Origin of the sequence: Anaerotruncus sp. 80 (assembly GCF_009936115.1) — a bacterium.
Lineage (GTDB): Bacteria > Bacillota > Clostridia > Peptostreptococcales > Anaerovoracaceae > Senimuribacter > Senimuribacter intestinalis.
The window spans coordinates 1-57671 of sequence record NZ_QWES01000022.1 but is presented as its reverse complement, the minus strand read 5'-3'; the positions used below and the strand labels follow the sequence as shown (position 1 = coordinate 57671).

General features: G+C 42.9%; 54 protein-coding genes and 1 riboswitch (1 of these 55 running past the window's edge). Of the genes, 5 read left to right on the top strand and 49 right to left on the bottom strand.

Translation table 11 applies throughout. The features are described 5' to 3' along the window. The 8 genes from D1155_RS11835 to D1155_RS11800 form a co-directional block, all read right to left on the bottom strand. Positions 1-802: the 5' portion of a 2-hydroxyacyl-CoA dehydratase family protein gene (locus D1155_RS11835; RefSeq protein WP_160202621.1), read on the bottom strand. 401 nt of this gene lie to the left of the window's left edge; only the first 802 of its 1203 coding nucleotides appear in the window; the start codon lies at positions 800-802; its stop codon lies beyond the left edge, outside the window. A 2-nt stretch (positions 803-804) separates the two neighbouring features. Then, on the bottom strand, positions 805-1566 hold the full coding sequence (locus tag D1155_RS11830; RefSeq protein WP_160202620.1) for an AAA family ATPase: 762 nt from the start codon (positions 1564-1566) through the stop codon (positions 805-807). Between the two features lie 160 nt (positions 1567-1726). Next, the gene (locus D1155_RS11825; RefSeq protein WP_160202619.1) at positions 1727-2902 is read right to left on the bottom strand and encodes an Rpn family recombination-promoting nuclease/putative transposase; all 1176 of its coding nucleotides are present in this window, start codon (positions 2900-2902) and stop codon (positions 1727-1729) included. A gap of 367 nt (positions 2903-3269) precedes the next feature. Then, positions 3270-4214, bottom strand: coding sequence for a carbamate kinase (gene arcC, locus D1155_RS11820; RefSeq protein WP_160202618.1), 945 nt, complete (start codon positions 4212-4214; stop codon positions 3270-3272). Positions 4215-4278: 64 nt separating this feature from the next. Next, the gene (arcA, locus tag D1155_RS11815; protein ID WP_160202617.1) at positions 4279-5496 is read right to left on the bottom strand and encodes an arginine deiminase; all 1218 of its coding nucleotides are present in this window, start codon (positions 5494-5496) and stop codon (positions 4279-4281) included. A gap of 208 nt (positions 5497-5704) precedes the next feature. Beyond that, positions 5705-6700, bottom strand: coding sequence for an ornithine carbamoyltransferase (gene argF / locus D1155_RS11810; RefSeq protein WP_160202616.1), 996 nt, complete (start codon positions 6698-6700; stop codon positions 5705-5707). A 270-nt stretch (positions 6701-6970) separates the two neighbouring features. Next, on the bottom strand, positions 6971-8440 hold the full coding sequence (locus tag D1155_RS11805) for a PLP-dependent aminotransferase family protein (protein WP_160202615.1): 1470 nt from the start codon (positions 8438-8440) through the stop codon (positions 6971-6973). Between the two features lie 3 nt (positions 8441-8443). Beyond that, the gene (locus tag D1155_RS11800; protein ID WP_160202614.1) at positions 8444-9574 is read right to left on the bottom strand and encodes a class I SAM-dependent RNA methyltransferase; all 1131 of its coding nucleotides are present in this window, start codon (positions 9572-9574) and stop codon (positions 8444-8446) included. Positions 9575-9862: 288 nt separating this feature from the next. Between D1155_RS11800 and D1155_RS11795 the strand changes: the two genes are divergently transcribed. Together D1155_RS11795 and D1155_RS11790 are read left to right on the top strand one after the other, a co-directional pair. Beyond that, positions 9863-10057 carry a hypothetical protein gene (locus D1155_RS11795; RefSeq protein WP_160202613.1) on the top strand — a complete coding sequence of 65 codons (195 nt, stop codon included), beginning with the start codon at positions 9863-9865 and terminating at the stop codon, positions 10055-10057. An 81-nt stretch (positions 10058-10138) separates the two neighbouring features. Further along, positions 10139-11020, top strand: a complete 882-nt coding sequence (locus D1155_RS11790; protein WP_160202612.1) for a LysR family transcriptional regulator — start codon at positions 10139-10141, stop codon at positions 11018-11020. 103 nt (positions 11021-11123) lie between these two features. On the opposite strand, the gene D1155_RS11785 is transcribed toward D1155_RS11790, so the two are convergent. The 5 genes from D1155_RS11785 to D1155_RS11765 all read right to left on the bottom strand — a co-directional run bounded on the left by D1155_RS11785 (position 11124) and on the right by D1155_RS11765 (position 17228). Then, positions 11124-11300, bottom strand: a complete 177-nt coding sequence (locus D1155_RS11785) for a hypothetical protein (RefSeq protein ID WP_160202611.1) — start codon at positions 11298-11300, stop codon at positions 11124-11126. Positions 11301-12208: 908 nt separating this feature from the next. Then, a complete protein-coding gene (gene mreB / locus D1155_RS11780; protein WP_347560995.1) occupies positions 12209-13222 on the bottom strand; it encodes a rod shape-determining protein MreB in 1014 nt (337 codons plus the stop codon). 208 nt (positions 13223-13430) lie between these two features. Beyond that, positions 13431-15173, bottom strand: coding sequence for a Na/Pi cotransporter family protein (locus D1155_RS11775; protein WP_160202609.1), 1743 nt, complete (start codon positions 15171-15173; stop codon positions 13431-13433). A gap of 32 nt (positions 15174-15205) precedes the next feature. Then, positions 15206-16555, bottom strand: a complete 1350-nt coding sequence (locus D1155_RS11770; protein WP_160202608.1) for an ATP-binding protein — start codon at positions 16553-16555, stop codon at positions 15206-15208. Then, a complete protein-coding gene (locus D1155_RS11765; protein ID WP_160202623.1) occupies positions 16545-17228 on the bottom strand; it encodes a response regulator transcription factor in 684 nt (227 codons plus the stop codon). Before D1155_RS11765 ends, D1155_RS11770 begins: the two co-directional genes overlap by 11 nt. A 249-nt stretch (positions 17229-17477) precedes the next feature. Between D1155_RS11765 and D1155_RS11760 the strand changes: the two genes are divergently transcribed. Together D1155_RS11760 and spoIIID are read left to right on the top strand one after the other, a co-directional pair. After that, positions 17478-18350 (top strand): LysR family transcriptional regulator, encoded by an 873-nt coding sequence (locus D1155_RS11760; RefSeq protein WP_160202607.1) that lies wholly within the window; start codon positions 17478-17480, stop codon positions 18348-18350. A gap of 154 nt (positions 18351-18504) precedes the next feature. Then, on the top strand, positions 18505-18759 hold the full coding sequence (gene spoIIID, locus D1155_RS11755; protein WP_160202606.1) for a sporulation transcriptional regulator SpoIIID: 255 nt from the start codon (positions 18505-18507) through the stop codon (positions 18757-18759). Positions 18760-18890: 131 nt separating this feature from the next. Here the strand turns inward: spoIIID and D1155_RS11750 are convergent, their stop codons facing one another. From D1155_RS11750 to D1155_RS11685, 14 genes are all read right to left on the bottom strand, one after another. After that, positions 18891-19169: a type II toxin-antitoxin system YafQ family toxin gene (locus D1155_RS11750; RefSeq protein ID WP_160202605.1), complete on the bottom strand. Its 279-nt coding sequence runs from the start codon at positions 19167-19169 to the stop codon at positions 18891-18893. Then, complete coding sequence (locus D1155_RS11745) at positions 19162-19428, bottom strand: type II toxin-antitoxin system RelB/DinJ family antitoxin (RefSeq protein ID WP_160202604.1); 267 nt, start codon at positions 19426-19428, stop codon at positions 19162-19164. Before D1155_RS11745 ends, D1155_RS11750 begins: the two co-directional genes overlap by 8 nt. Before the next feature lie 106 nt (positions 19429-19534). Next, positions 19535-21130, bottom strand: a complete 1596-nt coding sequence (locus tag D1155_RS11740) for a CTP synthase (RefSeq protein WP_160202603.1) — start codon at positions 21128-21130, stop codon at positions 19535-19537. Between the two features lie 270 nt (positions 21131-21400). Next, positions 21401-22468, bottom strand: coding sequence for a CAP domain-containing protein (locus D1155_RS11735; protein WP_160202602.1), 1068 nt, complete (start codon positions 22466-22468; stop codon positions 21401-21403). A 125-nt stretch (positions 22469-22593) separates the two neighbouring features. Further along, positions 22594-22674: riboswitch (cyclic di-GMP riboswitch) on the bottom strand. A 317-nt stretch (positions 22675-22991) separates the two neighbouring features. Then, positions 22992-27248 carry a hypothetical protein gene (locus D1155_RS15595; RefSeq protein ID WP_201759592.1) on the bottom strand — a complete coding sequence of 1419 codons (4257 nt, stop codon included), beginning with the start codon at positions 27246-27248 and terminating at the stop codon, positions 22992-22994. 397 nt (positions 27249-27645) lie between these two features. Next, positions 27646-28821, bottom strand: coding sequence for an IS30 family transposase (locus tag D1155_RS11725; protein ID WP_160202601.1), 1176 nt, complete (start codon positions 28819-28821; stop codon positions 27646-27648). A gap of 131 nt (positions 28822-28952) precedes the next feature. Further along, complete coding sequence (mobP2, locus tag D1155_RS11720) at positions 28953-31967, bottom strand: MobP2 family relaxase (protein WP_160202600.1); 3015 nt, start codon at positions 31965-31967, stop codon at positions 28953-28955. After that, complete coding sequence (locus D1155_RS11715; protein ID WP_160202599.1) at positions 31964-32251, bottom strand: hypothetical protein; 288 nt, start codon at positions 32249-32251, stop codon at positions 31964-31966. Before D1155_RS11715 ends, mobP2 begins: the two co-directional genes overlap by 4 nt. Then, complete coding sequence (locus D1155_RS11710; RefSeq protein ID WP_207709530.1) at positions 32248-32655, bottom strand: hypothetical protein; 408 nt, start codon at positions 32653-32655, stop codon at positions 32248-32250. Before D1155_RS11710 ends, D1155_RS11715 begins: the two co-directional genes overlap by 4 nt. A gap of 209 nt (positions 32656-32864) precedes the next feature. Then, positions 32865-33287 carry a hypothetical protein gene (locus D1155_RS11705; RefSeq protein WP_160202597.1) on the bottom strand — a complete coding sequence of 141 codons (423 nt, stop codon included), beginning with the start codon at positions 33285-33287 and terminating at the stop codon, positions 32865-32867. A 165-nt stretch (positions 33288-33452) separates the two neighbouring features. Further along, entirely contained in the window at positions 33453-33902 is a 450-nt protein-coding gene (locus D1155_RS11700; protein ID WP_160202596.1) for a JAB domain-containing protein, read from the bottom strand. Positions 33903-34215: 313 nt separating this feature from the next. Further along, positions 34216-34515 (bottom strand): hypothetical protein, encoded by a 300-nt coding sequence (locus tag D1155_RS11695; RefSeq protein WP_160202595.1) that lies wholly within the window; start codon positions 34513-34515, stop codon positions 34216-34218. 66 nt (positions 34516-34581) lie between these two features. After that, positions 34582-34725 carry a hypothetical protein gene (locus tag D1155_RS11690; protein WP_160202594.1) on the bottom strand — a complete coding sequence of 48 codons (144 nt, stop codon included), beginning with the start codon at positions 34723-34725 and terminating at the stop codon, positions 34582-34584. Positions 34726-34773: 48 nt separating this feature from the next. Continuing rightward, the gene (locus tag D1155_RS11685; protein ID WP_160202593.1) at positions 34774-35040 is read right to left on the bottom strand and encodes a hypothetical protein; all 267 of its coding nucleotides are present in this window, start codon (positions 35038-35040) and stop codon (positions 34774-34776) included. A gap of 272 nt (positions 35041-35312) precedes the next feature. Between D1155_RS11685 and D1155_RS15675 the strand changes: the two genes are divergently transcribed. After that, positions 35313-35474, top strand: a complete 162-nt coding sequence (locus D1155_RS15675; RefSeq protein ID WP_207709529.1) for a hypothetical protein — start codon at positions 35313-35315, stop codon at positions 35472-35474. Positions 35475-35631: 157 nt separating this feature from the next. Here D1155_RS15675 and D1155_RS11680 read toward each other — a convergent pair whose 3' ends face one another. From D1155_RS11680 to D1155_RS11570, 22 genes are all read right to left on the bottom strand, one after another. Continuing rightward, positions 35632-36492: a DUF5688 family protein gene (locus tag D1155_RS11680; RefSeq protein ID WP_160202592.1), complete on the bottom strand. Its 861-nt coding sequence runs from the start codon at positions 36490-36492 to the stop codon at positions 35632-35634. Positions 36493-36782: 290 nt separating this feature from the next. After that, positions 36783-37307, bottom strand: coding sequence for a hypothetical protein (locus D1155_RS11675; protein WP_160202591.1), 525 nt, complete (start codon positions 37305-37307; stop codon positions 36783-36785). Next, entirely contained in the window at positions 37297-38634 is a 1338-nt protein-coding gene (locus D1155_RS11670) for a hypothetical protein (protein ID WP_160202590.1), read from the bottom strand. The genes D1155_RS11675 and D1155_RS11670 overlap by 11 nt, the downstream gene beginning before the upstream one ends. Then, entirely contained in the window at positions 38634-38936 is a 303-nt protein-coding gene (locus tag D1155_RS11665; RefSeq protein ID WP_160202589.1) for a hypothetical protein, read from the bottom strand. The genes D1155_RS11670 and D1155_RS11665 overlap by 1 nt, the downstream gene beginning before the upstream one ends. Further along, positions 38933-40084, bottom strand: a complete 1152-nt coding sequence (locus tag D1155_RS11660) for a hypothetical protein (protein WP_160202588.1) — start codon at positions 40082-40084, stop codon at positions 38933-38935. Before D1155_RS11660 ends, D1155_RS11665 begins: the two co-directional genes overlap by 4 nt. Positions 40085-40102: 18 nt before the next feature. After that, positions 40103-40936 (bottom strand): hypothetical protein, encoded by an 834-nt coding sequence (locus tag D1155_RS11655; RefSeq protein WP_160202587.1) that lies wholly within the window; start codon positions 40934-40936, stop codon positions 40103-40105. After that, a complete protein-coding gene (locus D1155_RS11650) occupies positions 40936-41220 on the bottom strand; it encodes a hypothetical protein (protein WP_160202586.1) in 285 nt (94 codons plus the stop codon). The genes D1155_RS11655 and D1155_RS11650 overlap by 1 nt, the downstream gene beginning before the upstream one ends. 14 nt (positions 41221-41234) lie before the next feature. Next, on the bottom strand, positions 41235-42290 hold the full coding sequence (locus D1155_RS11645; protein WP_160202585.1) for a peptidoglycan DD-metalloendopeptidase family protein: 1056 nt from the start codon (positions 42288-42290) through the stop codon (positions 41235-41237). Next, on the bottom strand, positions 42290-44203 hold the full coding sequence (locus D1155_RS11640; RefSeq protein WP_160202584.1) for a hypothetical protein: 1914 nt from the start codon (positions 44201-44203) through the stop codon (positions 42290-42292). The genes D1155_RS11645 and D1155_RS11640 overlap by 1 nt, the downstream gene beginning before the upstream one ends. A 1-nt stretch (position 44204) precedes the next feature. Then, a complete protein-coding gene (locus D1155_RS11635) occupies positions 44205-44786 on the bottom strand; it encodes a conjugal transfer protein TraC (RefSeq protein ID WP_160202583.1) in 582 nt (193 codons plus the stop codon). A 288-nt stretch (positions 44787-45074) separates the two neighbouring features. After that, complete coding sequence (locus D1155_RS11625) at positions 45075-46979, bottom strand: pLS20_p028 family conjugation system transmembrane protein (RefSeq protein WP_160202581.1); 1905 nt, start codon at positions 46977-46979, stop codon at positions 45075-45077. Next, the gene (locus D1155_RS11620; protein WP_160202580.1) at positions 46976-49474 is read right to left on the bottom strand and encodes a type IV secretory system conjugative DNA transfer family protein; all 2499 of its coding nucleotides are present in this window, start codon (positions 49472-49474) and stop codon (positions 46976-46978) included. The genes D1155_RS11625 and D1155_RS11620 overlap by 4 nt, the downstream gene beginning before the upstream one ends. Beyond that, positions 49471-49716, bottom strand: coding sequence for a hypothetical protein (locus D1155_RS11615; RefSeq protein ID WP_160202579.1), 246 nt, complete (start codon positions 49714-49716; stop codon positions 49471-49473). The genes D1155_RS11620 and D1155_RS11615 overlap by 4 nt, the downstream gene beginning before the upstream one ends. After that, positions 49709-51340, bottom strand: a complete 1632-nt coding sequence (locus D1155_RS11610; RefSeq protein ID WP_160202578.1) for a hypothetical protein — start codon at positions 51338-51340, stop codon at positions 49709-49711. The genes D1155_RS11615 and D1155_RS11610 overlap by 8 nt, the downstream gene beginning before the upstream one ends. A 179-nt stretch (positions 51341-51519) precedes the next feature. Continuing rightward, positions 51520-51786 (bottom strand): hypothetical protein, encoded by a 267-nt coding sequence (locus D1155_RS11605; RefSeq protein WP_160202577.1) that lies wholly within the window; start codon positions 51784-51786, stop codon positions 51520-51522. 11 nt (positions 51787-51797) lie between these two features. Next, on the bottom strand, positions 51798-52052 hold the full coding sequence (locus D1155_RS11600) for a hypothetical protein (RefSeq protein WP_160202576.1): 255 nt from the start codon (positions 52050-52052) through the stop codon (positions 51798-51800). 11 nt (positions 52053-52063) lie between these two features. Beyond that, positions 52064-53518 carry a zincin-like metallopeptidase domain-containing protein gene (locus D1155_RS11595; protein WP_160202575.1) on the bottom strand — a complete coding sequence of 485 codons (1455 nt, stop codon included), beginning with the start codon at positions 53516-53518 and terminating at the stop codon, positions 52064-52066. Positions 53519-53606: 88 nt separating this feature from the next. After that, a complete protein-coding gene (locus D1155_RS11590; protein WP_160202574.1) occupies positions 53607-54722 on the bottom strand; it encodes a hypothetical protein in 1116 nt (371 codons plus the stop codon). Between the two features lie 133 nt (positions 54723-54855). Continuing rightward, a complete protein-coding gene (locus D1155_RS11585; protein WP_160202573.1) occupies positions 54856-55083 on the bottom strand; it encodes a hypothetical protein in 228 nt (75 codons plus the stop codon). Between the two features lie 10 nt (positions 55084-55093). Beyond that, positions 55094-56125 (bottom strand): hypothetical protein, encoded by a 1032-nt coding sequence (locus tag D1155_RS11580; RefSeq protein ID WP_160202572.1) that lies wholly within the window; start codon positions 56123-56125, stop codon positions 55094-55096. A gap of 67 nt (positions 56126-56192) precedes the next feature. Beyond that, a complete protein-coding gene (locus D1155_RS11575) occupies positions 56193-57191 on the bottom strand; it encodes a hypothetical protein (RefSeq protein ID WP_160202571.1) in 999 nt (332 codons plus the stop codon). A gap of 12 nt (positions 57192-57203) precedes the next feature. Next, a partial coding sequence (locus D1155_RS11570) for a hypothetical protein (RefSeq protein WP_160202570.1) occupies positions 57204-57671 on the bottom strand: 468 nt, incomplete at its 5' end.

Here is a 57671-nt window from a genome sequence, read left to right as displayed (position 1 = left end):
GATCCGCCGCCACATAAGCGCCGGCTTCCTCCGCCAGTTTAATTAGCGCCGGGTCGTCGATTTCAGAGCCAGCCATAACGACTCGCACGCGGTACGGAGACTTCTCGTCAGGCTCCCTGCTGTTCAATTCTTCCAAGGTTTCCGTCAGCTTTTCAACCAAAAGATCATGAGGACAGCAATAAGTAGCAAGGCACAGCACCGCAAACTCATAGCCGGTGATAACCGGATTTTCTGTTTTTCTAAAATCACCAATTTTGCGAATCAGCTCATTTATCTGGTTTTGTGCCTTTACCGCCTGAAACAGCGCAGCGTCAGATACGTCAATGCCAAAAGCTTCGTGAAGCGGAGCAAGTACCCGAAGACGCATTTGTTTTACATAGTGTTTCAGCGCAGTTTCATCTGCTTTCATAGGCACGTCTGCATAGGTGACAAAGAAATGTTCCTTGCTGCAAAGTCCCTGTTTTTCAATATTTTCTACGCACCGATTCATCTGTGCGCAAGCATCCGGGGTCAGCATGCAGTCGAGAAACTCATAGCCGCCTTCTAAAGCTCTTTCCAAATAAGCTCTGCACCCTTCGCAAAGTAAACTGGTCATATAGTAGGTACCCATTTCAATGGACCCAGTCCTAGGCGCACGAAGCCGCACAGCAAAAGTCCCCGACAAATTGAGCAGCACCTCCGGAATCAATGCGCAGACGCTGCCGATAGCGATATCTCCTCGGCTTTGTGCCTCACGCACCAAATCATTATGACTTTCCTCTAACAGTTTTTCAAAATAAAATAGATGTTTCAGGTCCTTCAAGTCTATACTCCTATCTGCTGCAATGCTCTGGCAGCGCCTTTTACAATTTCCGTATCATCTGGCAGATAGAATACGTTCTCTCCCGCCAGATCAAACTGGCTGAGTTTTCCATCTGCCATAATCTCTGCCAGAACAGGTAACTCATCTATGTGGATAGCTCGCTTGCTTTCCTCAGACAAAATTCTGTTGATGATAACACCAACTTCTTCATACATAACTAGGCGCTCTGCTACGGACTTGATAGTCTGTATGACCTGAATGCCTTTCCTGCTCGGATCGGTGATGAGAAGCAAATGCGTTACTTTCTCCATCACTCTCCTGTTAATCTGCTCAATACCCGCTTCTCCATCGATGACGATATAGTCGAACTCCTCTGACAGCAAGGTTATCACATCTTTCAAATATGTATTAATTTTGCAGTAGCAGCCCGCCGATTCGGGTCTTCCCACTGCGATAAAAGCAAATCCATCCTTTTCGGTCAATGTTTCAAAGATTTTATATCTGGCTTCCCCCAGCAGTTCAATTGCCGCTTTGGTCTGCCCGTCTTCCACAGTTTCCACCACCTCTATACGAATATCGTCGATGGTTTTTTCTGGCTGGATTCCAAGAGCCGTTGCCAGACCCACTGCCGGATCTGCATCGATAGCAAGAATCCGTTTGTCTGGATATTTTTTTGTTAAAACTTTAATCATCGCCGCTGCAACAGAGGTCTTTCCAACCCCACCTTTTCCTGCTACTGCAATGATTTTCGGTTGATGTTTCATAGATTTGCCTCCTTTTGTTACTCTTATCAGTATAGCACAGTGGATACAGAAAGGTCAAAGATTCCTTGGAAATCAGAGAAAGAAAAAGAACTGAAATTCCCTTACGAACATCATTTTGATCCGCTTGGATTTTCAGTTCTTTTATGCGCTTCATTATTCTTCATAATGAAGAGACCTCTTCTATACTTAGGCCTGTTAAAATCGAAATTTGCGCAACATCAATTCCTGCCTTTTTTAGTGTAATCGCAATACTTCTCCGCTGCGCATGCAGCTGCTCCTGTTGCACGCTCAACGCCTGCTGTTTAATGTCCAATTCCTGCTGCTGAACATCTAATTCCTTCTGTTGAATGTCCAGTGCCCGTTGTTGAATGTCTAATTCATCCTGTCGGGATTCAACTTCAGCTTCTTTCTTCTGTACATCAGCTTCCTTCTTCTGCACATCAGCTTCCTTCTTCTGTACATCAGCTTCCTTCTTCTGCACATCAGCTTCCTTCTTCTGCACATCAGCTTCCTTCTTCTGCACATCAGCTTCCTTCTTCTGCACATCAGCTTCCTTTTTCTGCATGTCGGCTTCCTTCTGAGCCAACTCCGCCTTACGCTTTTCCTCTACAAATCGCAGGGTTGCTAAAGCATGCTCTGTCTTAATCTGCTGTTCCCGCATCTCAAAGGCTATCTGATCCTCTGTTAATTCTTTAAACAATCTTTCCGCCATCGTAACAGCCTCCCCTCCTCGCTCTATTAAATCCTGCACATACATCTCCTGCGTCCGATCTCCTGCAAAAAGCATGTACGCTGCCAAACGCTCCAAAGGATCCATTTCCTCTATCGACTTATGCACATCCACTTTCTCAAGCTCCACAAAGTGAATCTCTGCAGTCTCCGACAGCCTAAAATGTTCCTCACTCTCCAAAAAGTAAAAGGTACTATGTAATTTCTTCGTTTGCGGGAGCACATTCCCCTTCACAATTGAAATTACAATACTTTTTTTCATTTTATCATAGTCTTCCCCTTTTTCCAATGATAAGTTAATTAATTTTCCACAGTAAAAAACAGAACGGTCAGCATAGAATTCCAAGTTTCCATTCTGCATTTCAATATCCAACAGCTCTCCCAGACTGGTTTGCGCCTTAATGTCCAAAACCGCACCCTTCATATAGGGTTTCTCCCCGTAAATGTATGGGTTCATAATCTGAATAGACTCTATCGGATCTGCCTCTCGTCCCAATATCACGTTGATAATTGCAATCAGTGCCTGCTTATTTTCCTCCGCATCCCTGGAGAAAATATAATGAAATACCCAACGTTCGCTGCGCTCACTCCTCCGGTTGCTTCGCAACCTACGCTGTCCGTTTCGCCTATCCAGCTAAAGCTGGGGCGAAAAGGCAGTCGTCATATAGATTAAAAAATCCTCTTCGTTTATTTTCAAATAGTGATTGTTTCTTCATGTCTAATACCTCCCTCATATGTTATCAACAAAAAAGAGGCAAAAAGAAAAAACAGCCAATATGACTGTTTAGATTGCAAATTCTTTTTTACCTCTATCCTATTTTAGCATAAAACTTCCCCTTTAGCAACTCCCAAAAATGGTTTATTTTCCCTTAATCTCTTGATTCTTCTTTTATTTTCCAAAATCAAATCATGAAAACACCCGCATAGAGATTTAGTCTCCATACGGGTGCTTTCTGTCAGTATATCTATTTTGTTTATGCGAAAGTAATAACTGTACCAGTTTTACCTTCTAATGCGTCAATAGCCTTATCAAGAGAAGTGATGATAGCTTTCTTGTTCGGATATGCTCTGACAAACTTCATCGCAGCTTCTACCTTCGGCAGCATGCTTCCAGGTGCAAACTGTCCTTCTTCGATGTATTTAACTGCGTCTTCCAGATTCAGGTTATCCAAATTCTTCTGATCCGGTTTATTAAAGTTGATTGCAACTTTTTCTACCTCGGTCAGAATCATCAGTACATCAGCCTCAACCTGTTCAGCCAGAAGTTCTGCTGCAAAGTCTTTATCTATTACAGCTGCCACACCTTCCATGGAACCGTCAGCATTTTCTACTACAGGAATTCCGCCGCCACCACAGGAAATCACAATAGATGTATCCCATAGTTTCTTTACTGCGTCGATTTCAACAATTTTTCTAGGAAGTGGGGAAGCTACTACTCTTCTGAAGCCTCTGCCTGCGTCTTCCTTCATTGTGTATCCTTTTTCTGCTTCTAAAGCTTTTGCTTCTGCTTCTGAATAGAACGGACCGATTGGTTTTGTCGGGTTCTGGAATGCTTTGTCGCTCTTTTCCACAACCATCTGTGTTGCAACAGTCAGAACAGGAAGATTTCTGCCTTTTTTGCTCAGTGCATATTTCAGCGCCTGCTGCAGATGATATCCGATGTAACCCTGGGACATAGCGCCGCAAACATCAAACGGCATTGCTGGGGTAACATCTTTTGCTGTCTCAGAAGCCAGCAAAATTCTGCCGACCTGCGGTCCGTTTCCGTGAACCAGACCGATTTCATAACCTTTGCAGCTGATATCTGCAATATATTCACAAGTTTTCTTAACAACTTCAAGCTGTGCTTCAGCTGTCGCTTCGCTCTTTCCGGACTGCAAAGCATTTCCGCCTAAGGCGATCACAATTTTCTCTGCCATATTGTAATTCTCCTAATACTCTAATTTTGTTCTACACTCTGTGTGCCTGTCAATACGCTAAGCATTACAGGTCATCTCTGTTTACAGGGCAAGACATACATCTTGGACCCCCTCTGCCTCTGGATAATTCCGCACTTGGAATTGTCAGTACTTTTACGCCCTTTTTATCGAGCAGATCGTTGGTTACATAGTTTCTCTCGTAAGTAACAACTGTGCCCGGCGCAATGCAAAGGGTATTGGAACCGTCGTTCCACTGCTCTCTCTGTGCAGCCATCATATCGTTTCCGCCGCAGCGAATCAGATCAACTGCAGGCAGATTCAGCACTTTGCCCAGAATGTGGTCTAAGGAATCTGTAACGGATTTGAAGTTTGCTTTTCCGTCTTTACCTAATGTGATTTCAAAGAGCTGCAGAGGTCCTTCGATTTCTGGATGAATGGTAAACTTGTCATAGTCAACCATAGTAAATACAGTGTCCAGATGCATGAACGCTCTTCTCTTTGGAATATCAAATACTAATACTCTCTTGAACGTAGATTTATTCAGCATGTTTTCTGCAAATCTTTCGATCGCCGGCGCTGTCGTTCTTTCAGAAAGTCCAATTGCAACGGTTTCTGAATTAAGAACCAGCACATCTCCGCCTTCGATGGAATACTCGTGGTCATAGTCGTACCATATCTGAGAGCCTTCTGGCGCAAAATCTTTATTGTGCAGGAACATGTACTTCAGAAGCAATGCTTCTCTTCTTCTGGTTAGCGTGCTCATATGGTGGATATTGATACCATTTCCGACACATGCGCCCGGATCTCTTGTAAAGTACAGATTCGGCATCGGTTCCATATAGAACGGATATGAAGAAGAAATAAAGTCTGCTAAAGACTTAGTCTGTACATCGATTTCGTCTCTCTTCACGCCCGCAATCAGCTTTGCCACCATGGATTTCTCATCCATGTTAATCAGATAATCGTAAATCGCCTCTCTGACGCCCATGGAATTCAAGTGACTTTCGTCTAAAAATTTGTTCAAAAACTCTGCCTTGACCGCAGGGTCTTTCAGCGCCTTTGCAGTTTCGTCCACATAATAAACAACTTCTACGCCGTTTTCTCTGAGAACCTCCGCAAATCTATCGTGTTCCTGCTGTGCAACTTTTAAGAAAGGAATGTCATCAAATAACAGTCTTTCAAAGTTGTCGGGAACAAGACCTTCTACTTCTTCGCCAATTCTATGAAGAAGTACTTTGTTTAATTTTCCTATTTCAGAATAGTTGTGAATTCCTGGTTTCATAATTCTTTCCCCCAAAATTTTCTTATGAGCCAAACCAAAAGATTCGGCATCCCTCAGGAATAAAACTGCCGCAAGCCGGAAAAGACCCGCGGCAGCAAGATTTATTGTCTTATAAAGATTCCGCTCCTTGAAGCAGAACAGAGCCACAAGGATAACGTATCCCTACGCTGTCCATTTTGCCTAGCTAAGCAAAGTCTGGGCAAAAAGATTAGCCGATTGTAGCAACGATAACAGCCTTAATCGTATGCATTCTGTTTTCTGCTTCGTCAAATACCACGGAGTTCTTGCTTCTGAATACTTCGTCGGTGACTTCGCGGATGTCGTAACCAGCTTCCATCTGGGTCTTTGCCATCTTTGTTTCAAAGTCATGGAAGGAAGGCAGGCAGTGCATGAACAGGCAATCCGGATTTTCGGTTGCTGCCATTAATTCTTCTGTTACCTTGAACGGAGTCAGCAGTCTAACTCTTTCTGGAATTTCTGCTTCTTCGCCCATGGAAGCCCATACGTCAGCATAGATGACATCTGCGCCTTTCAAGCAAGCCGGATCAGATGATACTTCGATAGTTGCACCAGTTTTCTTTGCAACTTCCTGTACTTCTGCGATAACATCCTGTTTCAGTTCTTTTGCCAGCTCGTCCGGTCCGTAAGCAACAAAGTGCATACCCATCTTAGCACAGCCGTACATCCAAGCGTAGGACATGTTGTTTCTAACGTCGCCACTGAATACAACTTTAACTCTGTTCAGCGGTTTAGCGCAATGTTCTTCGATAGTCAAAAGGTCTGCCAGAATCTGAGTCGGGTGGTCAACGTCGGTCAGACCGTTCCATACAGGTACGCCAGCATATTTTGCAAGTCCTTCTACAACTTCCTGGTCAAAGCCTCTGTATTCAATACCATCGTAGAATCTGCCTAATACTTTTGCAGTGTCTTCCATGGTTTCTTTCTTGCCCATCTGGGAGGAACTGGAATCCAGGAATGTAACGCCAGCGCCTTCATCCATTGCTGCCACTTCAAATGCGCATCTGGTTCTTGTGGAAGTTTTCTCAAACAGCAGAACAATGTTCTTGCCTTTCAAAATCTGATTGCAGATACCAGCTCTTTTCTTTGCCTTCAGGTCATGTGCCAGGTCAAGCATGTATCTGATTTCTTCTGGTGTGAAATCCATAAGTGTTAAGAAACTTCTTCCTTTTAAGTTTACTGCCATTGGTGTGTTCTCCTTTTCATTTCGTTAAAAATCGTTCATATCAGATAGTTTAACTCTCTTTACTAAAAATGATACTATATTTGTCAAAAAATTAAAGTACCAGCACTTTTATTTTTTAAAGTACCAGTATATTCCAAAAACTACTAAAATCAACCAACCCCGTGATTGAACCGTTTACAAACAATCAAGCATTGTTATTATACGTAAGAAAGCGCCGCCAGCTCAAATATCAGTCTGGCGACGCTTTATCGCAAAATCAAAAAATATCAGTTATAAGGAAGTCCTCTGCGCAAGGTTTGTAATAATCTCAATCAAATTCTCCATTCCTAGCTTGATTCGTGCCTTGGTTTCAAAAGAGTAATTAAGGCGTATGCAGTCTCTGCCGCCATTTTTGTTAGGATAAAAAATGTCTCCAGGCACGATAGAAATCCCGCAACGCGTACAGACAGCCGCAACCTCTTTGCCGTCTACACCTTCCGGCAGATGACACCACACATATACACCGCCCCGCGGTTTTTCATAAGAAAGCCCCAGAGGCACCAGCCGATCTAAGAATCCGCACATCAAATCCCGCTTCTCCCGGTTCAGTTCTGTAATGCGCCTTGCATTTTCATAAAATTTTCCACTGGTAATGTACTTGGCAAGCAGCTTCTGGGTAATCCAGTCCAAGGTCATTACGCGAATGGACACCAAATAACTTAGACTCTTAATCAGCTTTTCCGGCGCCACGACAAATGCCATGGAAAGTCCAGGAATAAAGGTCAGGGAGAAAGAGTAAATGTAAATTACATTTTCACTCCTATCCATAGCTTTCAGCGTCGGCATGACATCATCTTCAAAGGCTAACTCTGACGCAGCGTCCTCCTCTACGATAGGCAGTCTATACCGATTAGAAATCTCCAGCAGCTTTTTTCTTCGCTCTACCGACAAAATGTTTCCGGTCGGATCATGATAACTGGAATTGACATAGATAAACTTCGGTCTATGGGTTTCAATGAGCGCTTCCAAGTGATCGCAGACAATACCGTCCTGATCCACCGGCACTGTAACTGCCTTGCAGCCTGCCAGCTTGATCACCCGATAAACATCAGGCGATACCGGCTCCTCCACAATAACCCTGTCACCCTCTTTCAGCATAGCAGTTACAATAAAGTCCAGCGCCTGATTGGTTTCCGACAAAATCTGAACCTGATTAAGCCCAGCCTTAATACCTTTGGTACGCAGATAAGAGATCACCCTTTGCCGCAGTTCCAAATCGCCCTGATAAGGCGTCAAAAAGGAGGATTTTCCTCCCTGCTCGTTTAAAATCGCTGCAAAATCCGCCGCAAGATTCGCCTCATCATACACTGCCGGCGGCAAACCGGTGGCAAAAGAAATATTATTTGCATCGGAACTTCTCTGAAAAATCTCGTCAAAGGTTCGTTCCATATCCTGATATTCATCTTTAATCACCGCACTCCAATTAACCTTTTTACGAACATCCGGCTCGTAAAAGTCTTTACTTTGATAGGCAACGCGGTACCCTACGCCGCGAACAGACTCCACAATTTCTTCATCCTTCAGGGCAGTATAGGCTTTAATAATAGTATTTCTATGTACTCCCAGCATCTGGGCAAAAGCACGCTCTGACGGCAGCACAAAGCCGTCAGGCATTTGTCCGCTGATAATCTTTTCCTTAATCTGATCTGCTATCTGCCAGTAAATTGGCGTTCTGCTCTCCCTATCTACAACCACCTGCATGGATTAGAACTCCTTCTTCCCGTGAAACTGATAATAACACACCTCAAGTCTGCCATTGTAAAGCTTACGCCTGCGGTCTGCAGGTCTTCCCAAAGTCTTCGCCTCCAATTCCTTATCTGTAGTCACCAGAAATAGTGACCAGGTCGGATTTTCCTTAAAAAACTCGCTGTATTTCCGATAAATACTCTCAATTTGCTTCTTCTCACCGATTCGCTCACCGTAAGGTGGATTGGTTATAATAATGCCGCCGGTTTCTTTTGCTACGAGTTTCTGCATAGGCATCTGCTTAAATATGATGCAGTCATCCACACCCGCTTCGATGGCATTTTCCTTAGCGCTTGTGATAGCTTTTTCGTCCACGTCAAAAGCAAAGATCCGAAGCTCGCTGTCATAATTTATAGCGCCGAAAGCCTTTTTTCGCTCTTCTTTCCAGACTTTTGAATCAATCAGCTCCCAGCCTTCCGCCGCAAAGACCCGATTAAGTCCCGGCGCAATGTTTCTGCCGATCATAGCAGCTTCGATGGGAATTGTGCCGCTGCCGCAGCATGGATCTACCAGCAATCTGCCTTCACGCCAAAAGGACAATTGCACCATAGCTGCTGCCAGAGTCTCCTTGATAGGCGCTGCAACATCACGCACGCGATAGCCTCTCTTATGCAGACCTGCGCCGCTGGTATCCACCGTCAAAGTTACATGATCTTTCAAAATTGTTACTTTTACGGAGTATTCTGCGCCTGTTTCCGCAAAATACTCCGCCATATAGTATTCTCTGAGCCGCTCTACAATTGCCTTTTTTACAATACTCTGGCATGCAGGAACACTGTGGAGTTTTGATTTCACCGATGTCCCTGTCACCGTAAATTTTCCATCCAGGGGAATCAGCTGTTCCCAAGCAAGCCCTCTGGTCTGCTGAAAAAGTTCCTCAAAGGTCACCGCATTAAATTCCGCCATTTTAAGCAGCACCCTGTCCGCGCTGCGAAGCCACAAATTGCTGCGCACGATCGCCCGCTCATCGCCCAGATAGGTAATTTTTCCGTCTTCTGATTTCAGAATCTTATACCCTAAATCCTGTATTTCACGTTTTACTACCGCTTCAAGTCCAAAAGTTGCGGTTGCAATTAATTCCAATTTCATATGTATTCTGTGCTCCTGTCTTCATTCTTTTGCCGCCACGTCATCAGGTCTGCCTTGTGCGCTTGCCGCGCACGTCTGTATCGTCCTCAGATTGTCAAAAAAACGCTTAAAACCAAAGAATGAAAGTTTTTTGGCAATGCCACTAAGTCGTATAGGCATCATTTCTATGATACTCGTTTTTTGTGGTGGTGTAAAGCAAAATTGACGATATGATAAAAGACGCATCCCCTGAGTTTATGCTATTATGCGCCTATGATACAAAAATGCACTAAGAAAGAAGGGATTTATATGTACAAAATAAAAACACACCTTTTCGTATTCATTCTAAGCCTGCTGCTGGTAATCGGGCTTACGATGCTGCTCTGCCTGATGCCGCTGACACCGGCGCTTCAGCTTTTGTTGGGATTTATTGACGCAACCTGCGCTATCTGTCTAAGCCTCTGCCCTGCTGCCATCGCTAAAAAGCTAGGCTGGGAAGAATAAGATTCCGTTGACACAAACCGCTTGTTCCCAATATAATAAATACAATGAAATCTTTTATCCGAAACTCGAAGGAGGCTTTTTATGATATCCAAATATGGAATCTTCTGCAAAGTCATAGAGTGCGGCAGTTTTACCAAGGTAGCAGAGGAAATCAGCTACTCTCAAAGCGCTATCAGCCAGTCGGTCAAGTCACTGGAGCAAGAACTCGGCACTACCCTTGTGACCCGCGAAAAAGGTGGTATCAGGCTTACCCGTGACGGTCAAGGATATTTCCCCTATCTGCAGGAAATTTACAATGCAGAACAGTCTCTTGAACGAAAACATTCCGAAATGCAAGGACTTGAAAACAGTCTGATCCGCATTGGCACCTACACTAGTATCAGCCGATATTATCTGCCGCTGGTCATGAAAGCCTTTAAGGAAAAATATCCGACTGTTAAATTCGAACTGCATCAAGGTGACTATCAAGATATTATCCAGCAGGTCAAAAATCGCCAGGTTGATTTTGGCTTTACTACACCGAGTGCAGCTTCAGGCTTACCAATTAAGACATTCTACAAGCAGGAACTTGTTGCCATTCTACCTGCGGACCATCCATTAGCTGAGAAAAAGACTGTAACCTTAGCAGATCTTGCTACAGAACCCTTTATTATTGATGACGAAGGCAAGTTCAGTCTCCCGCTTCATTTTTTCTCAGAAGCAGGACTAACACCAAACATTGAGTTTCACCTTTATGATAACAACAGTATTATCATCATGGTTGAACAGGGACTGGGCGTATCTATCATAGATCGAGTATTCCTTGCCAATACAAGCGCTAATATTGTTATACGAGAAATCGAAGAAAAACCTACTCGTCTTTTATCTGCCTGCTGGCATAACTGGGATACGATGCCTATTGCCGCGAGAAAATTTCTCAAATTTTTTCTGTCGCAGCCGGAGTTTCAGGACACTCCTAAATGACCCCGTATTGAAATTCAGCTAACGAAAGGGGACAGTCTCATTTCCTTACTTTTGAGACTGTCCCCTTGCAGTAAAAATGATATTGGGCTAAAAAAGGTCCAAATCAAATGTCGGGATGAAGTTCAATCAGATTTAATCTGATTGAATCTGATTGAATCTGATTGGTATGCGGTAGTTCATGCTGCGGAGAAACCGGCGCGCCATAATCGCAGGATTTTTTTGTATATCCGGCGTTTACCCCATGGAAACCGCCATATTCAAAGCGTTTTTTTGTATACATGGCGCCAGCCATTCGCCAAACGCCATATTGGGATTCATTTTCTAAAAAACTGGCGTGCGCCTGCCGCCTGATACGTGCTTTTTTGATATTTTACTGTAGGATGCTAAAGTTTTTTCGACTATCTGAGCTGCATTTCTTTCTGCTGCCGCCATTTTTTCTAAAAAAGCTTTTCTATCTGGCACTTTCTCATAGGTCCGCGCCATGTATACAGAAATCAAGGTCAAATATGGCGCGTGACAAATCCTCGGTATAGCTTGATTCTTATTTTATTCCCGTACACAAACCTGTCAAGCTAACTGCTTCAAGCAAGCACTGGCCTAAAGCCGAAAAAAGCTGTCTCATTTTATATTGAGACAACTCTTCTCGATTTTTATGCATTTATTTTAATCCTTAAGATTTGGATTACTCCGTGACTGCAGTAAATTGCCCAAATTTTCTCTTGAAATCGGTTGAATTTCCACCATGTCTGCCAGTGTCGGACAGATAGCAAAAATGAATGCCATCATCCCATCAATTGCAGCGCTGTTTTTCTTTCGTTGTCATTATCATATCACAACTATTATATTAAGTAAAACGAATGATTCTTATTTTATCATAAGTATCACTTATGATAAGAGCACAAAAAATCCCGTACAAAGCTGCGCCGCAAAGAGGCGGTGCAGATCCGTGCAGGACTTTTGGATAAACGTGATTTACTCTGCAAATTGGGACAACTCCATTATACGACTTGTGCCTTGCCAATCACTTCGTTCTTGGGTCACAAAAGCATAAGGAGTTTCCATCAATTTTCTTCGCAAATTGGGACAACTCCATTATACGACTTGTGCCTTACCAATCACTTCGTTCTTGGATCACAAAAGCATAAGGTCTGCCTTGCCACTCGCGATTCCTCTCGTGGGGCAGAACCATTATAGATAAGGCGCTCTCCTATTGAGGGAATTGCCTTCCAGCGATTCCAGTTCATTGAGTGCTTTACCTGTGCCAATGGCAACACAAGAAGTCGGGTCGTCAGCAATACGCACCTTGATCCCAGTACGCGCTTCGATACGCTTGTCAATGCCGTAAAGCAATGCGCCGCCGGTGATGACAATGCCAGAGTTACTGATATCTGCAGCCAGTTCAGGCGGTGTCTGCTCCAGCACACTGTGTGCTGCTTCGCAGATTGTATGAAGCGGCTCTTCCAGCGCTTCCATAATCTCTTCGGAGCTAACTTCAACAGTCTTTGGAAGACCGGTTACCAAGTCTCTGCCTCTGCATTCCATCGTCATATTCTCTTCTCTTGGATACGCAGTACCGATAGTCTTTTTGATTTCTTCCCCGGTTCTCTCCCCAATGTACAGCTTGTGTACTTTTCTCATATATTTAATAATGGAGTCATCGAACTTGTCCCCTGCAATCTTAACGGAAGTGCTTGCAACAATGCCGCCAAGAGAAATAACAGCAATATCCGTCGTACCGCCGCCGATATCGATGACCATAACACCGTCAGGCTGTGAAATGTCAATACCTGCACCGATGGCAGCCGCAACCGGCTCTTCCATCAGATACACATCCTTGCCGCCTGCCTGCGTTGCCGCTTCTCTGACCGCTCGCTTCTCAACTTCTGTCACGCCGCTCGGTACGCAGACCATAATTTTAGGCTTGAAAAATCTGCCGCTGCCGCAGGTCTTTTTTATAAAATATTTCAGCATTCTTTCTGTAATATCATAATCAGAAATCACACCGTCGCGCAGCGGTCTTACCGCAATGATATTAGCAGGCGTTCTTCCAAGCATCTGTCTTGCCTCTTCACCCACTGCCAAAATATCGTCTGTATCCTTATTAATTGCCACAACAGAAGGCTCATTGAGCACGATTCCTTTATTTTTTATATATACTAAAACATTGGCTGTCCCTAAGTCTATTCCTACTTCACTTGCCATTTGCATACTCCTTTTCTCTAAAATCTACCTCTCCGCGATTATTTCTCTATAGCATTTGCAGACAAAGCCAACAATATACGCCAGTCAAATAAATTCTACGAAGAATCCAAAACGATATATGCAAATATTATATACAATTTTTGAAGTTTTTTCAATGCAATTGCACATATTTTCCATCTTAAGATTCATTAAGATTCTGCTGCAGCATTTAAAGGGCATATTTGTGCCTGTATTCCCTGAACATTTCCTTAAATGCAGGATCATCCATCGTCTTCAGTTTCCCCAAATACTGATGGGCAGCAAAGGACGATTGAGAAAGTTCAATTACTGCAACGCCAATATTTGAGCAGTGAGCGGAAACTCTGGCATAATTGGTCATGATGTCAGAAAGAACAAAGCCCTGCTGAATAGTGCAAACCCCGCTCTGCAGACGCGAAATATGATTTTGCTTCACCTCTTCTGCCAAATCTCCGATGACTTCCTCCAGCGGTTCCACCCTATATGCTGACTCCATATCATTTCCGTCAAACGCTATAATTGCAAGCCCCATAATCTCACGAATTGCTGCCGTAGCAGTTTCAAGCTCATGTCTGCCGCTTTCTGAAAGGACAAGTTTTTTCTCTTTCATTTCTTTTGCTGCTTCCATGATATGCACCGCATGGTCGCTAATTCGTTCAAAATCTCCAATCACATGAAGCATTTTGGATATAGAATTACTATCTGCATCAGATAAAGCACAGGCTGACAGCTTTACGAGATAAGAGCCAAGCCGATCTTCATAGATATCTGCTTCTTTTTCCAGCTTAATGACCTTTTGCGCCTTTTTCTCGTCATAATGAGAAAATAGTTCCATGGCATTAAGAATTGATTCTTTTGCGATATGTCCCATTTCTATGGTTATCTGTCCGCATTCCTGCACTGCAATAGACGGTGTATTTAAAAGTCTTTCATCAAGAAATGCAATTTCAGTCTCCGGCTCTTCCTTGATACTGCGTTCTGCAATCTTTACAAGAAGCTTCGTAAACGGCAGCAGGAGCAGCGTAGTTGTAATATTGAAAATACTGTGCACCACCGCAATACCCGCAGGACCAATTACCTCTGTCAGAAACGGCAGTTCTACCAGATAGTGAGCCACAAAATAGATAAGCAGACAAATGGCAGTTCCTATAATATTAAATGAAATATGAATCACTGCAACCCGCTTTGCATTGCGGTTTACGCCGATACTGGATATCAGTGCCGTTACACAGGTACCGATATTTTGACCCATGATAATAGGGATTGCCATTCCGTAGGAAATACTGCCCGTCAATGACAGCGCCTGCAAAATACCCACCGATGCCGATGAACTTTGAATCACTGCAGTCAATAAAATACCAGTTGCAATTCCCAGAATCGGATTGGTAAATGCGGTTAAGATTGATGTAAATTCCGGCATATCTTTCAAAGGGCTTACCGCACCACTCATAAAATTCATACCGTACATTAAGATTGCAAATCCTACAAGAATGCTTCCGATATCTTTCTTCCTGCTGTTTTTCGCACTCATCATCAGAATCACACCGATCAACGCCAGTACCGGCGAAAAGGATTCCGGTTTCAGTAGCTTTATCAGCACATTATCACTTTCTACACCGACCAGACTGAGAATCCACGCCGTAATAGTAGTGCCAATGTTCGATCCCATAATAACGCCTACGGTAGAAGCCAGTTCCATAATGCCAGAGTTCACAAGCCCCACCAGCATAACGGTTACAGCTGAAGAACTCTGAATTACCGCCGTGATACCGATTCCCAGAAACAGGCTTTTAAGCGGGCTTGCTGTCATCCTCTTCAAAATGCCCTCCAGCTTACCGCCTGCCAGTTTTTCAAGCCCAGATGACATCAGGCTCATTCCGTAAAGAAACAGCGCCAGTCCGCCGAGCAGCGAAATCAGCGAAAATATATCCATAAATATCCCTTCCTCTCTATCTCATATTCTGTTTAAAATTGTATCGAAATATGTGTACCAACGCCGAGTCTGCTTTCTATTTGAACCTGCGCCTCATGATATGCTGCGCCGTGTTTGACAATGGACAGCCCCAAACCTGTGCCGCCGATTTCTTTAGAGTGGCTCTTATTGACTCTGTAGAATCGCTCGAAGATTCGATCCAGTTCATCTTCAGCAATTCCAATACCGGTATCTGACACCGATACGGTTGGTCTTCCATCCTTTTCCATAACAGAAACCGTCACGCTGCCACCCTCTCGATTATACTTTATCGCATTGTCGCAGAGATTATAAATCATTTCTTCCACAACCTGCATGACAGCCTCAATATAAAGGGATTCTCCAATAAGTTTCAGCTGAATCTTCCTGTCTTCTGCGGCTTTATCCAAATGGCTCAGCACGTTTTGACAAAGCAGGTACAAATCAATCTGTTCTTTCTTTTCGGTAATCCGACCTTCGTCCAGCTGGGACAGTTTGATGATATCCTCCACCAGCATAATCAGCCTCTGCGCTTCATCATAAATTCGGCCGGCAAACCGAGGAATGTCCTCTTCTTTCACCATGCCGGCTTTTATAATTTCCGCAAAACCGCTGATGGAGGTCAGAGGTGTTTTTAGTTCGTGGGACACATTAGCAGTAAATTCTTTACGAAATTCCGCCTCCTTAGTCTTTTCGTCCACATCAGTCTCTAGCCTGCTAATTCTGCTGTCAAGAGCCTGCTTCTGTTCCGCAATACGCCGCACCAAAGGGCGCACCTCTGCATAAGTTTGCGCTTCCTGCGGATGTGCTAAGTCAATCTGATTCAGCGGTTCTACAATTCTTCTGGCAATCCTCGCCGCCAGCATGGCGGACAGCAGCACCGCCATGAGTAAAACAATCAAAATAGGCTGCAGCATGCTTAAAATCAGCGTAAAAATTGTAAACTGCACCTGAGAAACCCGAAGCACACTGCCATCGGACAACTTAACAGCGCAGTACATGGTTTTTTCCGCCAATGTCTTAGAGTAACGAACCGCTTCTCCATAGCCTGACTTCTCCGCTTCTTTTACCTCAGGCCTGTCTTTATGGTTTTCCATCTCCTGTTTCCCCGCAGAAGAATCGTATTCCACTGTTCCATCTGCGGCAATCAGAGTAATTCTGTGATTTTCCGCAAGGCTCAATCCGTCAAAATAACCAGTACCACCTGTTTCTAAGGCTTGCGCCACAAGGCGGCTCTGCATGCGCAGCTCCTGCGCATACTGCTCATTATACTGCAGATACAGTGCGCCTAAAATAAGCACCAGACATGATATCCAGACCAGGATTGCCACCGAAAAAATCCCTCTGAAAATTCTATTCTTCATCCTTTACCTCTCCAATTTTATAACCCAGCCCCCTTACGGTCTCGACGTAATGTCCGCAGGCGCCTAATTTCTGGCGCAATGACCGGATATGTACATCTACTGTTCTATTTTCTCCATCAAAGCCGTATCCCCAAATCCTGGATAGCAGCTGATCTCTGGTAAACACATGCCCTTGCTGCTTCATCAGCAAAGCGAGAAGTTCAAACTCTTTCAGCGTCAGCGCTGTCTCTGTTCCATCTACTGAAACGATGTGTTTTGACACAGAAAGAAAAAGATTGCCGATTCGATACTCTTCCTGCTTATCCAAAGCAGATGCTCTGCGTAGAAGCGCTCTGATGCGTGCAAGCAGTTCCATCATGCCAAAAGGTTTCGGCATATAATCATCTGCACCGTAATCCAGTCCAATCACTTTGTCATATTCCGTTCCCTTTGCTGTCAGCATCATGACAGGCATTCTGGCAGTTTTCACAGATGCGCGCAATCTTTTTAAAACAGATAGTCCGTCTTCTTCGGGCAGCATAATATCCAGCAGAATCAGCTGAGGAAGTTCCTGCTCCATCGCCTCCCAAAACAGAGACGGCACAGCAAACCCCTTTGCCGCATAACCTGCATTATTTAATGTATACAGCACCAGTTCACGAATGCTGTCATCATCTTCTACCAAATAAATCATCTCGCAGTTCTCCTTTGCTTCAAGTCTACTATAAGCCTGCTTAAAAAGCCAGAATTTTAATGTTAAATTCATGTTAAGTTTTCCCGCAAAACCAGAAAAGATACAAAGCCAAGTTTCAGTTAAGTATTGACTTATTCTCTTGCGGCGATATACTAAAAGTATCATAACTTAAAATAATAGTTTATATCCGTTCCATGATTTATCATTATATAAATGCAATTTTAGACAAGGCAAGAAAAGGAGGCACCCATGCAAATCATCCAATACGAAGTTTTACTGAAAGTCTTAGAAAGCGGTACATTGACTTCTGCTGCTGAAGAACTTGGCTATAGCCAGTCGGGACTGACACGCATGCTAAATTCCCTAGAAGCAGAACTCGGCTTTCCGCTTTTAGTTCGGGATCGCCGCGGCGTGCGTCTTTCTGCGGAAGGAAAATTGGCTCTGCCCCATATTCAGGCGCTCCTCAATGAACAGCGCCGCCTGCTGCAATGTGCCGCAGAAATTAAAAATCTGAACTTAGGGCTGATTACCATCGGTACCTTCAACAGTGTATCAGCACAGTGGCTGCCTGGTATCATCAAAGAATTTACAGAGCTGCATCCCGGTATCCGTTTTCAGCTGCTGCATGGAAACAACGATGAAATTGTAGAATGGGTACAGAATAATCAGGTAGATATCGGATTTACTCGCTACCCTACCGCCGAAGATTGCTGCGAAGTATTTCTCTATCAGGATCCTATCGTCGGCGTATTTTCTGCAGAAGCCCCGCAGGTAAATCAAACATATTTTTCTTTAGAAGAGTTGAAAACACTTCCTTACATTGCTTTAAACGAAGGCGTTGACGATGAAATTACAGAAGTTCTTACGCAAAGCGGCATTACCCTTAATCCTGCCTTTATCGAAAGCGACGACCATGCAGTCATCGCCATGGTAGAACAGGGACTCGGTACCAGTCTGATGTCCCAAATGATGCTCCGCGGTTTTGACAGAAAAATTATTGCCGTTCCTTTAGCCCCGCCCAGATACCGCCAAATCGGTATGGCATGCAAAGATCTCTCTCTGCTGTCGGCTGCTGCCGCAGATTTCTGGGCTCACATACAAAGATGGACAGAAAAACTCTAACCTCTGATAGGCTTTGGTCCAGCTGCCTCCCGTTTCTTTCTATTGATTGGCAACCACTTTCCATCAGCGGCTTTATAATCTGAATTCTTTTGCATATCCCTTCTCTTCCCTGCATATATTGGTTCTAACTTGAGTTTAAGGAGCGGTGTTTATTATGAAGGATTACATAGAGGAGAGAGTACTTTCGCTGGCCAACTACATTATTTCGACCAATTCGACAGTCAGAGCCGCTGCAAAAGAATTCAAAGTCAGCAAAAGTACTGTACACAAAGACGTTACAGAAAGGCTGCAGGAAATCAGTCCTTCGCTTGCCGCACAGGTAAAAACCGTACTGGACGTCAATAAAGCCGAAAGACATATACGAGGCGGTCTTGCCACCAGAGAAAAGTACAGTCATCAGGATGAATAACATAATTGGATAATCTTTTAAATCATGCCCACCCTTCAAAAGGGTGGTAAAAAGCCTAAATCCCTGTTAAGGGATTTAGGCTTTTGTCTACAGTCAGAGCAGGGATTTCCTGCTTTTTTATTATTTAATCTTTAAAACAAATCACTATGTGAGCCTGTTCGGATTAGTCTTAGTTCTAATGTATCCTGCACAATTTTATAGACTAATAACCAGTCCGGTTGAATATGACACTCTCGCATTCCTTTATAGTGCCTTGAGTTAACTAACGCATGATCGTGATAGGACTCCGGTAAAGGTTGTTCATTTCGTAAAAGATCTATTACTTGAATCATTTCTTTAAGGTCACAACCTCTCTTAGCTGCCAACTTATAGTCCTTTTTAAATTGTGCAGTAAATTTGACATTAAGCATTCAAAGCCTCCATCAAATCTTCCATATTATCATAAGGACCATAAACTTCTCCATTTTCAGCTGCTTCCATTGCCGCATAGGTAGTATCATTTGGTTCTACAACTTTTACCGGAAAAGGTAACCCATGGTGCATTAGTGCCTGCCGGAAAAAAAGTCCTGTAGCTGTACTTAAATCTAATCCCAAGGTTTTAAATAACTCATCTGCCTGCGCCTTTAGCTCTGGCTCAATGCGTAATGTTAAATTACATTTCTTCGCCATAAAAACACCTCCCTTGATATATTCTTATTATATGCTTATTTCTATTATATTTCAAGTGCATTGCACATAAAACGTTCCTCTTGCTCACCTAGAACACGTCCCATAATTAAAATTTCACCGCTGCTGCGATAAATTCTCTGAACAGCGGATGTGCATTATTGGGTCTTGACTTAAATTCCGGATGATACTGGACGGCGACAAAGAACTTTCTGTCTCTCAGTTCCACTGCCTCTACCAGTCTGCCATCAGGGGAAGTGCCAGCTATCGTCATTCCCGCTGTCTCCATTTCCTCTCTATAAGAATTATTGAACTCATATCTGTGGCGATGACGTTCGCTGATTTCAGATGTGCCGTAGGCTTTTTCCAGCACAGTGCCCTCCCGGATTTTGCAAGGATAAGCGCCAAGACGCATAGTACCGCCTTTAGGAATATTACCCTGCTGATCCGCCATCAAGTCGATAACATTGTGGGCACCGTTTTCTGCAAATTCTCCTGAATCCGCATCAGAGTAGCCGAGAACATCTCTAGCAAATTCAATTACTGCCGTCTGCATGCCAAGACAAATGCCAAGGTATGGCACATTCTTTTCTCTTGCATATTTTGCTGCCTGGATTTTACCTTCAATACCACGATCACCAAAACCGCCCGGCACTAAAATCCCATCAACATCGCCTAATACCAATTCTGCGCTTTCACAAGTTACATCCTCCGCATCAATCCACTTGATATTGACGCAGGCATCATTCTCATAACCTCCATGGCGCAAGGCTTCAGCAACAGAAAGATATGCATCGTGCAATTTTACATATTTACCTACCAGACCGATAGTCACAGACTTGCTTCTGTTCTCAATCCGTGTCAGCATTTTGTTCCAGTCTTCCATCTCACATGGACCAGCGTTAATTCCAAGCTCCCTGCAGACGATCCAGCTGAGTCCTGCCTTTTCCAGCATCACAGGAGCCTCATACAAAGTCGGCAGAGTCATATTTTCAATGACGCAGTCCTTTTTCACATTACAGAACAGTGCGATTTTATCGACGATGTCCTGGTCTACCGGCTCGTCCACCCGCATTACGATGATATCCGGCGAAATCCCCAGCGCACGCAATTCCTTAACCGAATGCTGAGTCGGCTTGGACTTGTGTTCACCGGAGCTTTTGATATACGGCACCAAGGTCACATGAATAAAGATGCAATTCTCCTTGCCCACTTCCAGAGAAACCTGACGAATCGCTTCCAGAAACGGCTGGCTCTCAATATCCCCTACAGTTCCGCCAATTTCAGTAATAATTACATCGGCTAAAGACGTTTCTCCAACATTGTAAATAAACGATTTAATCTCGTTAGTCACATGAGGAATAACCTGTACAGTGCTGCCCAGATAATCGCCATTTCTCTCCTTGTTCAGCACATTCCAGTAGACTTTTCCTGTAGTCAGGTTGCTGAACCTATTCAGGTTTTCATCGATAAACCGCTCATAATGTCCCAGGTCCAGATCCGTCTCAGCACCATCTTCAGTGACAAAAACCTCTCCATGCTGATAAGGGCTCATGGTGCCCGGGTCGATATTGATATAAGGATCCAGCTTCTGTGCCGCCACCTTCAGGCCTCTTGCTTTCAAAAGCCGACCTAAGGACGCCGCCGTAATTCCCTTTCCAAGTCCGGATACAACTCCGCCTGTCACAAAGATATATTTTTTCATAGCTACACTCCTTCCAAAAAAACAAAACGCAAAAACTAAAAAAAATAAGGCATCCGGCTTTTTAGTGAGAAGGATACACAAGATCCCGAAACTTTCTAAAGTTCGCCATCTTCTCCTTATTTCTGTTATGTCTTTGCGCAATTTATAAAATAATATTACTGAAATATTATACGACTTTTACAGGAAAAAGTCCAGCAGTTTTTTTATAACCGCGCGGTCTTCTTCCTTTCAGCCATATATAAGGCGGCTCTCAAACAAAGTCTAATTTTATTACATCAGAAACAGCTGCGCCGATGCGCCCGAAAACTTTTTCCCGCTCTGATAAAGATAAGATACTGCCATAGACTTGATGCCTTTGCGAAGGATATTTGCTCTATGCCCCGGAGAATTCTTCCACTGCTCGAAATATGCACGTGCTGCTGCAACCGGATCATTAAAGGAGTTGGAGCGCCATGCCAAATTTTCGCCGGTGCCGTTATAGTCAAGATTCAGCTCCAAATCTGTGTAGACGGAATTGAAAGCAGCTTCTTTTCCATATTTATTATAGCGCATGTGTCCCATCTGCTTATATGCCCAGGCTTCATATGCACGTATGTCTGTTGCCGCCTGAAGGTGATATGCGTACTTCAAAGAATTCAGCCCATTCTTTTTTCTCAGGTCATTGACCAGTCTGAGCATTTCCTTCTGGTAGGCTCTGTCAAACTCAGTTCCTACCGTTACCAAGCAGGATGTGGTAACGCCATTATGCGCTTTTGCCGTAATCCTTACAATCCCTTTTCTCTTAGCAGTGACCTTGCCCGAGGTACTGACTGTTGCAACCGTACAATCGGAGCTTGACCAGCGGACAGTTTTAGCCGGCGCCTTCGCACTCACCGTAGCCTTCAGTACAAAGGAGCCGTTTCCATAAAGGCTCTTCGTCTTTCTGCTGAGAGAAATCCTTGTGACTACGCCGGTTTTAGCAGAAACATTGCTGCTAAATGCTGAAACCTTTCCAGAATCAACTGCACGAATCTTGTACCTATAAGTTGTATTTTGGGATAATCCTGTAAAAGTCACTGCTGTTTTTTCAGTAGTACGAACCCTCCTCCAAGTATTCGATTTGGTATTACGTTGATAAATCTGATATTCTTCCGCACCACTTACTTTTTTCCAGGAAACTTTGATGGTATGCGTTCCTGAAGTGATTGCTCTCACAGAAGTCGGCGCCTTGATTTCTGCCTGCGGATACATTGTCGCCCCTTGTTCGGATTCTGCTGCATAGGTCACCTGACCTGCTGTCATAATGACAGTGAGCACTACACAAAGAGTTAAAACAAAAGTTCCGAATCTTTTCATCATTTTCTTCCTCTCTAAAACTTTTAATATCAATTCTTTTTGTATTGCACTACAGTTTTTCGACAAAAAAAATAGCCGTACAACGTGCCAAGCTATCATTCTCCAATTAAACAATTCTGTTAACTGTAAAGTACAACTGGCTATCTTGTTTCTTGCAAGACCCTATAGCTTTGCGTCATCGCTTCACAACGATTTTGCCTTTAAAATTACTTTTTTACAATAACATATTTAATACGCTTTGTCAATAGATTACATGCATTTTTCGGTTATATTTTCACTAAATCTTCACTTTTATTATCAGGACATATTTGCGTTTTTCAATATCCTTTCAGTTTTAACTCCATACATATTCTAACCCGTTTTCTGGTGCTATCATCGTATTTTTCAGAAATATAATACAAAACATAAAACATGGTTATGTGGATCTTTCTGTATAAACACAATAAAAGAAGAGGCTGTCTCAAACAAATGAGTCAGCCTCTTCACAAACAACATTCAAAGGATTGCCTACCTGCAGGAATCCATCTTATTTAGATTCACGCTTTTTTTCCACACATGCTATCATACCGGTAAGTGCCAGTAATGCAGTTGCAAGGATTGCCAACCAAGTAAGCATATTGCTCGTATCACCGGTTCTTGGAATCCACCAAGGAAGTTCATCCTCCTCATCGTCATTGGTCTTATTTCCGGCGTTTTGGTCTTCCTTGTTGTTGTCTTTAATCAGTTTGTCAATTTCACTTGGCGTTTTAACGTTTTCATCCGGCTTGCCATCTCCATCAGTATCGATGTTAGTATCCGGTTTGCCGTCTCCATCGATGTCGACATTAAGGTCAGGGATACCATCTCCATCGGTGTCAATATTAATATCTGGTTTGCCGTCTCCATCGGTGTCGATATTAAGATCTGGCTTGCCGTCTTTGTTAGTATCAATGTTGATATCCGGTTTGCCATCTCCATCAGTATCGATATCAATATCTGGTTTGCCATCTCCGTCGGTATCTTTGTTCACATCCGGTTTGCCGTCTCCATTGGTATCAACGTTGATATCCGGTTTGCCGTCTCCGTCAGTGTCGATATTGACATCCGGCTTGCCGTCTCCGTTGGTATCGATGTCGAGGTCTGGCTTGCCGTCTCCGTCGGTATCTTTGTTGATATCCGGTTTGCCATCTCCATTGGTATCAATATCTACATCTGGTTTGCCATCTCCGTCAGTATCCTTGTTAATATCCGGCTTGCCGTCTCCATCGGTATCAATGTTGATGTCTGGCTTGTCATCTCCGTTGGTATCAATGTCTACATCCGGTTTACCATCTCCATCAGTATCGATGTTAATGTCTGGTTTGCCGTCTCCGTCGGTATCCTTGTTAATATCCGGATTATCGTCTGGCTTATCGTCCGGTTCCTCTCCGCCTGGATTATCGTCCGAATCAATGATAATAAGAGAAGGTTTTTTCTTCAGTTTTACCTGCACTGTATGGTCTTTGTCCACAGCTTCAAAGGTCACATTTCCTGCATTCAGTAAATCTGGCCGCACCTCACCGTCAACAGTGACTTCTACAACTTTATATCCTTTACCGGCTTCCCAAGTCACAGTATGGTCTTCGCCCTTCTGTACCTGTCCAGTCGCCGTAATCGTACCTTCACCCTCGGCAACAGACGTTTCAACTACGCAGACCTGATCAGCATCCAGGCTGCTGCCATCTTCACGAACATAAACAACATGTACAGTATGGTTTACCGCAGCATCCTGAAAAGCAATCTCGCCTACATCTTTTAATGCCTCAGCATTTTCGCCGTCAATCCATACCTCTTTTACTTTCCAGCCATCTGCAGGTTTCCAGGAAACTGTATAATCGCCACCCTTTTTCAAGGTTTTTGCTTCACTGATACTTCCCAGACCTTCTGTTGACGTTGCAACACTGACAAAGCTTCCTCCCGCAGTCTCATCGTCATCTGCAGTACCTTCTTCAAAGCGAACCTGCACCTTATGATTTGCGTCTATGCTGACAAATTTGCAGCCATCTGCAGGCAGCAAATCATCACGAATGATTCCATCCACCATAACACTGCTCACACGCCAGCCTTCTGCAGGTTCCCAGGTGACTGTAGCATTCTCTTTATATTTATAGCTTTCAGAACTGCTGATAGTGCCCTGACCAGTCTTTGCAGTAGTAACATCATAAGTGTTCATCTTCCAGACCGCATAGGCAACAGTATCGTCTTTCAGCTTTGTATCTGCTGTAAAAGCATCAAAACGTTCCGGATTTGCCTTCGGGTCAGTAGACCAGCCCATGAAAGTATACCCTTTCATTTCCGGTGATTCTGGGAAGTTCTGCGCCGCATCATTTACACTTTGTCCAACCACATAAGGATAATCGTCTTTTTCTACCCGCGTTCCCCCAGTAGGTTCTGGATAGTTTTTATCATAAGCTAAAGTCAGTACCTCGCGCACGGTCAGCGTCTTACTGTTGACGATACAGCCGCCTTCTAAATTTCCAGACTTATACCACTCATACTGCAGCTTATAAACGCCCTTGTCCTTTTCTTCCGCACTACGCTGGTTCAGCAGAAGTTTCTGCAACTCTTCGTTGCTTTCAATATGCTGATCTTCATACTTTCCGGTTGCTTCATTCAGTTTGGATACCTTTACTATAACCTTACCACCCACAGTACCCGTACCAGTAAGTTCTGTGCCAACAGGAGTTCCTGTTTCATCATAGCCAAAGGTGGTATCATCCGCCGGATACGGCGTAGTCCTGATGCTTCCGGTGTCCACATCAGTCGCAGATCCCAGTGCGAAGATAACACTTTCTCTGTGGTCGTACTTGGTTGCTTCATCAGGCAAACGATTGTCTTTCTTAACATAAATGTATTGGTCTACCCCAGCGCTGCCATTGGCCAGTGAAATAACGGTTGTCGGCACCAGACGCATGAAGCGCTGTCCCACGATTTCTTCGCCGTTCTGCGGATTGGTGATGCCCGTGCTAACCGATACGTCAGTCCAGCCCACACCAGGCGCGAAGTTTGTTGTCTCATAAGTCTTCGGATCCAGCGTAATAACCGGCAGTCCGTTCATGTCCCCCGGTAACTGACAAGTGTAGCCATCGCGTGTCTCCCACGAAATATCGAAACCACTGCCGTCATAACCTGCCAACCTGTTGTTGGTCAGTGGGAACAATACAGAAATATTACGCACTGTATCATAATCGGTAGTACTGAAACCCTCCAATTCCTCCTGAGTCTTGTTCAGATTAGAAGGCTGTAGCAGTGCTGTGCATACAGACGCCGCGGAATATGCCTTTGCGATTGCTCTGTCTGTTTCATTACCGAAGCTTTCACTCGGATTAGTAAATACAGAAAGCTGCGGATATACACCGCTCTGATAAGTCCAGGTTCCGTCTGTACCGAATTCTTCCTTCATGGCATCGCCAATCATCTGTCCAGTCAGATAGCCAGTGATTCCAGCAAACGAATTATGGGTTAAAGTACCGATTGCATACTCGCCCATGCCAGACGTTTGCTTATCAAAGTAACAATTACTAAAAGTAGCAGCACCTGGATTATTTCCGCCGATACCTCCTAATGTTGAGCCGCTCGCTCCCGGCTTGGTCTTTGTCGTCCCTACCTCACCGGTACTGTAGCAGTTCTGTATTCTGGTATCTCCTGTAGCGCCTCCATAGAATCCTCCCATGGTGCTTGCCGTATTCTGCATACCGACCATGGAGGTGCTGTAACAGTTGATGCAAGTATCGGTATTCTGCTCATCTCTGCCAAAGAATCCACCTACATTGCTGCTTCCTTCTACAACGCCAGAGGCGAAACAGTTCTCAAAATGGTTTGCATAATGACCGATTCCATAGAATACGCCGCCGTCAGTATTGCAATATAGCTTAACATTCGTGAAGCAGTTCTCTATCCAGCAGTTGCCCGGACAGGATATAAAGCCTCCCGAATGCGATGATGTAGAAATATCATAGCTGTCAATAGAATAGCTATTGGTAATCTTATATCCAGAAACCGGACCTACAAAAGACCCAACACAGCTTGTCCCATAGGTTGTCACATTGCGCACATGGCACTGATCCATGTGTACAAAGAAACTATTTAAAGAGGTAGAGCCATCGCCATTCCATCCACTGACAATTCCGCCCGTATGCGCTGCTCCATGAACAATAGAATCCTCAACGGACACCTGCTTCATCTTGCCTGCAAGCAGCCAGCCAACCGCTACGCCCGAATACTGCCCGCTAGACTCTACATGACAGTATCGGAAACGAAGATTCTGCATCTTAAAATCTGCACTTCCTCTGTCTACAGTTGAAATCATACCCATCTTGCCAGATCCGGCAGTATACAGATTATAAATAGTATGTCCATTTCCTTCGATGGTGATGCTGCCTGGATCAGCAACCGGACTCCAATTGTTTGCAGGGTTGCGTCCGCCTAAGTCCACATCGTTTTTCAGTTCTAGAGACTTCTTGTTTACTAGCGCCCAGCGAAGCTGCGCCGCCGTATACACATCCACAAGTCCGTTGCCGTCTCCATCCGTCGCCTCCTGCATCGCATTAAGCGTCCATACCTCATCTGCAGGAACAGTGTTTCCCGCATTTGCTGTTTGAAGCGCATCAAACTCTGTTTTTCGTGCATTATAGACACGCTGTTGGTAAGCCCCCCAGCTTTCGCCCGGATTCATGATGATATCTGCCGCAAATACGCCCAGATTTCCACAAAGAATCAGCATCAAGCACAAAAAAACAATGCACTCTTTCTTTATTCTTTTCATAAAAAACCTCCTACCGCTTCCAAGCTGCCGCAAGCAGCTCGTTATCACCGCCTAATGGCGATTTTCTCGTTAGAATTTACAAAAGTATTATACCCCCCCCCGCACATTTTTGTCAAGCCTTCAAACGTGTATTTTCAAATGTTTTCAGGTTACGCAGATGTCAAGGTTTTTTTAGAAAATATTTTACAGCAAGTAAAAACGGGTTTAAATTCATTAAAATTTCGTTTAAAAAAATGAATTTATGTATAGGAATTCAAAAAAATAATTCATAACACGTAAAATGATAACTAACTTTATTTGAAGAGATTTTACAGATTCCATAAAAATGTATACTAAATAGAAGTCACATTTTAAGCCACTTCAAACGCATTCTGCTTATCCACTTATCCTACGGCGACTAAACTGCCTTCAGAACAATCCCTTGTTTTTTAAGTTCTTCAGCAAATCGTTCCGAAGCCGTAATTCCGTCAAAAATCTTCCTTGGATAATCATTAACCCATCGTTCGGCTTCTTTAACAGAATGGCAATTCACCGTCCGGTCAAAATCTGAACCCTTCGGAAATCGTCGTCGAACCATTTTGTTGTTACATTCATTACTTCCGCGTTCATGTGGAGAATTTGGATGGCAGAAGTAAATATCCGTCCTCTTTCCTTTACGATACAATGCCTGTTCCATGCTATTCCAATCAGAAAATTCACTGCCATTATCTACTGTAATCGTCTTAAATATCTGATAAAACGCTCTCCCCATGCGTTTCTCAATTCGGTTGATCGCTTTCCTTACTTCATCCGCAGTATGATATGATAGTTCTTCTATAATAGTCATACGTGTAACACGTTCAATCAGAACCAGTAAACATTTTCTATTAATTTGCTTTCCCAGAACACAGTCCCCTTCCCAATGTCCAAAAATTCCTCGTTCCTCAACCTCTTGCGGTCGATGTTCAATAGTTCTTTCCTCTTCCTTTTTTCTCGCAGAACATTCCCGATTCTTTTTTCTTTCGGCATCATGCCTCATGCGGTGATATCCACCTTCCGGCAAATCCAACCGTTTTAGTTTCCTAAAAAATCCCTGATCAATACCTTTATATATAGTATTAGGTGACAGAACCGGATCCGCAAACCCCTTTTCTTTATATTCGTTAGAAATCAGCACTGCCTCTGGTGAGCGATCCTTCTTCAAAATCGAGTTCTCAATATAGTCCCGCATTTCCGGATCCTTTAGAATTTTAGGCAGCGGTCCGGTCTTTCCCAAATGTTCACAATATTTCCGCTCTGCAATCTCTGCACTATACCTCATTTCAATGGTTAAATCCGTTCTAGTATACTCGTATTCCCCTCGGTGTATTTCATTATAAATTGTCGCTAAGCAGCAACCAACCGCATCCGCGATAACCTGCTTATGTATCCCTTTATTCAACATCCGTTCTATAGTCTGTCTTTCATCCCAGGTTAAATGATCTCCACTTTTTTTCTTTTCACTTTTGTTTCTACTCCGCATGGCCTGGTAGTATTCTGTACTTCCTGGTTCTGGTTTCTTTATACCCATATTTTCCTGTACCTTTCCCTTCATGTTTCATGCCAATTAATTTATCCTATATCCAATTATATCTGACCGACTGTCTCTTCGGTTCAAAAGTATTTTATACTAAGTATAACAGAAAATCATTACCATTCATTTCCAGATTTACTCTGCAGACAAAACTACACTTCAAATTGTGATTCCTTTTTAGCTGTAATCTCCTTTTGCAGCTGTTCATAATCCTCTTTATTCAGCCAATGTTCCAATGTGTCATCCAGACTCCTGCGCAGCCATGCCAATGCTTCACGTAACTGATAATTATCCGTACGGCAATAAGGTAAAATACGATGTCTTTGCTGTGGCGTTTCGATTCGATATAAAGCTGCAGCTGCATATTCGTTGCCCTTAGCTGCTGATTTCGCATACCATTCTCTTGCGCTGTTAATATCTCCACTCTGCTTTGCCAATGTCCCCAACTGGTACATCGCCAAAGTATTATCCAAATCTGCAGATGATCGAAGATATTCAACAGCCTTTTCATAGTTAATAGCTGTTCCCTGACCTCGAAGATACATCATGCCAACTCGATAGTTTAACATATCATCCTTAGGTTCCATCTGCAAAAATTCGTGCAACGCACTCTGATAGTATTGGTATGCCTTCTCTTCATTTACTCTTGTTCCAATTCCGTTTTCATAAAGGGCTCCTGCCTTGAATGCTGCAAACGCATTATCATGATCAGCTGCGCTAATAAAATAGCCCAATGCTTTTTCCTCATCTCCTACTACACCCTCACCTGAAAGATACAGTTTCCCCAGCTGGTACATCGCCAAGGCATTATCCAAATCTGCAGATGCTTGGAGATGTTCAACAGCCTTTTCATAGTCAATAGGTGTTCCTTTCCCATGAAGATACATCATGCCAATTCGGTAATATAATGTTTCATCTTTTTCTTCTACTTTCAAATACTGCTGCAAGGCTTTTTCGTAAAATGCATAGGATGCGTCCGAATCAGGCTGTACAATTTTCCCTTTCTCATAAATCTGCCCTAACTGATACATCGCATACATGTTCTCATTCTCCACAGCCTGCTTCAAATATTCAATTCCTTTTTCTACATTTTTCTCTGGATTCTCATCCATAAGATGCAGTCTTCCAAGCTGATAAATAGCAAGCTGATGATTTAACTCTGCAGCTTCATGTAAAAATGCTTCTGCAGATCTATAATCAACCGCAGTTCCACGGCCATTTAGATACATGGTTCCGATTCGGTACAGCATATTATCATCTTTTCCATCCTGTTTTAAAAATGCATAGAGTGCATCTGCATAATAGAAATATGCTTTTTCTACGTTTTTATCAGCCACTTCTCCCTGTTCATAAATTTGTCCTAATTTGTACTGTGCATACGGATTATTCAATTCTGCAGCATCTATGTAATAATTCAGCGCTATATCCACATTCCGCTCCACTCCATTGCCTTGCAGGTATAGTCCTCCTAACAAATACATGGCATAACTGTGTTCTTCATCTGCAGCTTCCTGCAAATAGATTGCCGCCTTTTTTGCATCTTTTTCAGTTCCCTGTCCATATAAATGTTGTTTTCCTATCCGGTAGGCACAATATCTAGGATTACTTTCATAGCAAGCCATGAATCCTTTCAACGCTTCTTCATAATATGACTGGGCCAGCTCTTCATCAGGATCCACACCACGTCCAAAATGATAGATATTTCCCAGTTCGCCTATAGCTAAGACATTACCATTTTGAGATAATTGCTGCAGTGTCTCCATCGCATCAGCATAATTATGGTCAACGTATATCAAATCTCGTGTTTCACTGTATCCGTCTTTCCAGTTAAGATAATATTCCTTTAACTTTTCTGGTTCAAACAACAACTCAGCTGCTACATCATCACAATCACCCAAAATTTCTTCCTGCAAATCCGGTTCCGGTGCTTTTTCCTGTTCTTCATTTTCCCGTGCGTCCTCTTGCCAGTCAGGTTCTAATGCCTCCGGCTCCGGCTCTGGCATCAGAATAGTCTCTTCCGTCTGCTTCACAGACTTATCATAATCTTTCAGTTGCCGTAAAATTGCATTTCCCATTCGGTAATATAGGTCATCCAGTTTATTCAGCATGTATGGATCATTATTCTCGCCATATGCTGCCTGGTATCGATTCTCTTGCAGCCTTAATTTAGCCTGTAGGATTTCAAAATCGCCCTCATGGTATTTCTTTATATATAGCTCTGTCAAATCGTCAATTTCTGTCCTTAGATGTGACATTGCACTGTTTCTGTAATTGCATACACCCTTGTTTTCCGGCAGCTTTTCATAAAGCGCAAGAAAACGGCTGCGAAATTCTTTATCATCATACAGTACATACTCTTTCATACTTTGTACCAACCTCTGACGGATTAAATTATTAATCTCGATATTCAATTCCTTGTCATTGACCAGCTCACTAACGATTGTACTTTTTGCCGTTTTTAGACTGCTTTCCCGAAACCGACCTACGTATTCTTCCTTTTCTACAATATTTCCTTTTTCATCCAAGATAGGTATCCGCTCCATCTTTCCTGTTTCTGGATTCAATTCTTTCTTATACTGCCATTTCCCATCCACCTGTACGACTTCGTACTGCTCATACCGCTTTTTCGGGCGCATCGGTACTGGCTCTACGGTACTGATATGCACATGAATATTGTCAGTATTGTAGTGAAACGATGCTGACCAAATACCGTTCTGCAATCCCTCTTTCTCCAGCATTTTATTGATTGCGCTTCTGGCCACATTCCGCATCCTTTTCTCATCCAAAATCTGCAGAGTGCTGTCATATACGCCCATCTGTGCAAGCCAGTCATTATCAAAAGACAGCACTGTTTGCCACATCAGGCTGCCTTTGTCCTGTGCATCTGTATATACTGTTTTTAGACTCTGTATCTCATCCTTGCTCAAATTATCCTTTTGTGCCGTAAAAAGACCTGATATTTTTTCTGGTTTTTCAAAATCCATGCCCAAGGACTTATCAGGATTTCCCATGTAGTCCATATATCCGGCAAAGATGTCATACTCCTCAATGTATTTCCTCCGCACCGCTTCCGGTCTATCAATATAAGAAATAAAACCTGCAAAGTATTTCTGATCCGGTCCGCAAAATGTCGTCACCACAACAACGCCCGGTGATTTATTACTCAATACTGCGCACTCCCTTCATCTATCAATTCTTCTAGCTTTGCAAAAATACGTTCGCAGCGTGTAACAAGTCTTTGGAGATTCTCCTGTTCTGCACGCTGCAACGCAAGTAAATCGGTTGCAAATGCCCTATATTTCTGGTCAAGGTTTTCCACTTCTGTACGCATTGCATAACCATCCATGAGCTGGCGCACAAGTTCTGACATACTGATATCTCTTTCCTTTGCTGCCTTTTTCAGCATGGTATGCGTACGTTCATCCACGTTTCTTACATAAATCGTTTTCACTTCTTAACGCCTCCTTGCTTTTGTCTGCGGTCATCTCTAAGTTGCTTCTCACGCTCTAGCTTGCGCTTCCACTGACGCTGGGATTCTTCTATCACTGGCGATGGTTCCCGGTCTGCAGGATAGCATGCAGTATATCCTCTTTCAATCAGGATTGTATTCACAGCGTCAAGGGTAAGCTGCACAACCTGCTCTGTTTGTCTTGCTGCAGCTCTGGTGCTTTCCAGGACTTCTGCATATCTCTCATAAATAATCTGGGCAAAACGCTCTTCCATGGATTGTCTCACATTATGCTGCAGGAGGATATATTCCAAAGCCGCCGTTTCTGATTTTAAATGCCTTTCTTCCATGACTTGATGGATGATTTCTAAGGACTTTTCTGATAAAATGTAATTTTTGCGTACCAAGTTAAGGGCTCCTTTCCGATTATTGCATACAGATGATTTCTGTATAATGAGGAAAAAGTGCAAGCGAGGAAAACCTCTGGCACTGCCAGAGTTGCACAGAATGTGCAAGCGGTTTTCCCTTATGCTCTTCCAGTATAAAAGAAAAAACGAGAGGACGAGTTTCCACCGATGAGGAATGCCCGAAGGACAGACGACTCTTCAGGTCCATGTCAGCACCCCCTCATCAAAAATTCCAGAAGCTGCTGCGTTAATACAATCTCCTTTTGAAATTGAGGACGTAGGATTACATTCCAGCGTCCGCCTTCCTCTACCGTTATAACCCCCACATGCTTGGCATCCTCTATCATTCTCCGATACCGATTCAGGATAATCTGCGCTTTTTCTTGAGGCATGACAATCCAGCTTTTATGGCAAAACTCCACATTGGCTTTTGCCTGTAAAATGACTTTTTTTACATCGTTTAATTTAAACTCAAATGCATTGATTTGATACCTTTCTTGGAACTTTTCGATGGTCATCAAATCCACATCACCATAGCGCATGGGTGCTTCAAACTGATGGTAAATCGCTCTGCCTGAATAGTTATAATTCTCCCAAAATCTATCTCGTAACTCCTGTTCTGTTAAAAACATTTTTCTTTCCTTTCCTACTAAATAGCCGGAGCAATGCTCCGGCTAAAAATTTCAAGATACAAGTTTCCATATGCCACGGTCTTTTTTCTGAAAGTCGCTGTGTAAATATAGCGTCTGCCTGACCTTTTCTTTCCAATGCGGATTTCTTTCGCTTTACACCCTAATCTATTCAATATATCCTGCTCTATGCAAAGCAAGAAAGCTATCCTTTTCTCCCGTGATAATGTGGTCAAGGACTTTGATTCCTACTAATTTCAATGCTTCTGAAAGTCTCACTGTAGTTTCAATATCTGCTTCACTCGGGGTTACATCTCCACTGGGATGGTTATGCAGCAAGATAACAGCTGCTGCATTAGCCATAACTGCAAATTTTATAACCTCTCTTGGATGTACCGTAGTTGTAGATAAACTCCCAATCGCAACCACATTATACCCAATTACCCTAGCTTTTGAATTTAAGGCAATTACAATGAACTTTTCTCTGTCCCATGTATGCGCCTGAAGACCGTGAAATGCAAAATCAGCAACATTCTCACTGCAATCTAACATAACGTCATAATCCTGTTCCCACTCAATGCTTTCCTGTACCAACAATTCAAATTTCTTTACTACCATGTTTCCACTCCTTTTCTTGTTTCTGTGAGTACCTTGCGGTGTTCACTTTTGATAGGTGTGAAAAGAGGACGCCGCAGGCGGCCCACTGGAAAGAGCAGAGGCATAGGGGGCAAACCTGCCGGTGGAGATTTGCCCTTAGGGCAAATACAACCGCTTGCCCCTTGCCGATGGGACTGGAAGTGATATAATAAGCAACCAAAAGTGAACAGAAAAATCAGAAGGTTTCCGATCAGGAAAGCTACTGTTTACAAAAATCAGAGGAACCGCTTCATTTTATCCAAGCAGTTCCTTCATTCATTTAAGTGATTCAACCTTAGCTTTTTTCTTCCTCATACTCAAAGTCAAAAACCGTCACCATTACATAAAGTTTTTCTTTTTCCTTATTGTAATTATTTTCTACTTTTCCCGCCTTAATTACAATTCGGTCTTTGTCCTTAAGACCCAATGCCTTCTCATAGGCTTCACCCACAAACCTTGTACGCCACGAGCAGTATCTAGCTTTATCATTCTGATTCTTTCCTTCATAAGTGCTAATATTAGCAATCACAGTGTCTTTACGTCCATCTTCCTTTTTGGGTTCAAAAACTGTTGCATTTATTGTTTCAATCTTCATATTTTCCTTCTTTCTCCCCGTCAAGCCGGTAGGTCAGCTGCATTTCTTTAGTACAGTATAGTCGTCCTATTCTTCATCTTCGGTATGTGCATACAGCACATCATAACCTTCATTGATTGCCATCATCTCAGCTTCTTCTGCGGTTTCTGCAAACTCGCTTGCAAAACCATCATTGCCGTCTGCAACTTCAACTATGTACCATTTGTACATTTTTTCCTCCTTCCGTATCTTTTCTTTTAAAGTTCCTTAGTTCGAGGCTTACTCTTTCTTTGTGTTTTTACTGCATTTTCTTAAGCCATAGCACTTTAGGATATGTTCATCAGTTACCGCTGTTGCTCCCATCTGTTTAGGTTTCGACGTACATGGTAATAGATCCTTTTCTGTAATCTTTCTAAAAGGGGTGATATAAATCAACCTAGTGCTTCCATCCATCATCTCTAGCATATAATGATTTGGAAATCTGTTCGTATTATATATTTCTTTAATCTCAATCCCATAATTTGCGTAAATTTCAACTGTATTCATGCTATCTCCTCTCTACCAGGGATATTCCGCCCTGGCTCGGCTGTCTCACATTTTGCTTTCCTGGCTTCCTTATAGCGTTTTTCTGCGTCTTGCCCGTTTTCTGCAATGCATTGTATCAACAATAGCACATAGGATAAGAGCTGCAAATGCACTCCACAGAAGCCAGAACCTTGTTACCAACAGTATCAAGATTCCGTCCATCCTGTTATCCTCCTTTCTCCGGCATCGCCGCCGGTACCTTCTGACCAGCCCCGGCTGATCACTTTTGATAGTTGCGAAAAGAGGACGCCGCAGGCGGCCCACTGGAAAGAGCAGAGGCACAGGGGGCAGACTTGCCGGTGGAGATTTGCCCTAAGGGCAAATACAACCGCTCGCCCCTTGCCGATGGGACTGGAAGTGATATAATGAGCAACCAAAAGTGGTCAGATAGATAAAAAACTTCGTGAAGTTTCCTTTTTTATCAGGGCTGCTATTTGCTGCCCTGATTTCCGGACGAAGGCTGCATCCTTCGTCCGGCGCTTTTTCATATAGGCTTTTTCATTTTCAGAGCATTGAGAGGATTTCTCCCCTCTTACTCATATTAGCCTTTCCCTATGCGATTCTGACTGTCATTGTTTGGCTATCGTAGAAGTAAACAGTATCTGACAGATAAATATCTGGCTCAATTACTGTTCTATTGAATTCCCAAAGTGCTACCTCCAATGTTTCTTTGTTCCATTTACTTGCCGGCATAATGATGAGTTCATGAATAGAGGAAGGTATAATATAAAAATCTCCCTTTATTCTTTCTGCGATTTGCCCCAATCTTTCTGTATCCAAAAGAATTATCGCACCATATATAAAGCTGGAAGATACGAAAATCATATCAATCTTGTCCTCACTAGCCATTATTTTTTCTTTAATTGGCAAAATACGACTCAGATTTCGCCTTGCCATTTGATAGAGTTCCTCCTCTTCCATGCCCATATCACCTGCCAGACCATTTGTTACCAGTGCCGAACTTTCATCTTCAAACATGACACGATAGATGATAACCAGGTCGAGATACTCTCTATGTGGTATATTTTTCAGCATCTCCCTGTTTTTATCCGCATTTACTAGTTGACACATAACCAGTTCCTTTAATTTAGTCTTATCCTCTAGATTGCTTGGAAATTCCTGCGCAATCTTCAAGCTGGATGTGAGAATGTCCCAAAATTTTCTTAACACAGTCTCTATGATATCCTTTTTCGAATAATCACCTTTCTCCATTTCCTCATGGTATGTAATGTACATATCTTGTACATATACCATGGGCTGACATGATGGATTCTGCTTTTTTCCAAGACTTACGTAGTCCAACTGCTGGTTGACTTTGTAGTTCTGTCCTTTCGACAGAATATAATCTTGCTCCTTTGCCTTCTCCTGCATCCATTTCATCACCTCTGTCTTAAATTCTTCAAAACTCTTCATATTTTCCTCCATTTCCGCCTATCAGGCTTTTAAAATTAGCACGCCTGCACTGTAAGCACTGTCGTGCTGTTCACTTGATAGTTGCGAAAGAAGGACGCCGTAGGCGACCCGCCGTAGTGAGATGAGGCAATGGGGGCAGACTTGCCGGTGGAGAAAAATCCATGATTTTTACAACCGCTCGCCCCTTGTCGAAACGAATGAAGGTGATAAAATGAGCAACCAAGTGAACAGACAAAAGAAAAATACTTCAAGAAGTTTCATATAATAAAAAAGACCGGCAAGGGCCAGCCTTACCGGAAATTGAACTCATATTTGTTATGTTCTTTGTATTCCAGCGTTAAGATGGTTCTTGCCGGATCATTGAGCTTAAATTCTATATGGGCAACATCCTTTTTATAATCCATAGTGACGATTTGCGTGCAGGTTGCCTTTGTGACATCCATGTAGAAATCATACTCTACAAGAAAATTCACCATTTCCTCCTGCAGCTTTTCCACATTACCGTCCAGATACAAATCCAGAATCTCATCTGTAATAACAATTCTCAGTCCCATGACTGTTTTAGCTTTCTCTTTGTCTATTTCTTCTTCGCCGCTGGCATCTGCATTAATTTCATCAATCAGTGCTTGTCGCATCTCCTTGTCAATTTGTTCTGTCTGATCAGCGCTATCTGATAATTGTTTTTCTGCATCACTATCATCTGAAAACAAGAAATACAATCCTGTTCCTGCAATAAGGATAATGCCAAGAATTACAGCCATAATACCAATCTTCCGCTGTGTTCGTTCATTATTCATATCAAAGTCAAACTTCATTCACCGTTCTCCTCCCTGAAAGACTTTTCTCCATCTTCACAATATCCTGTTGCATAACACAATCTACGGTCTCTTTGTAAATGCCCTCTGTTATCTTTCCATCAATTACTTTCTGGATTGCCTGATATATACGGCTATAGATGTCCATGTTGTGCAAAGGCTGTGGCAAATACTGCAGCATACTTTTATCAATTTCTCGTATCTTATAGCCTTTGCCTTCCCTAATTACGTACCTGCAAGCACTCAGTTTTCCCATAATACTTGTAATTTCCTCTTGACTTCCTGCAGCATAAATTCTGAGCAAGCGCACCAAGCTATCTGCTGTATGCAGCTTTTGAGTCTGTATATCTGTGCCCATGTTCACTACTTGAGCTGGATCCGGAACGTACAAAGACAACTGTCTGCGAATAAGCGTGTCCAACACTAACTTCTGCTTTTCATTCTGAATTTCTGCGTATAGGGCGTTAAAACCTGGTACATTGAGAACCCATATGCCACACTGAGTATCAGTATTTTTCCAAATGTATGGTGGTAAATCGCGATACTGATACTGCAGCGCCTGTTTCTGCCATGGTGTACCCGTCAGACTATCTAGTTGTAAAATCCGTTCAGCCATGCTCTCCATTAAACCGTCTCCCACCGCCATTGGCCAGGAGATTACCCCTGCAGCATAAAAATCAAAAAGAATTTCGGTTAAATCTGCCTGAGAAATCTGTCCGTCAAGCGCACAGAACAGTTCCAGATAGCTATACGGTTTAGGAGTCGTATTCCCCCATTCCGACATGTTTATGACGGATTGTGCATCCTGCTGCTTTGCGATGGCTGCAAGTAGCGGAAATATTTCCGGATCATAACGTAAATCTACACCATAATCCTGTAAACACCTTGTATAAGTCGCAGTCATGTTATTACAGATCCACTGTTTCAAGGCAAATCTTACCGTATCAGCTTCTTGCACATCAAAGGAGTAGACTTGATCCGTATCCCAGTCAGCCGTCATAAGGTCGCATCTATAAACCATTTTCCCTGTAAGCTTTGCCTTCTTGGCAAGGCCATCAAAGCGCACAGCACCGCTGTACCCTGGTTCAAATGCGTTATAATACTGCACGCCGATAGCATTTTCAATTTTTTTGAGAGCGATATATGCGGGATCCGCAATTATGCTTTTTTCCAGAATAATTTCTTTATCAAAATACAATAGGCGTGTTATTGCGTTTTCATCTATTTTTTCATATACCCCTCGCTTTAACTGTAATTGTAGTTTGCTGATGAGCATTCGTTTCACTTGTGGGTGATCCACAAGATATATTTTTACGATTTTTGGCATCATGCACCTCCTTTAAAGCCCTGCACGATGTACTCCCATGCTTCCAATGTCACTTTAAGCACTTCTTCACGGCATGCAGGAAACGTCCAGGCAACAACGCCTGTTGCAGCAAGTACCGCAATGCTAATCGTTGCAGCTACTCTTGCAGTAAGACCAAGGGCATAAAAAATATAATGCACGGTGTTATTCGTTACCTTAACTTCAACCTGATGGGTTTCATCTTCGATTCCATATTTTTCTTTCAGTTGTTCCTGCTCCTGTCGCTCCTGCACAAGATTAGCCTTTTTTCCGTACAAACTCATGCTTTCACCTTCTTTCTAAATGCAAACCGCTTTTTCTGCAGCTTGGCTTCCGCCAGCTCTTCTATCACTTTTTCCTCCAGTGGCAACAGTTTTGCATACATTTTTACGTCACTAAATACAAATGGATTCGGCGTATAGCCCGTAAAAACAATGGGACGATTACCACCTGCGGCTGTGAGCAACCGCAAGGCATCGTTCCTATCATCGTTGCCCTCCGGCATGAATGATAGAATCACGCTGCAGGAGGCATAAGGCGGAAGACCAATAATCCGTTCCAGCGCATCATACTCCTGCACTTTACCTCCACCCACCAGAATTTTGACGTCATCCTTAATATATGCCGTGCGATCAAAATCTCGGTCAAAGACAGCGCCGTAATCATAAACATAATAGTCATAGATTTCTTGCGCTTCTGTCAGTGCTTCCTGACTTTCATATAGATCCACCCCACCATAAACCACGGCGGGACCTTTGCGCTCGTCATACCACGCTGCACATTTTTCCACATAAGATACAGCCCTGACTTTGCCGCTGCGATGGGACAGGTCAAAATACTGTGTCTGATTCAGCTGGACATAACAGGCAGTATAGCCTAAAAGCTGTAGATACTTCACGCACTGGATTGCTTGGGTTGTTGTGCCGATGCGGCACTGGGTTCCTGCAAAGCCGATGCTGCGGAAGTTGTCAATTCTTGCTTGTGCTTCTGCCTGAACACGCTCCATTTCTTCAACTTCTTTGCGTGTATTTACGTCATAGTACCCTCCCATGTTCTTTTGCAGCTGATCCTTCAGGTCTGCTGCAGAGCCGTAAAAAATAAAGTTTTTTATGTCTTTAGCAAGCAGCGCCTGCGGTAGAGCTGCACCTGGTAAAAACGACGGCATATATATAATCGGTTTGGCATTTAATGTCCGGGCCGTTCCGGCGATTTCCGATGCTATTTCCTCAGCGCTGTCAATATAGCTGTCAACATCATAAATCAGAATACTGACGGGATTTTTTCCGTATCCTGCATAAGCTAAAATATCATTGGTCGTCCGTTTAATATGGGCGTTTGCATCAATTTGCATATAAGCATATTCCCGCTCACGGGCAACTTCTTCGGCAAAGTATCCTGCAACTGGACTTCCTATAAATACAATATTTTCCATGGATCGTTTCACCTCCCTCTAATATGTAGACTTTAACTTTTCCTGCAGATTAATCTGTTCCTGCAGCTGGCGGATTTCTCTCTTTGCATTTTCTTGTTCACTTTTTGCTGCAGAAGCTTCGCTTTGTAAAGATGATATCATGGTCAGTGTATCTGCCTGTTCGCTTTCAGTCTGATAAATTTGCTCTTTCTCTAATTCTTTTATCCTTTTCTCTGCATTAGATATCGTCGTTTTCAATGATTCAATATCCACAAGATGCTGATCAATTTGTGCATTGTAACCCGCTATTCTAATGTCGCATGCCATTTTTCTGTAGGCTCTCTCATTCATTCCTTCCCTTATTTGCATGTTTCCAATCGCTGCTTTTGAGGTATACATTCTAATCGTATCAAAGGTCACCTCCTCCGGATTAACCTCCTCCGGCAGTTTTATACGTAAAGATATTTCGGTCCACCTGCTTGGCACATCATTGATACAAAGCACCACAAAGTCTGGTGCCTGGCAGACTACATCTACATCCAGCTGCCCTTTGTTAATGTCCACTGCCTCAAATGCATACGTGTCAATACCATCGGCTGACCCGTTTGTGATATCTAATATAATCTCCTGCTTCGCAGTCTCCTGGTCCCACGTCCATGACAATAGCGTAACCTTACGGTCATTCTTTTCAACTGTACTGCCAATCTTCGTGACCTGGATATCCTCATAAGCCGGCGGCATCCAAAAATTAGACGTGTAAAAGAAAAAATATCCACCGATAAACAAAATAAAGATGCTTACCAGCAGTCGGTTGCCACTCCTTTTTATCTTTGCATTGCGTTCTTCTACCACCTTGTCATTTATATTTCCCATTATTCAATCTCCATGTCGAAGTTCTTGCGTGTTTCTTTCATAGCAGCAATTTGCGTTTTTTCTTTCTCCAATTTAAAGTATCTAACGGGGATATCCGCTTCCCGCGCTGCCATCAGCGTTGCAAACTGCGCATCCAACAGACTGTCATCCGGTTGTTTTTCTATTAAAATATAGTCTGCTTCCTGCAGATTATCTGTGTAAATAATGTGCCACTGTTTTGCCATCGCCAGTTTAATTTTTTTCTTCATTTCATCTTTTGCCGATATGTAAACTTTTCCTTCCATCTATGATTCACCTCTTATTTTGTACTTGGCTTTTTTATATAATTTAGTGGATCTTTCGCACTTCCGTTGATAAAAATACGAAAATCCAGATGATCTCCCGTTGATACACCAGTAGTTCCCATCTTTCCAATCTTTTGTCCCCTGCTTACCTTCTGACCTGCCTTTACCAGTATGCCATCTGATCTCAAATGCATATAACTGGTTTGGATGCCTTTGCCATGGTCAATTTTAATCATATAGCCACCTGCACCACCGGAGTTTTGTGCATAAATGATAGTTCCCCCGTCTGCTGCATATATAGGTGCACCGGAGTATGCTGCAATGTCAATTCCCTCATGGTATGTGCTTGCACCAGCAGTCGGCGCATCCCGATACCCAAAGTATGATGTAATGATACCGCTGGATACAGTAGGCCATACATATTTTCCTGTAGCTGCGCCATTTCCTTTTACATAGCCTCCGCCATTATCAAATTGATACAGGTCATACATCGTCATAATTTCAATCAGACGCTGACTGTAATCAACAGCAGTTGCATAGCCTGCTTTGTGAATGGCAACCGCCCATTCATCCGCAGTCTTACAACCCTTGGTATATGCCGTATAGTGACCACTCGATAAAAGCTGCCCGTGGTCGTCAATGCTTTCTGCGACATTATGATACTTTCTAAACTTTGCCGTAATCACATAGCTTTCTCCGCCTGATGTCTGCTCACCAGTTTGATACTCTTTATAACCGGCAGGTCCAATGCCTTTCATTCCGAACAGATTATGACATTCATAAGCGAGCAGCGACAAACCTCCCGGATAACTGCCGCTACTCTCTAAAATGATTTGTGCCAGTGTAAGAGATGCCGGCACGTCATATTTTTCTTCGCTGTCCATGGCTCCCATAATCATTTCTTCTGTTAGGATTTCCGGCAGCCCCTCCATGCTAATACCGCCTCTTCTACCACCGCTTTCTGCTGTAACAGCGACGCCAATAACAAGAAGCAGTATTAATAGTAGAAAAAGAATCCCCCCTGATCCAATGCTAAAAGAAAGAATCCATCTTTTTTTGGAAGTATCCATCATGCACCTCCGGCAAACAGCTGCTCCTCATACTGTTTTGAAAGCCATACTTTAAAAAAGATATTCCTATCTCCAGCAATTGACAGAATCGTTTCGCCTTGCTCCAAATACGGAATCTTTTCCCGCTGCCAAGGACTAAGCACGCCGCCAAATAATCTATCTATCAGTGGCAATACGCTGGAATCCTGCTTGAATATAAACTTGTATTGCGTAAGTTCGAAGATAATCTTCAGTTTTTCTATCGCTTCGCTTGATGATCCTTCCGGTGCGTAATCGCGGATAGATTGTGATGCCAATGTAACTCCGACAAAATATTTTCTAGCCTCCCTAAGAATAATGATGATAAGATCCAAGATAAACTCAAATTTTGCATTAATCCATCTGTGGCTCTCATCAATGATGATTAAAAACCGCACCACATCTTCAAAGTCAATCGCCTTATTCTCAAATTGCGCTTTCATCAGACTCCCATTGGCAACAGCATTATCCCAGCAGAAGTAAGTCATATTAAAAAGTTGGGCGACGAAAATGTTGTCCAGATCCTTAATCATACTGATGTCAAAAGTTACGATTTTTTCGTCAACAATATTATCAATGGTTGTATGTCCATCAAACATTTGGCCGTAGTTTCGTACGAGAGACGAAATTGCTTTATATATGCTATTCAGCTGGCTGACTTCCTGAATCAGAAGCGCCTTTCGCACATCATCTGCCTTTGCTGCTTCATCTGTTTTCACATCCATTTCTTCTTTTATATAAGCAGCAAGGTCTGAAAACGTCGGATATCTGTTTGCTGGAAGCCCTGTAATGCGGTTTCCTTCTCCCGGCACTAACTCAAAGCGCTCGTACAAAGACCTTAAAATATTCTGTAAGTCAATGAGTGTTTCATAAGTGGTTCCCGGTACTAAGCACTGATAAAATGCACTTACCTTTGAAATATGGCGAACATAGTTAGTTCCGTCATCATCTCCAGATCTCAGAATTTCCAGCGGATTCAAAAGCCCATGTTGTCCGTCACACTTTATGATTTTGCCACCAAACTCTCTTGTCAGCTGCGTAAACTCTCCAGAGATGTCAAAGCAGCGCACGAAGTCACCTCGCTCAGCACGCGAACGAAAACGCTTCTTTAAAAAGGTAGATTTTCCGCTACCCATATCCCCTACTGCAAGAGTATTGTAATGCTTACGCCTGTCTGTTTTCGCAAACTCATCATACACCACACATCCTCCGCAACCAGTAAAGCCCAGCAGATCTCCGCCATCATCCTCAAGGGATGAAAACTTGAACGGATATCCGCCGGCAATCTGTTCTGTCATGAGTGACAGTCCCTTAATAGCGAAGGGTTCTGCTGCTTGCCTGGTATAGCTTTGCCAGAGAGATTTCCATTCCCTCTCTCCTTCATTGAGCAAAATCGTCGGCATATACTCATCTGCTTCCAGATTCTCCATGATTTCCCCACACTGCGTTTCCACACTGACCAGACTCTTACCTGAAACAAAAATCCGAAAGTGCATCATCTTGACCACTTCTCCCATGGATTTCACCTCATCGTACATGAGCTGCAGCTGATGCTGCCGCTTTTTGCTATCGTAGACCTCCTGATAGTTCGTAGCGTGCAGCTCCCGGCTAAATTCCTCCTGCAGCGCACGGTTAATGTTTTTCTGAACCTCGCGCTTATCTCTAGTTGAAGCATCAATCACTGTAATGCAATCCTTTTGCCGTGTAATGTCTGACAGCCAGTAGTCGTCCAGCCTTGTAGGCAGACGGTAAATATGGATAATCTTCGTATAGCCATCGCCAGTGGTGATATAGTTCGGTGCAGCAAAGGTGATTCCGCCTTGCGGCTGTATGTAAGAAAAAAGCGGCAGATCTATACAATCTGTCGCTTTCGCACTTTGTTTCTTTCTTTTCATTTTATTTTATTCCTTCCTCTCTTATAATCAGCGAGTTTGGATTGCACAGTTTGTACACGATCTGCAGCTTTTTTTCCAGACTAATCTCACGTACACCATCTCCAAGGATAGATAGTTGCTGCACCTGATCGTAATGCTGCTCCGCAGTTCTACTCATGAGGACAAAATAATATTCCCTTTTCCGGGTTCCTTTTTCTGCGCGCTGCAGCTCCGAGATAGAACGCTGCAGCCATTTTTTTCGCACCGGATCGTTAGTCTCCTGCATTTTCTTCGTTAGTCTCTTCTCCTGGCTAAGTAGATTCGTCGGGAAGTTCATGCTGATAATCTTAATATCATCCTTATACAGCTTCAAAAATTTTGCAAGCCTAATCATCAGCATCTGCACTTCATCTTCCATCATGTTGTCCACGTCATCAGCTACCTTTTCGTAAATATCAAAATAGCTGCCATCATTTAATACAAATGCACCGGCATCCTCATCGTAATACCGAATTGGTAGGATATCTAGATTATTCTTCTGTGCAGCCGGTTTGCTTTCCTGCCGCCCCTTCTCTTCTTTATTTATCTTCGATTTCTGCAACAAACTCTTGCACCTCCTCTTCGTATACAGCCCTATAAACAGACGTATTATGTTTTAAAAGCAAAAAAATGCTTTCCAAATTTCTTCTCTTGCGATTAAACGCACTCCTGCAGGTCAAAAAGATGCAACAAAGCAGTGAAAATATATAATACGGGAGATGAAGCGAAGGGTGGACCATAGCTTTCAGCGCATAAGTTATCGCCATATAGCTTAAAACAAAGAAGAAATCCAGTGCCTCAACATTTTTAAACACACGATTAGGACTTTCAATTTCCTCCGTAATCAAATATTTCATTCCTCATCATCCTTTCTTCTGTTTCTCTCCTTGATGTTGCGATCAAAAATACGACCTTTATATCTTGAGATTACCCGATTCTGGTTCAGACTGCTGTTCTGCTGTCGTTTTATGCCACCTTGTTCCATCATCTGTTCAAAACGATCTGGTTTTTTGCTGGAATCATTGATGTGTGTATCAGACTTCTCTGGAAAATCAGTATGCTGTGCCATTTCATTTTGATTCCCAGCTACAGTATATAGTTCATTGCCGTCATGCCCACCGTTTTCCATAAATGCACCTTGCTGCTTGCCTTCTTCTGAAGTATCGCTGCTAGTATCGCCAATCGGTGTTCCTTCATCTGCAGAGTTATCCATGAAGGCTGCATCATAAGTTCCGGACTCCTGATTCTGCAATCTTTGCCCTCTACCATTTTCATCATCTTCTGCATTTGCTGCAGCATCTGAATCCATAAAGGATGTGTCAGAAAAATCCTGCTGCGCTGCACTATGTCTGCCCCCTGCATCAAGATTATCTGTTTCGGATTGTGCTTGCCCAGTATTATCATTTTCGACAGAAGAGGCTACCTCTGCATCATTTGCCTGTCCGTTAGCCATAAAGCTATCAGAATCTCCATTGCCACCCATAGCGTTACGAATTGCTTCATTAGTAGCTGTAGCCTGACGATTCATCATATGGCGTTGCATACCGTAGCGTGCAGCCATCTTTGCCGGCGCCGCAGCCGTATGCATTGCTTTATGTGCTGCGCCACTACCTGCCTTATATACTGCCATCATCCGTGCGGTCGATGACTTTAATCCAGCGTCCATGCCCAGGAGTTTTTCCACCAGATTCGGCCCGTCAACAACGGAAAAGGCAATAAACAGAATAATCGCAGCTTCAAGCAGAGAGTTCATTGCTATCTCATCAATGTACGCTGTAAAGAAATAGAACAGCTTGATGCAAAGAGTAGTAACAAAGAGCAGTATATATGTATCTCTGATAAAAACTAAGATCTTTGCAATCTTTTGTCCGCCAGATAATTCTGCACTGTAAAGATACGCTAAAAGCCTTGCAAAAACTAATTCGAAAGCAAGTCTGGTACATTTGTATGCCATGGCAATATATAAGACAATGACGGATAGCATTTCCAATATCACCGGGAGATAGTCGATCTTGTAACGGTAATAAAAGTTATTACCTATAGACGTCCAAGCTACACCATCATAAATTTCTCCGATGTCATAGCTGCTACCATCACCTCCAGTAATAATCATCTGCGTCAGAATATCCTCTGCTGCTGCATCATTAAAATCGTAACTGTCACTGTCGGGATCCATCACTTCCGCATAATCCATGACATTCATTCTCTGGCTGGTCATTTTAGGATGCGGCAGCTTATTCTCATTCTCCTCATAATTGATATTACTTAGCCCAATCTGCTGATCCAGATAATAGATATCCATCATGTTGTTTCCTATGATATCATATACGTTTCCAGCTGCAGTATCCTCCGTCACGCTATCTATACCTGTTTTTGCATCCAAAACTGCCGTATTAAGCTGCTGAAATACTACTGCCGAGCAGGTCACACATAAACAGGCAATACAAATATTGATTGCAATCTTCGGCTTTTTCTCGTGGTTTGCGATGAGCATAATTCCAAGAGCAAAAATCGATATAGCCATAAACGCTACAAAGACCGGTTTAAATTCTTCAATAAGAGTGTTGATTTTGGGCCACGTTGTAAAATCTACAAGCCCAAAGGTAATGTCATATAGTTGCTGACAGGCATCTGCCACAGTGGTAAGCAGCTTCAGAATCCAAAACCCAAAGGTTCTCAGCGCACTTGTAACTACATTATTTTGCTGAAACAAATCACCATTGACCAAATAAAAATCAATTAGTTCATTCTTACTCATGCTGCGCCTCCCATCAATTCCAGTATTTCTTCTTTTTCTTCTGTTGTATAACCGCTTTTACAGACAGCTTCCGTAACTTTTGACAAGGTTTCTTTTCCTGTGGTGATGCCAAGAGTCTCCTTATATGCCTCATCAATTTGCTGCAGCTTGTAGCAAAGAGACAGATACTCCGGCAATTCTTCCAATTTCATATAGCTTTCCGTTTGCCTTGCCATATTCGTAATTGCAGTATCTGGTTCGTAAATCATAGATGTATAGTCAATATGCGCTCGGCTCTCCGTGTTAATGTCTTCAATTGCAATATCATCAGGATTGGGAAATGTGTCAGTAAGATACATGTACCTGTATAAAAGAGCCGTACCCTGCTGCATTCGCCAGCGCCCAATACGGATATGCATTTCTTCTTCCGCTGCCAGATCCCGATTTTCATTTTTATCCGGATGCTGCATAATTTGACCACGGCTTCTTGCCTCCAGCATTTCACTCTTGATTTGCTGTTTTATTCGCTCTGACGGTTCATCAGCATACTCATTTATAATCGGGTAGCTTTCAATCGCAACGCCCAGCCGGTCAGTTCGCTTGATGCCGCGATAGACCACGCACTCTCCTTCTCTGAGCCTGGCAAGCTCATCCGGATACATAAGCGGTCTTTCACTCGCACTTTCAGTAAAGTTTTTATCCAACGTAAACCGGCTTCCAGAGCGCTGCACCTCCACGATAGTGGTTTTGCCCAACACCTCCGAAAATTCCTCTGCTGTTTCTTTTCCGACACTCTTGATGTAGATCTGGTTTGCAAAGTTCTCCAAAATCGTCTTAGCATGATCCTTATATATTGCCGAAATCTGATTAAGCGCTTGTACATAAATGTCGAAACTGATACCAAGACCAAGACAAACCGTCACAAAACCGGCAAAGTTTTCGATTTCCGGGAAGTTTCCGAATTCATCCAGAATGAACTTTACCCGCCGATCCAGCTTGCCCTGCTTGCTGCCTTTGCGCGTCTTAGTTAAATTGAACAGGTACTGGTAGACTTGAGCGATGAAAGTCGTGACCAGAAAATGATTAGATCTATCCTCTGATGGAATACCGATGAAAATTGCCACAGGCTTTTCACTATAGCCGATTTCCTCAATATCGATATCGTTTTCTGCGGTTAATCTCGCGATATTATCCAGTGCAAAGATGGATACCGCAGACTGCATATTAAGGTATACACTGCCTTTGGTCCTGTCGCCTGCTGTTTTAATTTCCTGATAAAGACTTTTTGCATAATCCAGTGGTGGACGATTGTTAAAGTATTCATCCAGAGCCGTTTCTGCAATCTTTTCCCGTTCCATTTGGCTTGTTGCTCTTGCAAGGGCTTTTCTATCACACAACTCCCTAAAAAAATTCAGGCATGAAAAACAGCTAACCTTCTTCTCATTAGGATGTACTTCTGCAAAACTCACCTCTGGTGGAATATAGTAGAGACGTTCCTCAAGCAATATGTCTTCCCCATCGCCTGCAAGTTCTTCATATTTCTTTCTTGCCCTCTGCTGCTCATCTTCTGTAAGAGCGGCAAAAGCATTGCGTTTCTGGCTCCATGCTTTGCGCCGGCGTTCATTTAATTGCTTATCTTCCTCCATGCAGTCTGTAGCTATGGCGATGATGAGCGCGGTAAACAAGTCCGTCGCTGTGTTTTTCCAAATCGGCTCCTGCGTGGAATTATCCGCAGCGAAAATGGAAAAGCTGAAAGTCTTGGCCGCCATCTGTGCCTTTTCCACAAGTCCTGCCCGATAGTAGTCCACCACCAGCTGCAGTGGATTATATCCCATAGAATGCATCGGGTCTGCAAGGTTGAGCAGCCGCACGATATACCCGCGCGCTTCCAGCGTTTTTTTACTGCTTTTATATAGTTCCAGCTTTGGGTCCGCGACGATCATAGACGGTCTATCCTTCAGCAATTTCGCCCTAGAATAGACGTCAATGCTTGGGAAAACATACATCTCACCTTTACCGGATCTGGTCGTGCCGATTACCAGTGTATTAGAGTGGCTATCATCAATATAGAGAGTTTCCCCTTGCCGGGATATAATTGTGCCTCCTTTACCTGGATAGAAATCATCTTTTAAGGGCACCTCTTTATATTGATGACGTACTTCTTCTTGTGTGGTCCACCTTGCGGTACCTTTCTGCCCATGCCTTAGTTCTTTATCTGACAAACTCGCCCTGATTTGATATACAAGGATGCTGTCCAATGCTGCCATAACCAGCAAAAAAAACAAATACAATCCAATTATGCGTCCACTCCAACACCAGAAAAGCGGAAAAATGTTCCAAACTCCAAAGGACGTTTCTGACAGGCCGTTTCGAACTAAGCTAAGTACCACGTTTATCACATAATTAAACGTAAAAAAAATGACCAAATCAATGCTGCCTACTGTCAACGGAATCACGTTCCACTTGGCTAAAAAACGAGGTAGCTTCATGGTCTTAATCTCATTATTACTTCTCACTGGTTTTTACCTCCATTTGGTTTATAGCCCGTGGAATGACTGGGATTTTCCAAGTCAAACAGGCACACGGTATACCCATACGCCTCTAATATTGCTTTACTACTTTTATATAGCTCTGAATCCGCTCTATATTCTAAATTAACCATATCCATAAGATTCTGGTTTATGGTTGGCATATCTTTTACCATCTCTTTCATTTTCTTAGTTGTTTTGACTTTCTTTTTTTCTACGTGATTACTCATACTCTGTCTCCCATTCTATTTCTACTTGTCTTTGGGTTTCAATCTCCCTCACAACCTCCCGCCTTAAATCGTTGTTAAATAATCCTTCTTGGTTGCTTTCCATAAAATTTTCATACAAATCTTCCTGCAATGTATCGTTTCCTATCGTCTCTGGAAACTCTGCTTCAAGAATTGTCTTAAATTGTTCCTTCAACGAGCTTTGCGCAAAGCATCTTCGCACATAAGCATGACCGGCAAATTCAGATGCTGCATCTGCTAAGGCTTCCTTGTCCCAACCGAAATATTGACCGTGATCCCAATTCTGGCTTTGTGCATCCCATCCTTTTGCGATGAGAAAATGCCGGTCACTCCCCCGCATAAGCAATAGATCGGTATTGCCATACTCAGAAACCGCCTCTGCCAGCACCACGTATGTACATCCTCCATTTTCTATGGTCACGATGCTCTGTCCTGCTAAATCCAGCCGCTCCTCAACATGAAGGCTTTCATCAATAGCGCTAAGCCGGTTACTCATAGCCTCCTCAACCCTATCCTCCAGTTCGGTTCCTGAGTAACCTTCCTGGATTTCCGCCAATCTGATTGCCATCTCAATGCTTCGGCGGCTTTCCTCATCCATAGTCTTTATAAATGCATTGCGGCTTGTACCTGGTGTAATATACGCAGTCGGTTTACCATCAGACATCTGGTGCATGAGCATATCATAAACCATCTCAGACAGATTCCCTCTCTCACCGGTATAATATTTATCTACGTATATGCACTCTATTTCTTTGGCGCTATAACCAATAGTCCGCAGTGCTCTGTCGTACTCCTTTACTGCCTGACTTCTCGTAACTCCATCTTTAAGCACTGGATCACCAAATTCAGCCTCATAACGGTCTATATCCCGCATCGCTTCCCTGTCAATATAATCATCCTCCACTTTTTGTCTTGTCGGCTTTTCTTCGTATTCAAAGATGTTAGTTAAATCGTTGTTGACCGTTGCATAATGAAAAGCTCCAGCTTCCTGTTGTTGTATGGCCCTTCCCGGCACATAATGGTCATTTTCAATCTGCCATTCTTCAACCTTGACGCATTCCTGTCCGCCAATCGTAATCAACGCTTCACTTTTTTCCTCCAACTGCAGGTACTGCATCAAATCATGGCAAAACTGTTCTGGCATAATGTCATACGCTATACGTTGCCCCATCCAGCTGCCACGGGTTCCATTTATGCCGTTCATCAATTTAATGGCGCAACCGCCCGCAGCCTGCCACTGATGCAAATTCGTAGAATAGTCATCTAGCAATATATCCGCTGCACTTATACCTCCCGGAACATACTCTGACTTATCTTTTCCACACGGTAAAAATATTCTATGTTCCTGATTGACTTCCGGAAGATGTCGGTCTAACCACTCATTTTTCTCTATCAGTGCATATGGACTGTCCTCCAGCACTGCGGACAGAACGTATACTTCTGTATCTGATTCCGTCTGTATAAACTGCTTAACTCCTTCAATCACATTCGCATGTGGCTTTAATTCAGCATAATATCCCTTTTCATATAAAGTTTCCACGGTATCTACCGGCGTAAAAACTGCCAGCGTGCCATCCATATCAACAAAAAATCGTCGTTTTCCCATTGTATTCTTCCTCCTTTTCAGTCAATAAAAAAGTTAACTTCGCTATCTTCTGTCCTTCGTGAGTTCTCTATAGGCATCGGCATGATATATGCCGGTGTCGTCGCTGGGGTTACAGGGGTGCAGATCCCCTGTATATAAAAAAGGCAGGACATTATGTCCTGCCCATACAGTTATCTCTATCATTCAATCCCACATTCATCGTTGACTCGTATAGATACTTCTGCAAACTTAACCTGTTCTTTAAGCCACTCTGCATCCGTCTGCTCAACTGCAGTAGATGCATATCCTTGCTTTAAAAGCACATCTTCTGCAATATATTGGGGTATCATTTCATCGCCTGCATATAAGCGCCGCTCATTAAATCGGCTGTCAAAGCCTCTGTCATACAGACTATAATAGGTATCTTCACCCTCTTTTTCGATTAGGATGTATCCGTTGTTGTACACATATGCTTCCTTTATAGCTTCCGTCTCATGAGGCTCTTCCCTTTGCAACCTCTATTGATGCTTCTGCCCATTCGATTCCACTGATACATAGTGGTTGCTGCAATTGCTTCTGGTTTCTGCAGGTAAACAGCAAGCTGATTTGCAAAACGATATTTATACATCCAGCTTGCCGTATCTAAAAAAGGTATCCACTCTGACGAGCCTGTACGCAAACCATCAAGATATGCTTCAGTCAGCTTCTTTAACTGTTTTCCTTTTATCGCCATATTCCGCTCCCTTACTCTAATTCAGCGTTCTGACAGAGCCTAAATTGCCCCACATTATCTGGTGCGTCGATACCTGCCGCCTGACAGATTTCCTTGGCCGCACTTCTATCAAATAAGAAATCCTTATCCCAGTTCTCATCCACTACATCCGCCTCGTAAATCATTTTGTAGATTTCTCTCTCCATCATCAGAAGAGAAAATCTGCCCGGATTAGTTTCCGCTGTGAGTCCTTCCAGCTCCGGATATTTATCGCTTATATATATCATTGTGTTAAATGCAGCTTCTGGATCGGCATTGATCCAGGTACTGCACGCTTCTTTTGTATCCGCCATACCTCCTTTGGCAAGGTCAGATTCCATCATTAATGATGGAATCATCGCCCCCTGCACAATAATCGGTCGACTAAAGTCATACTTTTCCATAAAACCCCGAATATATTCCCTTACATAATCCTTACTATTTTCTTTTGCCTCGGCTATCATGCGGACTGGGTTCCCCTTTATACTTTCATTTTCCTGCACTGTCTTCACGTCTGTTTCCATGGCTTTCTCAACGTTTTTCTGATAGGTAAGCTGCGATACAAGTTCTGCCTGATACTCTAAATAGTCGGCCGCTTTTTCAGCGTCTCTCACGGCTTTCACGAATGTCTCCGGCTTTTTCTCAATGGCAGATACCCAGCTCTGTATATACGCTTTATGGTTTTGGAAATGGTGTTCGTCCATTTGCACCAGCAGATTTTCGCTCATAAAACAGCTGGAAAGCTCTGCGACCAATTCTTCATAAGCATAGGAAGCACTCCCAAAACTGCCCTCAAAACTACGGTTCAGTCTGCTTTGATGTCCAGTAGCATGAGACAGCTCATGGAGTACCGTCGCATTATATCCATAATCATCGTTAAAGTATTCCTTAAGCGGTAGGTGAATTTTATCTTCTATCGGTCTGTAAAAAGCACTATCAATTCCATCATGTAAAATTTCGACGCCCATATTCTCTGAAATTCTTTGAATGAACTGTGCCTGATTAATTTCCTGCACCTGCGGTAATTCCACTTCTGGCATTCCTTCAACTTGGCTGCCGTTAAACACATAAAAATATTTCGCTCTCAATGAAATACCCTCTTTGTCCTCACGTTCGCCGTATTCCTGCCATGTAATACATTTCTTTTCTTTCGCATCATATGGCATCCAATATTCAATTTGTGTACCTTTGCTTCCTTTCATAAGATGCCACTCTTTGTCCTTTATCTGCTTAAAAGTGCACCACCTTGGATCTTCCCATCCATTCGCTGTCTGTTGGTAGGACAGCCATATCCTATTGATTCCTCGGTATGCTGTTCCACTTACCGCATTAATTGGTCTGCTAATAGGACTTCTCCATTCCTGTTGCCAGCCTACTGGATTCTCGGTGATAGATTTTATAAAGGCCTCTGCTAATTTTTCTCTATATTCTCTTACCTTCTTGTCCATCTTCATCCTCCGATAATAACTCCTCTTCCGTTATCGTGTCTGTGTCAATAAAAATTGTGATTCTCTCACTCATGGTCTTTGCCTCCGTTCAAATAAATATTCCATCACTGTTTTCACATTTCAGTTCCTGATCAGAAAGCTGATCCATCTCTTTTTCAATCGCTGCACGAAAGTCACTACTGAAAAAGCCGGCTTCATCGCTTTGCATAAACTGTTCGTATAACTCTTCCTGCAGCTTTTCATTCTCTATGGTTTCGGGAAACTCCATGGCAAGCACAATCCTGAACTGGTCTTTATATGATAATTCGTTTAACTGTTCCACAGAAAGTTTCACAAACTCCTCTTCGTTTACCATATCAGTTTCTCCGGAAATGATTGTGTGCTCTTCCTGCAAATCGTTCTCATTCAGCTTTGCATAATTGCACTCCACAGCCTGCGAAAAATACCTATTGTCATTATGATCTTCCGCTGTATAAGATGTACAGCCATCTCTCCAGAAGTAAACTTTGCCATTTTCATATTTTGCAAAATGATTTTTCCACCAGTGTTCACCATCAGGGCTAATATAAATGGGCGTATCAATGGGAACTTTTGACCAGTCTATAGTAGCTTCTTTCTGTACATGTTCTACGCATTCTGGTTCCATTCTATAATCCATATCAAAGAACTTCTCTCTAAAATCACCATCGAAATGATACTGTTCTGCAATTTCTTCTGGTGTTCCTTTAGATTCTAAATAATCCTCAGGATTTCCGCAGCAATGCCTAACAGTAAACTGACCATCATCATAAGAATAAAATATGAGTTCTGCAGCAGGATTTGAAATGGTATGCCCTACAAAAGATTGCCAATGTTCAATGAAGCCATTCGCCCCATCTATATTGATTTCTGCGTTTTTCTTTTCCTTATTCATTTTTACAGCCTGCCAAAAGGCTGTTTCTTTTTCAATATTCTGTTTATCCATACGAGCACGCATATCTTTTGCAAGCTGAGATATGGCTGCCTCATCAGCTAAGAAATCATCCACATCCATATCAAGACTATGTTCCAGCGCAAGACGATCTTCATCATCCATAACGCGTACCGCTTCTATTACATCATACATATCAAATTCTGCTTCCTTTTCAAAATATGCCTGCCAGACTTCATCACTTGTTAGCGTAAATTTCCTCTTTTGACCGTCTACAATTCTTTCAATTTCCATTACTGTACCTCCTCCTTTTTCACTGTTAAAATCCTAAATAAAAGACATCAGACAGGAATTTAAATCATATAACCACACTGCCTGATGCCCTTTCTTTAACGTTTTACAGTGCTGCTTTAATAGCAGTAGCGAATTAAAATCCCCATGCAGCGGAAATTTCTTTAGCGAGTGTCACTGCAACCAGCACAAGTCCGCATCCAATGGCGACGACTCCGATATGATCTTTTGCAAAATCTTTACTTTTTTGTGATGGGATGATAAACATAAGGCCAATGACCACTAGTGCCGCTGCTACGGCAATCCAAATAAACGGCTGCCATTGCGTAATCAAAGCATTTAATCCGTTTGCAAATTTTTCCATATTCTACCTCCTATTTTTCTGTAACTATAACTGTTTCCGATTCTCTATTTCGCTTTTTTCTAATAATCAGCAAGATAGTTGCAATCAATCCACCGAGTATGATTATGGCCGCACTTACCAATAGAATCTTTTGTAGTAATGTTAATCCGACTTTTTCATAGTCTACAGTTATCATCACTTCATAGCTGGTATCTTTAATACCATTGGTATATGTTGCTACTGCATCATAAGTCGCAAGTGCAGGACTATCTGTTGACAATTCTTCTTCGTAATAGGCCGTCCAGTCGCTCGCTTTCCGTAATCCACTAAACTCTGCGTACCGAACTGTCCGCCCATTTTCTGTTACATAATTGCTACTCCATTTTCCATCGGTAATGCGGTAATCAGCCGGATTATAGTTCAAATGCCGCAAAATAGTTTCTTGATAACCTTCAAACGTTGGTGTTTTAGGGTTGTTTGGAATTTGCGTATCATCTAATTTGTAATAAGCGACATCTGAATCACCGATAAACTTTGCAGTCACTGTGAATGGTTTGCTATAACTGCTGCCAGTCTGCTTGATATCCTGTAACTTTCCAACAACGGATATTTCACTTCCATCCGGTAAAGATGTCGTAATTTCTTTTGTCTTGGGCGCATCCGGTCTTTTATCACTTCCCTTATAGGTAAGTGTTCCTGTTGCAGCATGGCGGTGATGCTCTGTCCACTCTACATCATCAAGTTTCAGCTTTTCACCCGATTTCGTAATACTTTGCTGTACCTTTTTGTCGGTAAGATTTGTATAGGTCTTTTTTACTGTAACAGGCTCACTTTTGCTGATTACACTTGCAGTCACTTTTACTGCCTCATATGACTTGCCATCCTCATGAATTTCTGCAGTATTGACAAGCTCACCTTTGCCGAGATCGTCAAGCGTGATATTTGCATAGTCCTGACCCGTTGTGATAGTCCATGCCTTTGTTGTCATGCTCCCTGCATAAGCGGTCGATGTAAGCGATAACAGTAGTATAAGGCACAACCCCATCACTCGCTTTTTCTTCATCCTCCTCACCTCCGATTTTTATATCACAAAAGGCAGCTTACTGCTGCCTTTTGTCTCTCATTATTTATCATTTATCCAATTTTCTCGCTGCAGCCAGAAGAGTTCCTGCTGCAAAAAGAATTAACAAATATTTTAGTAATGCAAAATCATCGCCTGTTTGTGGCGTACTGCCAGGTTGATTATCCTGCCCGCCCTCAGTCGGTTTTATCTCGCCCTGATTGCTACCGTTATTCGGCTTCTCCGGCTTAGTAACATCTTCTTTTACTTTATCTTTATGCGTCAGAATATATGTGCCGGCAGAAGATGTTTTTACAGTGATCCAGTTACCGCCATCCTTGTCGTAACGGTTATTGGCAATTTCTTTTTCCCTGCCATCCTTTAGATGGATTGCGATAATCTCCTTGTCGAGTAACGGGTCGTCAGCATTTAACAGCAGCGTGATTGTACCGTTTATAGTCTCAATCTCTTTTCCGCCGATGGTGATAATCACCCGGTAGACAATTCCGTCTTTGCCGGCAATTTCTTTTTCCTTGCCAGTTGGGTTATCATCTCTAATGATAGTAACCACGATGTCGTCCTGCCCAGCCTTTTCAGCAAGGTCTAAAACGCCATCGGTGTCTATTACGACTTTGCCGACCAGCGTGTTGATAGACAGGTCAAGCCCTGGTCTTTTGCTGATTTCCTCTAGCAGCGAGCCGGGAATTTTTGTACTGATGTCATCGTCATCTTCTGCTGGTTTAATAACCACAACGTCAGAATCATATAGATTAGCTTGTTTAATCAGCTCACGCTGGTTTTCTTCTTTTACCTTATTTGTACCATCATCATCCTTTTCAGTCGGCGTTGTTGTCGTCGTAATATCGCCGCTATCATCGTATTTTGGTACAATCTCGGTAATGACTTCTGTTGTCTCCGGGAAAATAAAGTTAAATTTACTCCTTGGCATTGTCAGATAACCGCCGGTCTCGGCGCTGGAACTTTGCGCATAAGCACAGGTAGGGACAGCAATCAGGATAGACATTACCAAAGCCATGATGAGGCTTCTTCTCGTTTTCTTTCTTTTCATCTGCTCCCCTCCTTACTCCGTCTCAACCGTTACTATTAGATTTGCAACCTGTTGCTGATTGATGGATTTGCTCACAATACCGGTTTTCCCAGTTAGCTTAAACACCTTTTGCCCATCGACTGCAATAGTGCCGCCAGCGGTATATGCACCTTTGGACAAATCAAATTCGCCTATTACAAGCGAGAACATTTTACTATCCTTTGCAAGTGCGGCAAAGTCAGTACTGTTTGCAGCAAGCGTCCAACCATTTAATATATTGTCCACCTGCACGCTGCTGACCGTAATTGCCTTTGAACCAAGATTTTCCACTGTTAAGTCACTTACTGTTAGATTAGCGGAATTTGCAGTACCAGTCATTGTGATAGATTCAGATACAGTAAAATCAAGCATTTTGCGGAGATATACATGACCCTGCGTAACGCTACCATTGATACCATACTTACCCTCTATATCTTCCGCTTGGCTATATCCCATATCGTC

Coding starts and splice junctions, on each gene's coding strand:
- D1155_RS11770 (WP_160202608.1), bottom strand. CDS start 16,555: ATGAAGAATAGAATTTTCAGAGGGATTTTTTCGGTGGCAATCCTGGTC.
- D1155_RS11765 (WP_160202623.1), bottom strand. CDS start 17,228: ATGATTTATTTGGTAGAAGATGATGACAGCATTCGTGAACTGGTGCTG.
- D1155_RS11785 (WP_160202611.1), bottom strand. CDS start 11,300: ATGTATACAAAAAAACGCTTTGAATATGGCGGTTTCCATGGGGTAAAC.
- D1155_RS11655 (WP_160202587.1), bottom strand. CDS start 40,936: ATGGGAAATATAAATGACAAGGTGGTAGAAGAACGCAATGCAAAGATA.
- D1155_RS11695 (WP_160202595.1), bottom strand. CDS start 34,515: ATGAAGATTGAAACAATAAATGCAACAGTTTTTGAACCCAAAAAGGAA.
- D1155_RS11700 (WP_160202596.1), bottom strand. CDS start 33,902: ATGGTAGTAAAGAAATTTGAATTGTTGGTACAGGAAAGCATTGAGTGG.
- D1155_RS11640 (WP_160202584.1), bottom strand. CDS start 44,203: ATGAAAAGAAAGAAACAAAGTGCGAAAGCGACAGATTGTATAGATCTG.
- argF (WP_160202616.1), bottom strand. CDS start 6,700: ATGGCAGTAAACTTAAAAGGAAGAAGTTTCTTAACACTTATGGATTTC.
- D1155_RS11705 (WP_160202597.1), bottom strand. CDS start 33,287: ATGTTTTTAACAGAACAGGAGTTACGAGATAGATTTTGGGAGAATTAT.
- D1155_RS11600 (WP_160202576.1), bottom strand. CDS start 52,052: ATGGCGATAAAAGGAAAACAGTTAAAGAAGCTGACTGAAGCATATCTT.
- D1155_RS11750 (WP_160202605.1), bottom strand. CDS start 19,169: ATGCTTAATGTCAAATTTACTGCACAATTTAAAAAGGACTATAAGTTG.
- D1155_RS11645 (WP_160202585.1), bottom strand. CDS start 42,290: ATGGATACTTCCAAAAAAAGATGGATTCTTTCTTTTAGCATTGGATCA.
- D1155_RS11610 (WP_160202578.1), bottom strand. CDS start 51,340: ATGGGAAAACGACGATTTTTTGTTGATATGGATGGCACGCTGGCAGTT.
- D1155_RS11670 (WP_160202590.1), bottom strand. CDS start 38,634: ATGCCAAAAATCGTAAAAATATATCTTGTGGATCACCCACAAGTGAAA.
- D1155_RS11580 (WP_160202572.1), bottom strand. CDS start 56,125: ATGAAGAAAAAGCGAGTGATGGGGTTGTGCCTTATACTACTGTTATCG.
- D1155_RS11680 (WP_160202592.1), bottom strand. CDS start 36,492: ATGAAGAGTTTTGAAGAATTTAAGACAGAGGTGATGAAATGGATGCAG.
- D1155_RS11745 (WP_160202604.1), bottom strand. CDS start 19,428: ATGGCGAAGAAATGTAATTTAACATTACGCATTGAGCCAGAGCTAAAG.
- D1155_RS11650 (WP_160202586.1), bottom strand. CDS start 41,220: ATGGAAGGAAAAGTTTACATATCGGCAAAAGATGAAATGAAGAAAAAA.
- D1155_RS11685 (WP_160202593.1), bottom strand. CDS start 35,040: ATGAATACAGTTGAAATTTACGCAAATTATGGGATTGAGATTAAAGAA.
- D1155_RS11760 (WP_160202607.1), top strand. CDS start 17,478: ATGCAAATCATCCAATACGAAGTTTTACTGAAAGTCTTAGAAAGCGGT.
- D1155_RS11775 (WP_160202609.1), bottom strand. CDS start 15,173: ATGGATATATTTTCGCTGATTTCGCTGCTCGGCGGACTGGCGCTGTTT.
- D1155_RS11735 (WP_160202602.1), bottom strand. CDS start 22,468: ATGATGAAAAGATTCGGAACTTTTGTTTTAACTCTTTGTGTAGTGCTC.
- D1155_RS11790 (WP_160202612.1), top strand. CDS start 10,139: ATGATATCCAAATATGGAATCTTCTGCAAAGTCATAGAGTGCGGCAGT.
- D1155_RS11805 (WP_160202615.1), bottom strand. CDS start 8,440: ATGCAGGTGGTTGTAGATAGGGAGAGCAGAACGCCAATTTACTGGCAG.
- arcA (WP_160202617.1), bottom strand. CDS start 5,496: ATGAAACCAGGAATTCACAACTATTCTGAAATAGGAAAATTAAACAAA.
- D1155_RS11690 (WP_160202594.1), bottom strand. CDS start 34,725: ATGTACAAATGGTACATAGTTGAAGTTGCAGACGGCAATGATGGTTTT.
- D1155_RS11625 (WP_160202581.1), bottom strand. CDS start 46,979: ATGAGTAAGAATGAACTAATTGATTTTTATTTGGTCAATGGTGATTTG.
- D1155_RS11615 (WP_160202579.1), bottom strand. CDS start 49,716: ATGAGTAATCACGTAGAAAAAAAGAAAGTCAAAACAACTAAGAAAATG.
- spoIIID (WP_160202606.1), top strand. CDS start 18,505: ATGAAGGATTACATAGAGGAGAGAGTACTTTCGCTGGCCAACTACATT.
- D1155_RS11725 (WP_160202601.1), bottom strand. CDS start 28,821: ATGAAGGGAAAGGTACAGGAAAATATGGGTATAAAGAAACCAGAACCA.
- D1155_RS11660 (WP_160202588.1), bottom strand. CDS start 40,084: ATGGAAAATATTGTATTTATAGGAAGTCCAGTTGCAGGATACTTTGCC.
- mreB (WP_347560995.1), bottom strand. CDS start 13,222: ATGGCAAGTGAAGTAGGAATAGACTTAGGGACAGCCAATGTTTTAGTA.
- D1155_RS11740 (WP_160202603.1), bottom strand. CDS start 21,130: ATGAAAAAATATATCTTTGTGACAGGCGGAGTTGTATCCGGACTTGGA.
- D1155_RS11795 (WP_160202613.1), top strand. CDS start 9,863: ATGTACAAAATAAAAACACACCTTTTCGTATTCATTCTAAGCCTGCTG.
- D1155_RS11830 (WP_160202620.1), bottom strand. CDS start 1,566: ATGAAACATCAACCGAAAATCATTGCAGTAGCAGGAAAAGGTGGGGTT.
- D1155_RS11590 (WP_160202574.1), bottom strand. CDS start 54,722: ATGGAAATTGAAAGAATTGTAGACGGTCAAAAGAGGAAATTTACGCTA.
- D1155_RS11575 (WP_160202571.1), bottom strand. CDS start 57,191: ATGAAAAGAAAGAAAACGAGAAGAAGCCTCATCATGGCTTTGGTAATG.
- D1155_RS15595 (WP_201759592.1), bottom strand. CDS start 27,248: ATGAAAAGAATAAAGAAAGAGTGCATTGTTTTTTTGTGCTTGATGCTG.
- D1155_RS11665 (WP_160202589.1), bottom strand. CDS start 38,936: ATGAGTTTGTACGGAAAAAAGGCTAATCTTGTGCAGGAGCGACAGGAG.
- D1155_RS11675 (WP_160202591.1), bottom strand. CDS start 37,307: ATGAAGTTTGACTTTGATATGAATAATGAACGAACACAGCGGAAGATT.
- arcC (WP_160202618.1), bottom strand. CDS start 4,214: ATGGCAGAGAAAATTGTGATCGCCTTAGGCGGAAATGCTTTGCAGTCC.
- D1155_RS11595 (WP_160202575.1), bottom strand. CDS start 53,518: ATGGACAAGAAGGTAAGAGAATATAGAGAAAAATTAGCAGAGGCCTTT.
- D1155_RS11800 (WP_160202614.1), bottom strand. CDS start 9,574: ATGAAATTGGAATTAATTGCAACCGCAACTTTTGGACTTGAAGCGGTA.
- D1155_RS11585 (WP_160202573.1), bottom strand. CDS start 55,083: ATGGAAAAATTTGCAAACGGATTAAATGCTTTGATTACGCAATGGCAG.